This window comes from Pseudomonas sp. IT-P258 (assembly GCF_949767825.1).
In the GTDB taxonomy this organism is placed as follows: domain Bacteria; phylum Pseudomonadota; class Gammaproteobacteria; order Pseudomonadales; family Pseudomonadaceae; genus Aquipseudomonas; species Aquipseudomonas monachiensis.
The window spans coordinates 1-57671 of record NZ_CATKPU010000043.1 but is presented as its reverse complement, the minus strand read 5'-3'; the positions used below and the strand labels follow the sequence as shown (position 1 = coordinate 57671).

Below are 57671 nucleotides of genomic sequence, written 5' to 3'. Positions count from 1 at the left end.
GCCGCGCCAAATTCAACCAGCGCTTCACCCACTTCCTCCTGCTCGTCCAGCTCGCCACCGGCCTGTTTCCATTCCTGCAAACAGCGCAGCAACGCCAGATCGCCGAGACGATGCAACATGCCGGCGCAATAACAGCGCTCCTGATCCAGATCGAGCAGGCGCGCCAGGGTTCGCGCGTATTCGGCGGTGTGCAGCGATAGATCCCAGTAGCGCTCGGCATAGTCGGCCAATTGCGGATCGCTGAGCCGGGCACTGCGCTTGAGCGCCAGGCCGAGAATCAGGTTCATGCTCTGCCCGGTGCCCAGGCGATGCAGCGCCTGGGACAGGGTTTGCACACCGCTGCCGTGGTGCTGGGCCGCGCTGTTGGCAGCGGCGATCAGCACGGCCGTGACCTGCGGATCGGTGCGGATTTCGTCTTCCAGCACCGTCAGGTCGAGGCCGTTGGGATTGAGGCTGCGTTTGACCGCCACTTGCACGTCGGTCATCAGCGGCGCGCCGTCGGCCAATTCCCGGCGACGCTCCAGAAACACCGACAACGTCATGCCCGGTGCCAGCGCCGGCACTTCGCACGAGACTTCTTCGCCAGCGTTCAGCAGCAACCCCTGCAACCGTTGGGTCAGGCTTTGCATATTCAGGGGCTTGGTCAGGTACGCGGCCGGCACCAGCGGCAAGGCCTCGCGCACGCTGGCACTGTCGTTGCGACTGCTCATGAGGATGAAGGGCAGCGGCGGGTTGCGTTTGCGCTGACGGACATTGCGCAGGACATTCAGGCCATCGACGCCCGGCAACTCCCAGTCGGCGATCACCAGGTCATAGGGGTGGGCGGCCAATAGCTCCAGCGCTTGCTGGCCATCGGCGCACAGATCCAGCCGGGCATCGCAGCGTACATTCAATAACACTTCCTTGAGCAGATCCCGGGACCAGGGGTCGGCCTCGGCAATCAGGACTCTTGGAACGGCGGGTAAAATGACAGTTGTCATACAGCTCTCCCTGGCAATGCAGGAACCTTATCCAATGCTGGCCATTCGATACAGCGCTAATGCGCGGGATCTGTTTCCAGGGGCATGAAAAAACCCGCCGAAGCGGGTTTTTTGTGGATCAGGTCACACCGGGGATCAGAGCTCGGAGAAGCACTCTTCGATGATCGCCAGGCCTTTGTCCAGTTGCTCGTCCGGCGAGGTCAGCGGTACCAGGACGCGCAGAACGTTGCCGTAGGTGCCGCAAGACAGCAGGATCAGACCCTTGTCGCGAGCCTTGGCCACAACCGACGCCACGGCTGCAGCGTTCGGCTTGTGGCTGTCGCCGTTTTCGAACAGCTCGACAGCGATCATCGCGCCCAGGGCACGGACTTCACCGATCACCGGGTACTTGGCCTGGATGGCCTTCAGGCCGGTTACCAGACGCTCGCCAACAGCCTTGCAACGATCCAGCAGGTGCTCTTCTTCGAACACTTCCATCACGGCCAGGGCCGCGGCACAAGCGATCGGGCTACCGGCATAGGTGCCGCCCAGGCCGCCTGGAGCGATGGCGTCCATGTATTCGGCCTTGCCGCACACACCGGCCAGCGGGAAGCCGCCAGCGATGGATTTGGCGAAGGTGGTCAGGTCGGCAGCAACGCCCATCTGCTCCATGGCGAAGAACGTACCGGTACGGCCAGCGCCGGTCTGTACTTCGTCAGCGATCAGCAGGATGCCGTGCTGGTCGCACAGGGCACGCAGACGCTTCATGAACTCTTTAGGCGCGACGTAGAAACCGCCTTCGCCCTGAACCGGCTCGATGATGATCGCGGCGATGTCTTTCGGCTCGGCGTCGTTCTTGAAGATGCGTTCGATGGAAGCGATCGAATCGTCGATGCTCACACCGTGCAGTTCGTTCGGGTACAGCGCGCGGAAGATGCCGCCTGGCATCAGGCCCATGCCGGCCGAGTAAGGCACGACTTTACCGGTCAGGCCCAGGGTCATCATGGTGCGACCGTGGTAAGCGCCGGTGAAGGCGATCACGCCGGCACGGCCAGTGGCGGCACGGGCGATCTTGATGGAGTTTTCCACGGCTTCGGAGCCGGTGGTCACCAGCAGGGTTTTCTTGTCGAAATCACCTGGGACCTTGGCGTTGATTTTTTCGCACACTTCCACATACGGCTCGTAGGCCAGAACCTGGAAGCAGGTGTGGGTCAGCTTGTTCAGCTGCTCAGTCACGGCGGCGATGACTTTCGGGTGCACGTGGCCGGTGTTCAGCACGGCGATACCGCCGGCGAAGTCGATGAACTCACGACCTTCAACGTCGGTTACGGTCGCGTTCTTCGCGGAATCGGCGAAGATCGGGTGAATCTGGCCAACACCACGTGGAACAGCAGCGGTACGGCGGGCCATCAAAGAAGCGTTAGTCTTGCTCATACATTCCTCATTCACCGCTCATCGGGCGGCGTGGTTCAAGGATAAAGCGACGGGGAGCAACGGCGGCAGCATGCGATGATCGACTGCCACGGCGTTCCCGGTCACAGAGAAAATTCCGGTTTTACGCACGCAAAGGAACAGCGCTCTCGTGCCCTTTGCGTTTCAAGCAATACCTTCTTGGCTTATACCTTCGAGCTTAGATGCCCAGGCAGAGGTATTTGATTTCCAGGTAATCTTCGATGCCGTACTTGGAGCCTTCACGGCCCAGGCCCGAGGCCTTGATGCCGCCGAACGGCGCGACTTCGTTGGAGATCAACCCGGTGTTGACGCCAACCATGCCGTATTCCAGGGCTTCAGCCACACGGAACACACGACCCAGGTCGCGGGCATAGAAGTACGAGGCCAGACCGAACTCGGTGTCGTTGGACATCGCGATCACGTCGGCTTCGTCTTTGAAACGGAACAGTGGAGCCAATGGACCGAAGGTTTCTTCCTTGGCCACGGCAGCGTTGTTCGGCACGTTGGTCAGGATGGTCGGCTCGAAGAAGTTGCCTTCCATCGGCTTGCCGCCGGACAACACGGTGGCGCCTTTGGAAATGGCGTCAGCGATGTGCTCTTGCACCTTGGCCACGGCTTTTTCGTCGATCAGCGGGCCAGTGGTGGTGCCGTCTTCCAGACCGTTACCGATCTTGAGCTTGGCCACAGCCACTTTCAGCTTCTCGGCGAACGCGTCGTAGACCGAATCCTGAATGTACAGGCGGTTGGCGCAGACGCAGGTCTGACCGTTGTTGCGATACTTGGAAATGATCGCGCCTTCGACGGCCTTATCCAGGTCCGCGTCGTCGAACACGATGAACGGCGCGTTGCCGCCCAGCTCCAGGGACACTTTCTTGATGTCCTTGGCGCATTCCGACATCAGTTGACGACCGATTTCGGTCGAACCGGTGAAGGACAGCTTGCGCACGATCGGGTTGCTGGTCAGCTCGCTGCCGATGTCGCCGGCGCTGCCGGAAACAACGCTGAACACGCCAGCCGGGATGCCGGCACGCTGGGCCAGTTCGGCCAGGGCGAAGGCGGAAAACGGAGTTTGCGAAGCAGGCTTGAGCACCATGGTGCAACCGGCGGCCAGGGCCGGGCCGGCTTTACGGGTGATCATTGCAGCCGGGAAGTTCCACGGGGTGATTGCAGCGGTCACGCCGATTGGCTGCTTGATCACGATCAAGCGCTTGTCTGGCTGGTGGCCCGGAATCACGTCACCGTAGATGCGCTTGGCTTCTTCGGCGAACCACTCAATGAAGGAAGCGGCGTAAACGATTTCGCCCTTGGCTTCGGCCAATGGCTTGCCTTGCTCCAGAGTCATCAGGCGAGCCAGGTCGTCCTGGTTCTCGATGATCAGCTCATACCAGCGACGCAGCTTGGTCGCACGCTCTTTGGCGGTCAGTGCACGCCAGGCCGGCAGCGCTTTGTCAGCGGCTTCGATCGCACGGCGGGTTTCGGCAGCGCCCATTTTCGGCACGGTGCCCAGAATTTCGCCCGTTGCCGGGTTGTTGACCTTGATCGTCTGACCATTGTCCGCATCGACCCACGCGCCATCGATGAAGGCTTGCTGGCGGAACAACTGGGTGTCTTTAAGCTGCATGTCGGCTTTCCTTAACAGCACCGCAACGAATGCGGAGCAAATTATGATTGTAGAAAGGCGCCTCGATAGGCTGCCGTCAGGGAAATCATTCACCGGGCTGAAGCACATAAATAGCGCACTGATTCAAATCGTGCGGTTCAGCACCCAGACAAGAGCGTTTGAAATCTCAAACGAATCCTAGGATCAAAGGGGGTAAAGGACAATAGCCTGTTCGAAAAAAAGAACGAAAACGACGCTTTTGCCTATTTTTTCTGATCAACGTAGCAAACGCGCGTTACCGCTTTGAGAAAACGCAGGCGATTCAGCAGCATGGACGCCCGCAGTGCATATGCGTATCATGGCGCCCGCTGCACCAGTAGCTCAGCTGGATAGAGTACTGCCCTCCGAAGGCAGGGGTCGTGGGTTCGAATCCCGCCTGGTGCACCATACGTTGTAACGAGAAAGCCTCAGGCCTTATGGGCCTGGGGCTTTTTTGTGGGTGCTATTTCGTCCTGAATAAGGTTTACACCTTCTGGCTTCTTCGGCGAACGGCATCGGCAGCCTGCTGCGGGCGTTGAAACTGCCACCCGAAATTTGCGCATGACGACGCGCTATCCCACTGCTGCCTGAGGCCCCTGATCCACATCCTCTCCAAAGTTTCCTTGGCCTTATCTTCTTGAGTTTGATTAAAATGATGGCACATTGCCTCAAATCACAATGGATTGTCCCGCTCGGGATTTCTTACGCTCATAGAGATATTAGAAATGATGATGTTAAAACGCTGCCTGGTGCTTTCGATTGCTGCCGTTCTTGCTGGTTGCCAAACGAGCGGTGAGGAGTATCAGGCAGATGTATTCGACGCCAGTCAGGTAAACACTCAGCAGGAAGCTAAAACCGTCAAAATCCTTACGATTTCGCCGAGCAAGATTAAAGTCAGCAACGAAAAGAACAAAAAAGCAGCCATGATGGCGGGCGGGGTACTGGGTCTGATCGGTGGTGCCGCACTGGGCAACACTAAAAACACTGACACGGCCATTGTCGGCGGTGTAGCCGGTGGCGCTGCAGGCGCCATGGCGGGCTCGATGGTCAATGACACCACCCTGGTACCGGGCGTGCTGATTGGTTATTCCGAAAGCGGCAAGATCTTCACTTCTGCCCAGGTGGGTCGCCCTTGTGAGTTCAAGGTTGGCGAAATATCCCTGATGGTGATGACGATCTCCAACGAAACACGCATTCAGCCGAATGCGACCTGTCCAGAACCCAAGAAAAGCTAAGGGGGTCGGACATGAAACATATTGTTTTGGGCTCGGTCCTCGCACTGCTCGCCATGCCGACATTGGCGGGCCAATTCGACAATCTGTATCAAATCGAACAGCAAACCAAACAGGCTGAAGCGGCCGCCGAGGCCGAACGCATCCGCCAGGCGGCAGCCGAGCGGTCACGCGAGGAGGCCCGTAGCGCTGCTGATCGTCGGCAACGGGCAGTGGCACAGCAAGCTGCGCAGCAAAGGGCTCTTGAGCAGCGCAAAACACAAGAACTTGAACACAAGCGTGTGCAAACCCGTGAAGAAGGCTTCGAAGACGAGTTGCGCGCACTGGAGCTGGAAGAGCGCCGCCTGGCACTACAGGCAAAGCGCGCGCGCACCGCACGCGCCAACGACTACATCGATGCGGAGTTGCGTGACAGCGCGGCACGCACCGATGTGATCCAGTCTGAAGCCGACTCGGCACGCAATGTGACCTCCGGTGCCAAGTCTCTGCTGGAAGATACCGGCAAGGCTGACGTCAACCGCTCCGGCCGCTTGTTCGGCGAGTAATCTTCCTATCGATCGTCCCCCGGACTCTGGTCCGGGGCATCCGTTATCAGAGATGAATTCATATGCTGCGTTTATGTACGCTGATTGCCGCGGGACTACTGCTGAGCGCCTGCTCCAAAGAAGACCCCAAAGTCCAGGTTCCAGCTGTCGACCTTCACGGACGCCTGGTGGTGGACCAGGAGATGACGACCAGTCGTCAAGCCCAAGGTATCAATGGTGAATATTACAAGCGCGTCCTCACCGTTAATGGCCAAGAAATGGTTTTTGCCGACTTCATCAAGCAATTTTGCTCTGACGCCAACACCCGCGACGAAACATGCCTGAAAGCCTTTCGCATCAAGAAAATCGACGATGTCAGCGGCGCAACCAAGTTTCTCCCCAATGGGCTCTGACACTATCAAGTACGCCAGATACAGCCCCTCAGGGCTTTAGCCTGGACCCACAAAAAAACCGCCGAGGCGGTTTTTTTCATTCTGTCGTCCAGTCGAACTCGTCGTACTCATCATCGTCCTCGTCGTCCTCGAAAAGCTCCTCTTCGAGGTCGTCGTCTTCAACAACGTCTTCTTCCGGCTGGTTCAGCAGAAAATCCTTGCGACTCTCGGTAATCGCTCGCCGCAGTTCCTCGCCCTTTTGTGGGCAGCTGAGCATTTGGGCGATGCGGTCGATTTTTTTTGCCACGGCATCCTCCAACGCATCGGCTATAGCCTGATAGTGCGCGCTTTCGGGGGTGGATGCCAAATCCCCGGAATGCCGCGCACTTCAGTTGTCTGCAAATCCGCTGGGGCGATCAGCCTTCAGCGGTGATAGCGCCGCACCACGCTGCTGTTTTTCAGGACATGGCCTTGGATTTTTTCCAGCAACTGCGCACGGGTCAGGCCGGCGGGCAAGGCGTCCGGGGGCAGGTCCAGGGCGTAGATCTGGATGATGTAGTGGTGCGCACTGTCGCCAACGGGCGGGCAAGGGCCGATGTAGCCGGTGGTTGCCTTGCTGTTGGTACCGCCGACGCCCTCGAGGCCGGGTTTGCTCCCGGCGCCGGCCGGGATCTGGTGGGTGCCGGCCTTGATGCCGTAGTGCACCCAGTTATCGACGCCCTGGCCTTTCTGGCCGTCTGGGTCGTGCATGACGATGGCGTAGCTTTGGGTGGCTGCCGGGCCGGCGTTCCAGTTCAAGGCCGGAGAAATATTATGTCCGCCACAACCCGCGGAGTCGCTGGCGGCGGCCGACGTGAACAGGCGGTCATCGGAGACGCCGGGAATGTTCAGGGTGAAGCGCTCCTGGGCCTGCACCGGAAACTGCACACAAAGGGCGACTGCCAAGGCCGCGAGCCAAGGGTTCATTGAGGTCAATCGGGGCATACCGGAGCACCTTGTGCGTGTTGGGCCGTCGTCGGCGTGCAAACTATAGCCGGACCGTTCACGCCGTGGCAGGGGCAATTGGCTGAACCTCGCGATAAGTACCAGACTCATAAGTGAAACGTCTGACTGGAGAGCGATCATGACTCTGCATCGCGTTGCGCGTGTCGCCAATGTGCCCGAAGACCGGGGTCTGGAAGTGCAGGTCCTGGGCAGCAAGATCCTGCTGTTGCGGGCCGGCGAACAACTGCGCGCTTATCAGGCCGAATGCCCGCACGCCGGAGCCCCGCTGGCGGACGGCGCGATATGCCACGGACGCCTGACGTGTCCATGGCACAAGGCGCAGTTCCGGATCGAGGATGGCGGGCTGTGTGAACCGCCAGCCCTGGACAGCCTCAAGCGCTATCCCCTCGAAGTCCGTGACGGCGATATCTGGGTCGGCGACCAGCCGATGTCGGGTGGCCACGCGCCACCGGCCGACGATCCACGAACCTTCATCATTGTCGGCGCTGGCGCGGCAGGCACGGCAGCGGCAGCGTGTTTGCGCGAGAAAGGTTTCGGCGGCCGGCTGTTGTTGATCGACCGCGAAGCCGATTCCGGATACGACCGCACCGCGCTGAGCAAATACGTGATCGCCGGGGAGATGCCGCTGGACGAAGTCCCGCCGCTGCGTGACGAGGATTTTTACCGCAAGCAGCGGATCGAGCGCCTGCGAGGCGAAGTGGCAAGCCTGGATGCGCCAAACCGGACGCTGCGGCTGACTGACGGCCAATCACTGGCCTACGACGCCGCGCTACTGGCCACCGGCGGCGTACCCAATCCGCTGACGCTGCCGGGCGCCGACCTGCCGCAAGTGTTCGTCCTGCGCTCCAAAGCCCATGCGCAGCAGATTCTCGACAGCGCCAGCGCCGGCCAGCGGGTGGTGATCATCGGCGACAGTTTCATTGCCATGGAGTCCGCCTCGTCCCTGCGCCAGCTTGGCCTGAACGTGACCGTGCTGGCCCGTCACGAAGTGCCGTTTGCCAAACAGTTCGGTGACACGGTCGGCAAGGCCATTCGCGCACGACATGAAGCCCATGGCGTCGTGTTTCATACCCAGGGCAATGCGGTACAGATCGAAGGGACGGACAAGGTCGAGGCCGTGCGCCTGGATAATGGCGAACACTTGGCGGCCGATCTGGTGCTGGTCGGTATTGGCGTCACGCCAGCCACTGCGGCCTTTACCGGGTTGCCAACGGAGCAAGACCAGTCGCTGCGTGTCGACGGCGCAATGCGCGTGGCCGACGGCCTCTGGGCGGCTGGCGATATCGCCACGTTCCCGCTGAACAACCAATACCTGCGCATCGAACACTGGCGACTGGCCCAACAGCAGGCACGGATCGCCGCGGCCAATATGCTGGGCGGTGACGAGCACTACCTCGACGTGCCGTTTTTCTGGACCTGGCATTTCGGTAAAACCTACGACTACCTCGGCCACGCCCAGGCTTGGGACGAAGTCGAGTTCAAGGGCGACCCTTTCGATCCGCCATTCATAGGCCTGTTCGGAAAAAACGGCGTGGTGTCGGCAGCGGTAGCCTGCGAGATGGACCGGGCCATGGCGATGCTCGCCGAGCGGATGAAACAACCGTTGCCCTGGGAAGAGGCATGGCGCCTGATCCGTAACGTCCCCTAGGGGCCGGACAGCAAAACGCCCGGCGCCTGCGCGATGCAGAGGCCGGGCGTTGCAGGGTTAGCAGCCGTCGTTATTCGGTGGCACTGGTATCTGCGAACTTGCTCATTACAAAACTGGCGAACTCTTCAACGGTCATTTTCTGGCCGTTGAAGTCCACCTGATTGTTGGCGTAACGCAAGTTGGTGACGATGTTGTTGCCGTCCAGTTTTGCCAGTTGGCTGCCGACCGCCATGCTGCTGAACATGTCCGCGGTGGCGGTGGCCTGGTCGGCAATCAGCTTGGCGTCGGTCTGACCGTCGATTTGCGATTGCACGGTGAGCACATCGACCAGCATGGCTTTGGACACTTGCAGATTGAAGTCGAGCAGCGCAATCAGCTGTCTGACCAGTTGATCGGTCGGCAGATCAATGGTCTGTGGCTTGGTCAGGTCGAGCACCATATTGGCGCGGCTCTCACCGTTGGCGGTGTTGAACGACAGGTTTTCCAGGGCCACTTGTGGTCCGGCCGCCAGCAGTTTTTCCAGGCTGGACTTGAGCAGCGCCTCTTCGGCTTCGGTCAGTTTCAGCTCTGGCGCCGGCAGGCCGGCCGCTGTTGCTTCGGCCGCCGCCCTTTCATACGGCTGCAGCTTGCTCTGGTAAACCTGCATCAACGACAGGGTCGCCGGAATGTCGAGGTTCTTCAGGCTCATGGCCAGCGCACCGGAACCGATGGTCTTGCCGTTGAAGGACACGTCGCCGACCTTGTAGTCGGCACGTCCGGAGACGTTGCTGCCCTTTTCTTCAGTCAGGTTCTTCATTTCGAACTTCTTGAAGTCCAGCACCGACTGCTTGACGCCGAAGGTCGATTTGCCGCTGGCCAGTTCAACGACGTTCTCGCCGGTGTAGAAACCGTAGGTACTTTTTGTCAGGTTGCTGGCCAGGGTCAGGCCGTTCAACTCAACCTGCACCGGCGCCTGGTCTTCGGAAACGGTGGTCACCTTCAGGCTGTCCATGTAGCCGTTGGCCTTGACCTTCTGCGCCTTGGCGCTGGCATCGATGTCCATGCTCAAGCCAGAGAATTTCATGCTCGACTTGTCATCCAGGGCCATTTCCAGCGGCTGCAACTCGAAGGTGCCATTGGTAGCGTTGTCATAGCCGATATTGACCACGCCGCTCAGCGGGGACTTGCCCTTGGCGGCGGCAAACCACTTCTCGGTGTACGGGGTCTTTTCCAGCTCGTAGTGACTGGTCGCCAGGACCGGCAGCCACTTGAGCGACATCAGGCGCGAGAACGGCAACGGGCCGTGTTCGATGTGATCGACAAACAGCAACTCGACCGGCGCTTCGCCGAACATTTCGCCTTCGCCCTTGAGGCGATAGTGCGCGGTGCTGCTGAATACATGACGCTCCAGCGACACCAGTTCCAGGGACGCAGTGCCGTTGGAACCGACCATCGCCGCCTGCAATTCCTTGTTGGCATCGGCAATCGAGGTGTTCAGTACACCTTCGATTTTGGTGCCGGTGAACCAGGCTCCGCCTGCGCTGATGGCACCGATCGCGACAACAATTCCCAGTAGCAAGCCTGCTGATTTATTCATGTATGACCCGTTCAATGTCCGTTGTTGAAAGTGAGGTCGTCTTCCCTGAACCCATGACGGGTTGCGGCTCGACAGCGCTGAAAGTGAGTTGCAGATTAGCACCGGGTGCGACGAACGGCCCAATGTTTAAAGGTGAAAGAGTGTCTTGGGGTGGTCACACGGCTGGAGATATTCACAGTCAATGCAATCGCCTTCGCGAGCAAGCCCGCTCCCACAGGTATGGCGTAATCCCTGTGGGAGCGGGCTTGCTCGCGAAGGCGGCATAACAGCCACCACAAAATCAGGAATACTGGACCTCGATTTCATCCAGTTGATGATCAAAACTTTTGAGCCTTGCAGTCCAAGTGTACACCAGCACTTCGAAGTCGCGGTTGATCACCGCCCCGCCGGTCACTTCCGTGCGCGTGTCGCAAACATCCAGTTGATAGCGTTCACGGGCCATGGCCGTGGCGACATCCGCCAGCTCCCGGGCATTGCTGAGCCAGTGCCGACCGTCGTCAGCCACTTGTCGGTCCAGCGCCAGGCACTGTTTTTTCAGGCTTTCGAGGCTTTTTTCCAGCGGTGTGCCGGTCAATTCGCCCATGACTTCCTGAAAGGTGCGCCCCGGTTGCCAGTAACTGCCCCAGAAATAACGGTCGAACACCGTTTCGACACGACGCAGCGCCACCTTGGTGTCCCAGATCAGGACCAGGGTCTTGCCTTGTTCGAGTTGTCTTTTCTTGGTGCGTTGATTCTGGACCGAGGCCCAGGCTACCACCGCAATGGACATCACCGCGATCAGTGCGGCGGCACTGTCGAGGAACGCCAGAGCCTTGTCGATCTGGAGGGCCAGCATGATGCCGTAGAAATAGGTGGCCGACAGCAGCACCAACGCCACGATGGCGCACCAGAAGCCGAGAGCATAAGGGTTTTTCATTATTGGTTTCCCCCTGACCTGCGCGAGCCTTGTGCGAAGAAAGGGCGCTTTGTACGGGGCGCCCCTCCAACACTTCAAAGCATAGCAACGGCCTCAGGGTTTGCCGGAGTTCGACGCTTGCGTTCGTCCGCTTTCCCAGCCGCCGCCCAAGGCGAGGAACAAATCGATCTGACTGGCGGCAACCTGGGTGTTCGCGGCAGCCAGTTGCGCCGTGACATCGATGTAGGTGCGGGTGGCCTGCAGGTCGGCCAGGAACGAGGCGCGGCCGGCCTGGAAGAAGCGGTGGGTCTGGTCAGACGCCAGCTTTGCCGATTGCTCGGCATCGGCCAGTGCGTCGCGACGTTGCAGCAATGCCGTGTACTGGGCCAGGCCGGTCTGAGTCTCGCGAATGGCGTTGAGCACTACCCCATCGAAATGTGCCAGGGTCGCCTGGGTTACCGCTTCGGCTTCGCGGATGCGCGCACGGGCGCCGTTGGTCGGCACGTTCCAGGTCAGCGACGGACCGAAGCCCCAGCGGTTGGTAGACGGGTCGCCGAGATCGTCCAGGATACCGACGGTACCGATGGTCGCGCCGATGCTGATGTTCGGGTACAGCTCGCCCGTGGCGACGCCAATACCGGCCGTCGCGGCCGCCAGCCGACGCTCGGCCTGCCGTACATCGGGACGACGCTTGAGCAATGCGGCGCCATCGCCCACCGGAATCAATTGCGCGATTTTCGGCAGCTCGTCGCAGGTGGCGGTGCCGGCCGGCAGTTGGTCCACCGGTTTGGCCAGCAACATCGACAAGCGATACAGCCCGGCCTGACGTGCGGCCTCATAGCGCGGCATGTCGGCGCGCAGGGATTTGAATTGGGTCTGCGAGCGGGTGACCTGGGTTTCGTCGCCGCGCCCGGCATCGCGCAGGCGCTGGATCAGCGTGGTGCTCTGGGCTTGCAGGTCGAGGGAATGCTGGGCAATTTCCCGCTCTTCATTGGCCGCGCACACCTGGGTGTAGGCGCGAACCACGTCGGCCACCACGGTGATGCGTGCGGTATCGGCGGCGGCCTGCGTCGCATCGGCATTGGCCTTGGCCGCTTCGATGCCGCGCTGCAGGGTACCGAACAGATCGAACTGGTACGACGCGCTGATACCGATATCGCCGATGTTCGCCACCGGCACTTTTTCCGGCAGCAGGAACGCCTGGCCGGACTCCTGCAAGCGCTGGGCGCCCATCTGCACGCCGCCGCTCCAGCCGCCCGCCGCTTCGGCTTCATCAACCTGTGCGCGAGACCGCGACAGGCTGGCCGCCGCCACCCGCAAATCGGTGTTGGAAGCCATGGCCTGCTGCACCAACCGGTCGAGTCGCGGATCCTTGTACAGGCGCCACCAATCGGCCGGCACCGGCGCGGACACCACCGTTTTACCGTCGACCGCCAGATCGCCCTGCAAGTCTGGACGATGGACAGCCGCTTCTTCAGGCAAATGATAATCCGGCCCGACCATCTGACACGCCGACAGCAGCAAGCCTAATCCGGCGACCGCCAAACCCGAGGCCTTGCTCATTGCGCCGGCTCCCGTTTCTGATCGTCGATGATCGATACCGTGGCGGTGCGCCCGGCGATCATGCGGAAATCTTCTGGCACGTCATCGAAAGCGATGCGCACCGGAATCCGCTGGGCCAGCCGCACCCAGCTGAAGGCCGGGTTGACGTTGGGCAGCAGGTTGTTGCCGCTGGTGCGGTCGCGGTCTTCGATACCGGCGACGATGCTCTCCACATGCCCGCGCAGGCGCGCATTGTCGCCGATCACCCGGATGTCGACGCTTTGCCCGATATGGATGCCGTTCAGTTTGGTTTCTTCGAAATAACCATCGATATGGAACGAGTTGCTGTCGACCACCGACAACACCGGTCGCCCGGCGCTGACGAACTCTTGGGCCCGTGGCGCACGGTCGTTGACGTAGCCGTCCACCGGGCTGCGGATCACCGAGCGGTCGAGGTTGAGCTGTGCGCTGTCCACCGCCACCTGGGCTTCCATCAAGGCCACTTGGGCGCGGGCCACTTTCGACTGGCTTTCTTCCAGTTGTTCACCCGGCACCAGGTTGCCAAGCCCCTTGTTCCGCTTGGCCTCGCGCTGGGCCTGGGCCAGGGTTTCCTCGCGGTCGGCGACTGCCGCTTTCGCTTGGCGCAGGGCCAGCTTGAAGCGGTCCGGATCGATGCTGAACAGCACTTGGCCGCGCTTGACCAACTGGTTGTCGCGCACCTCCACTTGCTGGATCAGCCCGGAGACATCCGGCGCGATTTGCACGATGTCGGCACGGATGTGCCCGTCGCGGGTCCAGGGCGCGAACATGTAATACATCACCATGCGCCAGACCACGACAACGGCGAAGCTCACGATCAGCAGGGTCAACACCACGCGACCCAGGGTTAAAAACGGTTTTTTCATGTCATCAGGTATCGACTGAGTGAGTCCACCGCGCCAAGCAGCAAGGCGTAGAGGGCCACGTTGAACAATGCCCGGTGCCAGACCAGACGGTAAAAGTGCAGGCGCGCCAGCACCCCGTGCACCAACAGGTACAACACATAAGTAATGCCCATCAGCACCAGCAGCGTGGGCAGGAACACCCCGCTCAAATCCAGGTCACCGATCATAAAGGCGCTCCATCAATGCCATGGGGAAGCGGTTCTTCGGACTCGGCGGAGCCGACGAACTCGACGCCGGGCAACAGTGCCAGGCGCAGGCCGCTCAGGGCGTGCAGCAGATGCCGACGGGTCTCATCATCGCCGGCACCGCTGAGAGCGCGGCGCGTGCGGTCGAGGGTCATCAGCAACGGACTCGGTGCCTGCAAGCGCTCACCAGCCTTGAGACAGGCCTTGAAGTACTCGCCCACCTCGGCCACCACCTGGCGCAACAGCACCTGCGGCACGCCAAGGACTCGCGGCGTATAAGCGAGCAGGTCCAACAGGTTCAACGCCACCCGCACTTCCCGCAGCGCCACGCCGGAGTCCTGGCCGGTCATGGCCAGGCGCGGCAGATGCTGCATCAGCCGATCGAGCATCCGTATGCCCAGAAGCCGATGCTCGGACAAAGTGGCCGGCTCGGAGAGGCTGACGATGTCACGCCAGCTGAAACGGGTCAGGCGCTTGGCCGCCAGTTCGGCACCGAACGGCCGGGCGATCAGGGTCCAGATGAACGCGAACAGCAGCCCCATGGGGCCGGCCAGGTTGGAGTTGGCGAAACTGAGGAAGTCCGCGTCGTAAGCGCCCTGAATACTGATGAAGGACGAGGTGTTGACCAGGGTCAGCAGCATGCCCAGGTAAAACTGCGGCTTGACCGTCAGGGTGCCGACGCAAATGAACGGCACGGCAAACGCCAGCACCAGCATCGGAAAGTCATGCAGGTTGGGCAGCACCAGAAACAGATAGAGGCTGGCGAACACCACCGACATCGCCGTCCAGAAAAAGAACCGGTAAATCTGCGGCGCCGGGTCGTCCATCGAGGCAAAGAAACTGCAAGCCACCGCTGCCAGGATCACCGCGCTGCCGCCATCGGTCCAGCCGAGCAGAATCCACAATACCGAGGCGACAATGATTGCCGTAACGGTCGATGCAGCGGAATAAAACATCAGGCCGCGATCCAGGAACGGCGATAGCCGCCCCAGCCGCCAGTGCCGATACACCGCGCGCCAGCTGTCCTGGCTTTCGCACTGGATGGCGTACTGCAGACTGCGACAGTCCTGCCACAAATCGATCCACTCGCCGAGACGGTAAATGGCGTTGGAGAAAAGCAGTTGCTTGCGCTCATCCAGCGCTTCGGGAGCCGGTTGCAGGGCCTCGAGTTGAGCCTTCAGGGTTTGCCAGCGGTCGAGATCGGCATCCTTGTGTTCGAGCCATTCGGTGGTGGCGGCCAGCAAGGGTGCGAACTTGTCCACAAGCTCCGGGGTGCGCCGTTCCAGGGCGTAAAGCGCGTCGTCGAGGGCATCGATCACTGGCAGCAGGTGAATCATCCGACCGCGCAATTCCTTGGTATTGCGCACTGTCTGCGGTCGCGAGCCTTCGTGGGGCAACTGACCGATCATCAATTCCAGGGAGTTGAACGTGGCGACCATCGATGCGCGCAGCGCGCTGACTTCTTCAGGCTGCACGTTGCGGCTAAGGAAGCGCAGGCTGTAGGTCGACGCATCGGTAAACCATTTGCTCACCGAATCATTGAACACCGGCGCCAGGCGCCGGGGCCAGAACATCGCGCCGACCACCGCCGCCACGGCGATGCCGAGAAAGATTTCTTCGGTCCGTGCCTCGGCCACGTCCCATACCCCCAGCGGGTTGTTCACCACCGGCAGGGCAATCAACGGCAAGGTGTAGCCGGCGAGCATCAAGGCGTAGTTGTTGGCGGTGCGCAAATGCAGGGACAGAAACAGCAGCGTCCCGGTCCACAGCGCAATCACCACCACCAGCACGTAGGGGCTCTGCACGAACATCGGCACGAACAGAACCGCCGCCGCAGCGCCGACAAAGGTGCCAACCGCCCGGTATAGCGCCTTGGAACTGGTAGGGCCGAGAAACGGGCTGGAAACGATGTACACCGTGGCCATCGCCCAGTACGGACGCGGCATTTGCATGAGCAGGGCGATGTACAGCGCGATCATTGATGCGGCGAAGGTGCGGACTCCGTAGAACCAGTCCCGCGCCGGGGGCATGCCAGAGAAAAATCCGTTCAAGGGTTCGCCACCGATGGCGGCGTGGCCGCTTCAAATGCTCTCAGTACCCGCAGCGTAGCCTCCAGATCACTCTGGTCAATGCCTTCAAGGACTTCGTGGCGCAAGCGCACCAGCTCCACTTCGACCGCCTGCACCAGCTCCCGACCGGTTTCGGTCAGGCTCAGGCATTTGGCGCGGCGGTCCTGTGCATCTTCGGTGCGGCAGACGTAGCCGCCATGGCACAACTGATCGAGCAGGCGCACCAGCGACGGGCTCTCCATCCCTGCTGCCTGGGCCACCGTCACCTGACGCACACCCTCGCCCAGACGCCCGATCATCAACAGCGGAACGGCACAGGCTTCGGAGATTCCATAGTTGGCCAGCGTGGTCTGGCAGATTTTGCGCCAATGCCTGGCGGCCACCACCATGGCGCTGCTGATGTTCATCTGGAGAACGTCGAGGTTATTCGGCACGAGGGACAATACACACTGTTAGTTTGCTAACTATCAATATTGCATTGAGAGGGATTTTCCGTCAAGTTTTGAAACAAATACGTAACAGCGACCTGCCGAGAGCCATCAGCGTTTCCTGGCACGCTCATACACTTCACTGCGTTCGCGCTTTCCTACTGCAACGACAGAAACGACAGAAACGACGATGCGCTCATCTATCACCTCGTAGACGAGTCGATACCCCGATGACTTCAACTTGATTTTGTAGCAGTCGGGCATGCCATGGAGTGAGTCGGAAGGGATTCGAGGCATTTCGAGCCGCTCTGCCAACTTCTTTTTGAATTGCTCACGTAGCGTGTGCCCCAGCTTGTCCCATTCTTTGCGTGCAGATGGCAGAAATTCGAGCTTATAAGTCATCCAGCGTTACCGGGATCGGTGTTTCATGACGACGAGAACGCACGATTTCCGCCAATTCCAAATCATCCAGGCGCTCCATCATGGCTTCGAACACATCGGCAGGGACCATATACCCCATGACGCGATTGTGATTGAGCACTGCGACGGGCCCTCCATGGGCGCCATTCAAAACGGCAGAGGGGTTTTTCTTTAGTTCAGACACGCTGACAGCCATATCAGCCAAAACACTTTGCATAATTAAGACCTCAAATAAGGTCTTAATTCTGGTCAATTGTTTTGATCAGAGCAACCGTTGCAGATCACCGCCTATCAGTTTTTACACCCCCCGCCCCTTCCTCAACATCACATCCAGCTGATCCACGACTTCCGCCCAATCCGCGTCATCGAGTATCTCCTCACGCAGTAGTTCGGCCTGGCTCGGGCTCCAGAAAAATGCATCCGCAAGGTGCAACTCCGGTTTGAGTGGTGAATGGGTGGCGATGAATTTATCAATGCTTTCGGCGTCGTCCGGCAGGCCGAGTTGCTTGAACAGGGAGGGAAGGTTGTGGGTTGGGCTTTCCATGTCTAGCTCCTGTGAACTGATTAAGGGACCGCTGCGCGGTCATCGCGAGCAAGCTCGCTCCCACAGGTTAATCGCAGTCCCGTGGGAGCGAGCTTGCTCGCGATGACGACAGCATTGACGAAACAAAACTCAATGACTCAACTCCCGCACCTCGGCATGCGGCACCATTTTCAGAAACTCGGGCATGTCCATGCGCACCAGGTTGACGTGGTTGCCGGCCTCCAGATAGATGTCTTTCTGCCGGGTCAGCAGCGGATCGATCACCACCTCCAACCCATAGGACTCACCCAGCGCCGGTACGGCACCGCGTTCGCAGTCATCGAACAGGTGCGCCAGGTTGCTTTCGCGGGAAACCTGCCACTCGCCGCTGCTGCGGACTTTGCTCAGGTCAAGGTGACGGCTGGCGGGCAGCACGGCCATCAGGTAATGCCCATGGTGATCGTCGAGGATCACCGATTTGGCCACCCGTTCGGCGGGAATACCTGCGACTCGCGCCGTTTCAAGGCTGCTGGCCGAGTGTGGGTGGCTGACGATGTCATATTCGCATTGAGCCTTTTCCAGGCTTCGCTGCACGGTTCTTGCCATACGCATGATGCACCTCGGTGTCCGCCATGATCGCTTGCGGACGATGATTAAAGCTTGGCTTGCGTAGTAAAAGTCTAGGCCCGTCAGCGCGATCCGGCGGGAAATCTGCCCATCGGATGTCGACGGCAGTTGAGCAAAATTCATAGCGGCCAAGGCTCAACTAAACTGTATACAGAGCCACTCCACGACTCTCCCGGAGGGTCAAGTGAATACGCGTTGCTGTGCAGTTGCGTTGCTGTTGGCGTTGAGCGGATCGGCCTGCGCCGCCGACACGGTTGTGGTGCTGCTGCCCAATCCCGTCGGGATCTGGTTGATCACCTTCGGCATCGCGTTCCTGATCGCCGAGGCGGCCCTGCCCAATTACGGTGTGATCGGCCTGGGCGGCATCGTGATGTTCGTGATCGGCGCGGTGATCCTGACCAATACCGATGTGCCCGTGCCACTGATGATCGGCCTGGGACTGGTCAGTGCACTGTTGCTGGTTTACCTGGTGTTTCATGCCCTGAAGACCCGACCGCGCCACACTGTCAGCGGTGATGCCGGGCTGGTCGGCAGCGAAACGCCGGTCACTTCAGTACAGCTCGGCAACGCCTGTGGCGGCTGGGTTCATCTGCAAGGAGAACAATGGCAAGTGCTCAGCGCAACGCCGCTGCACCCCGGGCAACGGGTGCGGGTGGTGGGGCGCCAGGGCTTGCTGCTGCAAGTGGCCGCGACTGACGCGGCGCCGGGCGGAGAATAGTCATGGGTTTGCAATTGGGTCTTGTCGCGCTGCTATTGTTGATCATCGCCCTGGCGGGGTCGACGTTCCGCATCCTGCGCGAATACGAGCGCGGGGTGGTGTTCCAGCTCGGGCGCTTCTGGCAGGTCAAGGGCCCTGGCCTAATCCTGCTGATTCCGGTGGTCCAGCAAATGGTCCGGGTCGATTTGCGCACCGTGGTGCTGGACGTGCCGCCACAAGACGTGATCACCCGCGACAACGTGTCGGTCAAGGTCAACGCGGTGCTGTATTTCCGCGTACTCGATCCGCAGAAGGCAATCATCCAGGTCGAGGACTTCCTGGCTGCTACCAGCCAATTGGCGCAAACCACGCTGCGGGCAGTGCTGGGTAAACACGAACTGGACGAACTGCTGGCCGAACGCGAACGCTTGAACCTGGACATCCAGCAAGTACTCGACGCCCAGACCGACACCTGGGGCATCAAGGTCGCCAACGTCGAGATCAAGCACGTGGACCTCAACGAATCGATGATCCGCGCCATCGCCAGGCAGGCCGAGGCAGAACGGGAACGGCGAGCCAAGGTGATCCACGCCGAGGGTGAATTGCAGGCCTCGGAAAAGCTCATGCAGGCCGCCGAAATGCTCGGCCGACAACCGGGGGCCATGCAGTTGCGCTACATGCAGACCTTGAGTTCGATTGCCGGCGATAAGAGCTCGACCATTGTCTTTCCACTGCCGATCGAGCTGCTCAAGGGCATGGCGGATTTGTCGTCGAAAGCCTGAACGCCGACCGGTTCAGGACCTGGGCAACACTTCGGCTTCGCCAAGCCAGGTCAACAGTCGATCAAGGCAGGCCTCGATCGTTTGTACTCCGGTGTCGAGTACCAGCGCCGCATCAACCGGCGCCTGATACGGTGCGGACACCCCGGTAAACCCCATCAATTCGCCGCGCCTGGCGCGAGCATAGTGACCTTTTGGATCACGTTGCTCGCACACCGCCAGGGTCGCACTGCACCAGACTTCGCGATAATCGTCACCGAGCCGCCGGGCGAACACATCGCGCAGCTCCACCAGGGGCGCGATCATCGCCAGGATCACGATTTGTCCGTTCTCCACCAGCAACGCCGCCAGTTCGCTGGCGCGACGGATGTTTTCCTGACGATCGCTGTCGCTGAAGCCAAGGTCTTGGTTGAGCCCTACCCGCAACCCGTCACCATCGAGCACCACGCTCTGCAGCCCGCGTGCAAACAACTCGGCGTGCAGCGCTTGCGCGAGGGTCGATTTGCCCGCCGCCGGAAGACCGGTCAGCAGGATCGCCGCGCCGCGATGGCCGTTGCGTTGCTCGCGCCGGGCACGGCTGATGCTGGCGGTCGGGGGCTTCACATCAACGCGCTGGGGCATGGGCCACCGGAACCGTGATATCACCCGCCGCCCAAGCCGCTTCGCGGTTGGCCAGGGCCGTGGCGATGGACTGGACTTGCGTCGATTGCACCTGATCCGGCAGCGGATCGAGGCCGGCGCTGGCGAAAATTTGCCCGTAGGCGTTGCGCAGGTCGGCGTAGGACAGGTCACGACGCAGATCGGCCTGCAAGGTGTTGAGTTCGCCCTGGATCAGATCCAGCTCACCGATGCCGTCCGCCTGGTGACGATTGCGCAACTGACCGACGATTTGCCCGTCGATGTCCGACAATTGCTGATTGGTCTTGAACTGGCGCAACGCCTCGCGGTAATTGGCATTGGCCACATACAGCTGCGCCAGCACCGCAATCGACATCGCCTGACGGCGCGCGGTGGCGACTTCTTCACCAGCCTTGGCCACGTTGATCGCCGCGGGAGCCGAGATCACGTTAAACAGGTTCCAGGTGACTTTGACGCCGTAATCGGCCCAGCCTTGCTCCACCAGGAACGAGTTGCTGTCGTAATGTCCGCCGGCGGAGAACTCCAGGCCCGGCAGCAGGCGCAACATGGCTTTGCGGGTCTCGGCAGCGCTGATGCGGGCCTGATAATCCTGTTCGCGCAGTTCCGGGCGGCTGGTCAGGGCTTCCTGTTCGAGAGTGGCCAGATCGATCTTGAGCTCGGGAATCTCATAACCGTTATCGGTCGCCAGGGTCAGCTCGGTGCCCATCGGCAGGTTGATCAGGGTCGCCAGTTCGGTCTTCGCCAGAGACAAGGCACGGCGCTGCTCCTCCAGTTGGCGTGTCGCTTCGATCAGCGAACGCTGATAACCGAGGGCCTGCACCGGATCGCCAATGCGTTGCTGGCTCATGCTCTGGCTGTCGTTGCGCGCGGTTTCAACCCGCGCCATCAGGCTGTCGATCTGCGTGAGCAGGCGTTCGGCGGCCATCGCCCGCCAATACGCCGAGCGCACGTCCTGGACGATGGTGTTGATCACCTTGCGCCGACGTTCCTGAACGATCAGGCGCTGGTCGCCCTGCTGCTTGGCGCTGATGTAACTGACACCAAAATCGAGCACGTTCCAGACCATCGTCAGGTCCGCTACATCACGGTCGCGGTCCTGGGAGGTCGAAGGTTCCAGGGACTGTGTGCCGGTGCGCACACTCTGGCTGCTGGAGGCGTTGACGTTGTTGCGGCCCACGTATCCGGCGTCCAGCGCCATGCGCGGCAGCATGTCGAAACTGGCGAGGTCGAGCTGACGCTTGGCCAGGGCCTCCTCCATGATTTTCAACCGGCCTTCAAGGTTGTACTTCACCGCACGGGCCATGGCCTGGTGCAGGGTCAACGGGCCGGCAAGGGGCTCCTGCCCCTTGTACATGCTTTGCAGGTCACTTTTGGCCCGCTGCTCACTGACACTGCGTTCGATCGGCTCACTGGTGACAGCGCATCCGCTGATCGCCAGTGCCAGCAGACTGGCTCCAAACAACTTATGACTTCTATTCATCCTTGCATCGCCCCTGGGTGCCGCATCAAAAGTGAAAGTTCTCATCAGGCCTGCATTTCGCCGATGCCGGCCAGTTTCAAAGCGGCGGCCAGGTTGGCGACCTGCTGCTGCTCGTTGTCCTTGAGTTGTTGCAATTGCTGGCCCAGGGTCGGTGCGCCAAATACCCCGCGCAGCCCTTGGGAAACATCGCCGGACTTGATCGACTGACTGCCGAAGGCGTTCAACGAATCGCGCTCGCTGCTGCTGTCCTGATTGAACAGGCTCGACAGCGTGCTGGTGCTGAACACACCGCCGTCACCGCCACCGAAACCGAGGAAACCATGCCCCGAGCCATCGCCACCGCCGTCAGTGCTGCTGAAAACCTGCGCGATGAAACTCGGGGTCAATGCGCCGTGGTTCATGAAAATATCGCCCAACGGCCGGATACCGTTGCCGATCACCCGTTGTTCGAACAATGGCTGGAAGGTCAATGGTGAAGTGAGGTTGCCCGTCGGAGGCGTGAAAATGCTCGGTTGCAGCGGCACGTTGGGCACATCGGGCAGCGTCACCGGGGTGCTGCTTTGGAACTCGGGGTCTACCGTTACGACGACAACCGATGAGGTCGGCACCGTGTTGATGACAAAATTGTCGGACTGGCTCACGCCGCTGCCACTGTTGCCGGCCATGTCGCTGATACCGGCGCGGTTGATGCTGATCGCGTTGCTGGCGATATTGACGTTGGCGGTCGGTGTCAGCATTGCGGTCCAGGTCTTGCCGCCGTCGCTGCTACCCAGGTCGAACAAGGTGCCGTTGGCAATACTGATGTCGGACAAATCAAAACCGCTGACCGCTTCGCTGAAGGTGATGGTCACCTGCGAGGTCTGGCCCACGCCCAGGTTCGGATTGGCGATCACCACGGTGGCGGTTGGCAGTTCGCTGTCGAGGGTGTAATTGTTCGACACCGCCACCGTGTTGCCAGTGTTGCCCACCAGATCCGTGACGTTGCGGGTGTCCAGGGCGATGAAGTTGCTTGGGTCGGTGACATTGGCCGTCGGCGTGAACGTCGCCGTCCAGGTCTTGCCGCCATCGCTGCTGCCGAGGTTGCTCAGGTCGCCATTGGTCACGCTCAAGTCGGACAGGTCGAAGTTGCTGACGGCCTCGCTGAAGGTGAAGGTCACCGTAGTGGTCTGGCCGATACCGAGGTTCGGGTTGGCAACCACGATACTCACCGTCGGCCGGGTCGCATCGAGCGCGTAGTTGTTGGAGATGGCGATACTGGCGCCGAAGTTGCCGACATTGTCCTGCACGCGACCGGTGTCGAGCACGATCAGGTTGGTTGCGTCGCTGACATTGGCGGTCGGCGTCAGGGTCGCGGTCCAGGTCACGCCGCCATCGCTGCTGCTCAGGTTCGACAACACGCCGTTGGCAACGCTGATGTCAGATACGTCGAAACCGCTCACCGCTTCACTGAAAGTGATGGTCACGGTGGTGGTTTCACCGATGCCGAGTTGCGTGTCGGCTACCACTATGGTCGCCGTCGGCAGCACGGTATCAATGGTGAAGCTGGCCGAGTTGCTGATGCCGGTTCCGGCATTGCCCGCGAGGTCGGACACCCCGGCGTTGCTCAAGCTGATCAGGTTGGTCGTGTCCTTCACGTTGGCGGTTGGCGTGAAGGTCGCGGTCCAGGTCACACCGCCGTCGCTGCTGCTCACGGCGCTCAATGTACCGTTGGGGATGGACAGGTCCGCGTTGGTGAAGCCGCTCACTGCCTCGGAGAACGTGATGGTTACCAAGGTCGATTCACCGGCCGCCAGCGTACCGTCGGCGACCACGATGGTCGCGGTCGGGCCTTGGGTGTCAATGGTGTAGGTATTGGAGTTGACCGTACCGCTGCCGGCATTGCCGGCCACATCCTGCACACCCGCCATATTCAGCGCGATGGTGTTGCTGGTGTCAGTGATATCGGCCGTCGGGGTAAGGGTGGCGGTCCAGGTGATCCCGCCGTCGCTGGAACTGACATTGCTCAGGATGCCGTTTGCGATGGTCAAGTCACTGTTGTCGAAACTGCTCACCGCTTCGCTGAAGGTGATGGTCACCAATGAGGTTTCGCCGGTACTCAGCGCCGTGTCGGCAACCACGATGGTCGCGGTGGGCAGTGCGGTGTCGATGGCAAAACTGTTCGAGTCGGTGGTGCCCGACCCCGCGTTGCCCGAACCATTGGCCACGCCGCTATTGTCGAGCGTGATCAGGTTGCTGGCATCGGTAACGTCCGAGGTTGGCGTAAAGGTCGCCGTCCAGGTGATGCCGCCGTCGATGCTGCTGACGTTGCTCAATGTACCGTTGGCGAGGGTCAGGTCGGCGTTGCTGAAACCGTTGACGGCCTCGCTGAAGGTGATGGTCACCAGGCTCGTTTCGCCGGCCTTGAGCGCCGTATCGACGATCACGATGCTGGCGGTTGGCACGCTGGTTTGCACCAGGTAATTCGCCGAGTTGGTCACCCCGTTCCCGGCGTTGCCTGCCGCGTCGGTGACACCGGTGTTGTCCAGAGTGATGAGGTTGCTGGTATCGGTAATGCTGGCGGTCGGCGTGAACGTCGCGGTCCAGGTAACGCCACCGTCGCTGCTGCTCAACCCGCTCAGGGTGCCGTTGGCGACGCTCAGATCTGAACTGTCCAGACCACTGACTGCTTCGTTGAAGCTGATGGTCACCAGGGTCGTTTCGCCGGGACGCAGGTCGGTGTCGGCCATGACAATGGTCGCGGTCGGGCGTTGGCTGTCGATCGCGTAGTTGTTCGAGTCCGTGGTCCCGCTGCCGGCGTTGCCCGCCGCATCCTGAACACCGCTGTTATCGAGCCGAATGAGGTTGCTGGTGTCGGCGATACCCGTCAACGGTGTCAGGGTAGCCGTCCAGGTAATGCCTCCGTCGCTGCTGCTCACCGCACTCAAGGTGCCATTGTCGATGGTCAGGTCGGCATTGGTGAAACCGCTCACCGCCTCGGAGAAGGTGATGGTCACCAGCGTGGTTTCGCCGACACTCAGGGCATTGTCAGCGACCACTATGGTGGCGGTCGGGCGCTGGGTGTCGATGGCGTAGTTGTTGGAGTCGGTGGTGCCGCTGCCCGCATTGCCCGAGGCGTTCTGCACGCCGCTGTTGTCCAGGATGATCAGGTTGGTGGCGTCGGTGATGTTGGCGGTCGGCGTGAAGGTTGCCGTCCAGGTGACGCCGCCATCGCTGCTGCTCACCGCGCTCAGGGCGCCGTTGGCGATGGTCAGGTCGGCGTTGCTGAAACCGCTCACTGCTTCGCTGAAAGTGATGGTCACCAGCGAGGACTCGCCGACGTTCAGGGCATTGTCGGCAACCACGATGGTGGCGGTCGGTAACACGGTGTCGATGGTGAAGTTGGCGGAGTTGCTCGTACCGCTGCCGGCGTTGCCTGCGAGGTCCGCGACTGCGCTGTTGTCCAGGATGATCAGGTTGGTCGTGTCGTTGACCGCGACGTTCGGCGTGAACGTCGCCGTCCAGGTGATGCCGCCGTCGCTGCTGCTGACCGCACTCAACGTACCATTGGGAACACTCAGATCGGCGTTGGTGAAACCGCTCACTGCCTCACTGAAGGTGATAGTCACCTGGGTCGTTTCACCGGCAATCAGGGTTGAATCGGCCATGACAATGGTCGCGGTCGGGCGTTGGCTGTCGACCGCGTAATTGTTCGAGTCCGTGGTTCCGCTGCCGACGTTGCCCGCCCCGTCGATCACACCGCTATTGTCCAGGGTGATCAGGTTGCTGGTGTCGGTGACGCCAACCGTCGGAGTAAATGTCGCGGTATATGTGATGTTATCGCTGGTGCTGAGATTGCTCAGAGTACCGTTGCTCACCGTCAGGTCGGCCAGGGAAAAGCCGGTTACCGCCTCGGAGAAGGTGATAGTCACCACCGAGGTTTCGCCCACCGCCAGCGCCGTGTCCGCGACCACGATGGTCGCCGTCGGGCGCACGGTGTCGATGGCGTAGTTGTTGGAATCGGTGGTGCCGCTGCCCGCGTTACCCGAGATGTTCTGCACGCCGCTGTTGTCCAGGGTGATCAGGTTGTTTGCGTTGGTGATGTCGGCGGTCGGCGTGAAGGTTGCCGTCCAGGTGATGCCGCCATCACTGCTGCTCACTGCGCTCAGGGTGCCGTTGGCGATACTCAGGTCGGCGTTGCTGAAACCGCTCACGGCCTCGGAAAAGGTGATGGTCACCAGCGTGGTTTCGCCGACACTCAGGGCGTTATCGGCGACTACGATGGTGGCGGTCGGCAACACGGTGTCGATGGTGAAGTTGGCGGAATTGGTCGTACCGGTGCCGGCGTTGCCCGCCAGGTCGCTGACCCCGGCATTGTCCAGGGTGATCAGGTTGGTCGTGTCGTTGACATCGACGGTTGGCGTGAACGTCGCCGTCCAGGTGATGCCGCCGTCGCTGCTGCTCACCGCACTCAACGTGCCGTTGGGAACACTCAGATCCACGCTGCTGAAACCGCTCACCGCCTCGGAGAAGGTGATGGTCACCAGCGAGGTTTCACCCGCGCTCAGCGTCGTATCGGCCAGCACGATCGTGGCGGTCGGGCGCAGCGTGTCGATGGCATAGTTGTTGGAGTCGGTGGTGCCGCTGCCAGCGTTGCCCGCCAGATCGCTGACCCCGGTGTTGTTCAGGGTGATCAGGTTGGTGGTGTCGTTGATGCTCGAGGACGGCGTGAAGGTTGCCGTCCAGGTGATACCGCCGTCACTGCTGCTGACGTTGCTCAATGTGCCGTTGGCGACGGTCAGGTCTGCGTTGGTGAAACCGCTCACCGCTTCACTGAAGGTGATCGTCACCAGGGAGGTTTCACCGATGGCCAGCGTATCGTCGACCACGACGATGTTCGCCGTCGGGCGCACGGTGTCGATGGCGTAGTTGTTGGAATCGGTAGTGCCGCTGCCCGCGTTGCCCGAGCCGTTTTGCACACCGCTGTTATCCAGAGTGATGACGTTGCTGGTGTCGGTGATGGCATTGGTCGGGGTGAATGTCGCGGTCCAGGTGATACCGCCATCGCTGCTGCTGACGATACTCAAGGTGCCATTGGCGATGCTCAGGTCGGCATTGGAGAAACCGCTGACGGCTTCGCTGAACGTGATGGTCACCAACGACGTTTCACCGAGTAGCAGCTCGGTGTCGGCCACCGCGATGGTGGCGGTCGGCAGCACGGTATCAATCGTGTAGTTGCCGGAGTTGGTGGTGCCGCTGCCTGTATTGCCGGCCACATCGGTCACGCCGGTATTGGCCAGGGTGATGACATTGCTCGAATCATTCACGCCGACGGTTGGGGTGAAGGTCGCGGTCCAGGTGATGCCGCCATCACTGCTGCTGACCGCGCTCAAAGTGCCGTTGGCGATGATCAGGTCGGCGTTGGTAAAACCGGTCACGGCCTCGGAGAAGGTGATGGTCACCAGTGACGTTTCGCCCGCCGCCAGCGCCGTATCGGCCAGCACGATCGTGGCGGTCGGGCGAACCGTGTCGATGGCATAGTTGTTGGAATCGGTGGTGCCGCTGCCGGCGTTGCCCGCCAGGTCGCTGACCCCGGTGTTGTCCAGGGTGATCAGGTTGGTCGTGTCGCTGATGCTTGCCGAAGGCGTGAAGGTTGCGGTCCAGGTGATGCCGCCGTCGCTGCTGCTGACTGCGGTCAGCGTGCCGTTTGTGATCGTCAGGTCCGCGTTGGTGAAACCGCTGACCGCTTCACTGAAGGTGATCGTCACCAGCGAGGTTTCGCCGATTCTCAGCGCCGTGTCCGCGACCACAATGGTGGCCGTCGGGCGCACGGTATCGATGGCGTAGTTGTTGGAGTCGGTGGTACCGCTGCCCACGTTACCGCTGGCGGCAGCCTGCACACCGGTATTGTCCAATGTGATCAGGTTGGTCGTATCGGTGATGCTGGCAGTCGGAGTGAAGGTGGCGGTCCAGGTGATACCGCCGTCGCTGCTGCTCACCGAGGTCAACGTGCCGTTGGCGATGGTCAGGTCGGCGTTGGTGAAACCGCTCACGGCCTGGTTGAAGGTGATGGTCACCAGCGACGTTTCACCAATTCTCAGCGCGGTGTCGGACACCACAATCGTCGCGGTCGGCGGGGCAGTATCGATGGCGTAGTTGCCCGAGGAACTGATCCCGCTGCCGGTGTTGCCCGCCAGATCCGCCACGCCGGTGTTGGCCAGGCTGATGACGTTGGTCGCGCTGATGATACCTGCTGTCGGGGTAAACGTGGCGGTCCAGGTGATGCCGCCGTCGCTGCTGCTCACCGAGGTCAACGTGCCATTGGCGACGCTCAGGTCGGCGTTGGTGAAACCGGTCACCGCCTCGGAGAAGGTGATGGTCACCAGCGAGGTTTCGCCCGCTGTCAGTGTTGTATCGGCCAGCACAATGGTGGCGGTCGGGCGCACGGTGTCGATGGCGTAGTTGTTGGAATCGGTGGTGCCGCTGCCGGCGTTGCCCGACAGGTCGCTGACCCCGGTGTTGTCCAGGGTAATCAGGTTGGTCGTGTCGTTGATGCTCGCCGAAGGCGTGAAGGTGGCGGTCCAGGTGATGCCGCCGTTGCTGCTGCTCACCGCAGTCAACGTGCCGTTGGTGATGGTCAGATCCGCGTTGGTGAAACCGCTGACCGCTTCACTGAAGGTAATCGTCACCAGCGAGGTTTCACCGATTCTCAGCGCCGTGTCCGCGACCACAATGGTCGCCGTCGGCCGCACGGTATCGATGGCGTAGTTGTTGGAGTCGGTAGTGCCGCTGCCGGCGTTGCCCGCCAGATCAGCCACGCCGGTGTTGTCCAGGGTGATCAGGTTGGTCGTATCCGTGATGCTCGCCGACGGCGTGAAGGTCGCCGTCCAGGTGATGCCGCCGTCGCTGCTGCTCACCGAGGTCAAGGTGCCGTTGGTAATGGTCAGGTCGGCGTTGGTGAAACCGCTCACCGCCTCGGAGAAGGTGATGGTCACCAGTGAAGTTTCGCCGATTCTCAACGCAGTGTCCGCCACCACGATGGTCGCGGTTGGTCGGAGTGTATCGATGGCATAGTTGTTGGAATCGGTGGTGCCGCTGCCGGCGTTGCCCGAGAGGTCGCTGACCCCGGTGTTGTTCAGGGTGATCAGGTTGGTGGTGTCATTGATGCTCGCGTTCGGGGTGAACGTGGCGGTCCAGGTGATGCCGCCGTCGCTGCTGCTCACCGAAGTCAAGGTGCCGTTGGCAATCGTCAGGTCGGCGTTGGTGAAACCGCTGACCGCTTCGGAGAAGGTGATCGTTACCAGAGAGGTTTCGCCGATTCTCAGCGCCGTGTCCGTTACCACGATGGTGGCCGTTGGCCGCACGGTATCGATGGCGTAATTGTTCGAGTCGGTAGTGCCGCTGCCGGCGTTGCCCGACAGGTCGCTGACCCCGGTGTTGTCCAGAGTGATCACATTCGTGGTGTCAGTGATGCTGGCGGTCGGAGTGAAAGTCGCTGTCCAGGTGATGCCGCCATTGCTGCTGCTCACTGCGGTCAAGGTGCCGTTGGCAATCGTCAGGTCGGCGTTGGTGAAACCGCTGACCGCTTCGTTGAAGGTGATGGTCACCAGCGAGGTTTCGCCAACCTTGAGGGCGGTGTCGGTGAACACAATGCTGGCGGTTGGCCGCGCCGTATCGACCACGTAGTTATTGGAGTTGGTGGTACCGACGCCGGCGGTGCCCAGACCGTTGATCACCCCGGTGTTGTCCAGGGTAATGACGTTGCTCGTATCGGAAAGACTGGCGGTCGGCGTGAACGTTGCCGTCCAGGTGATGCCGCCATCGCCGCTGCTTACGGCCGTCAACGTGCCGTTGGCGATGGTCAGGTCCGCATTGGTGAAACCGGTCACAGCCTCGGAGAAGGTGATCGTCACCAAGGACGTTTCGCCGATGCTCAGTGTGGTGTCAGCGACCACAATGGTCGCGGTCGGCGGCGGCGAATACGCGGTGTCGAGTGTGCCGCCGTCGTTGTAGATAGTCGCGACAGCGGTTGGTGAGGTACCAGTTGTACCCCCGCCCAGCGCAGCGCCACCGGAACCGCTGCCCGCGGCATTACCGGCCAGGGCTGCAAAGTTGGCTGCGGTGATCAGCAGCGTCCCTTTGTTCCAGATCGCACCGACGCCCCTGCCGCCCACGCCGCCATCGGCGGGATTGGAGCTGGCTACACCACCACCGCCACCGCCACCACCGCCACCGCCGGCGCCAATGTTGTTGCTAATGGTCGACGTGCCGACGATGGTCATGGTGCCGCTGCTGGCGTTGTAGATTCCGCCTACCGCGTTGCCGCCAGTGCCACCCACCTTGTCCGTACCGGCGCCACCGCCACCGCCGCCAATGGAAATCGTGCCATTGGTGGCCGTCGCTCCGTTACCGCCGTTGCTGTAGTCGGCCACGCCAATACCACCCGCGCCGCCGGTTGAAGTACCGCCACGACCGCCCATGGTGGCATAACCACCGCCGTAACCACCGGCGCCACCGCCGCCCGCCTTGCCGTCGTAAATGCCGATGCCCAGCCCTACCGAACCGCCGCCGCCGCCGCCCTGGCCGCCCAAACCGCCGCCACCGCCACCGCCACCGCCATAATAAGAGCTCGTTACACCGCCACCACCGCCGCCACCGGAAGCGCCGTTGGAAGTCACGGTTACGTTTTTCAGGGTAAGAATACCGGCGTTGAAAATGCCACCGGCCATCGCGCCCGAGGCACCGTAGCCACCGTTGCCGCCCGTGCCCGACACCAGGCCCCTGGTGATCACCAGGCCATCGAGTGTCACGGTACTGCCAGATGCCACTTCAATCACTCGGGTCCTGTACTGACCATCGAGAATCACGTCAGCCGCGCCATCGTTGTTCAAGTCGCCATCAACGGTGATGTTCTTGTTGATCAGCAGTTCGGACGTCAGCTGCACCGTCATGCTGCTGTTAAAGGTGACTAGGTCACCGTTCTGCGCCGAGGCGATGGCGGCACGCAGCGAGCCGACGCCCGTATTGGCGTTGTTGGTGGCGGTCCAGGTGGCCAGGCCCCATTGGTAATCACTCATGGCTTGTGTCGACAGCACGTTGGCGCTTTCGATGTTGCCGGTGACGATTTCCAGATCCCAGTCGCCGCCCACACCGGTGCGGTTGCTCGAAGCCGCTACATCGCGGCCGGTCATTTGCGCCAGCGAATCGACAAAGCTCAAGCCACGCTCGCCTTCGGCGGTGTAGCAGCCGTAGATCAGGATGTCGCCGCCAGCGTTGATGTCCTTGCCGATTTGCGCCAGCACCGCGCCGCGGGCGGCGACGTTGTCGGCCGACAGATAGCTGTCGCCCAGCCACAGGTCGCCGGCGTTGCCGTGGGCGATGATCTGCACCGAGCTGACGCCCTGATGCTGATCGAGGTAGTCGGCGATCTGTTGCAGTCCATCCTTGCCCGCGTCCAGCTTCACGACCTGGGTCCCGGGGGCGACGCCCTGGAGCAGGCTGTCGGCTTCTTTCACCCGGGAGTCAACGAACACCACGCTCTGCCCCGGCACCGCAATGGGGCTGGCGGCCGGTGTGGCATCGGCCTGGCCGTGGGTGTCCTTGCTGGCCGTCGGGTGATCGGCGGTCGGTGCCTTGGCGGCATCTGCTGTGGAATGGCTATCGGCCTGGGCCGCGGTATCGGCCACCGTGGCGGCGACAGCGCCGTCGAACAGCATGCGCGGTTCAAGGGACATGATCATGGGCGCCGCTGGCGGCCGTTGGCCTTCGGTTGCCCGTGACTTTGCCTTTGCCCCGTCAAAAATGGTCCACCACATGCTGCTCACCCGAATTCGAACGAATATACGTAAGGCATCAATGAAAAACGCCGCGATCAAATGTTCGCGGCGTCGGACTTCATACGAATGACATTGGCGGCGCTGGCAGAGCCATCGAGCCAAAAGGACAAGTCTGAGTATTGCTTGAACAGATCCGGCGGCAGGATGGTGCGCCGGGCCTGGACGGCAACCTTGGGCCTGACCTTGTGCAGGCCGTTCACCCCGAGGGCTTGATCGAATTCCGGGGCGTCGTATGCCAGGTTTTCGAAGTCGTGCTCGAACCAGGGTTCGTCGACAAAGTCGTAGACCAGCCGCAGCACCCGCTCCGGAGCCTGGGTCAACAAGTCATAGTCGATGATCAGCAAGGAGTCGGCATGTTCGCCGTAATAGGCTTCCTTGAGCGCCGCCCAGGCAAATCCCACCAGCCGATTACGCTGGGCCAGGGTTTCGCAACGGCTATAGACGGTGTTGCGCTCGACGGCATCGCCGAAGAGCTTGGTGTTTTCATAGGGATTGGCGCGGTAAAGCCGCTCGATGCTGTCCATGATCCAGGCAACGTTGCGCACACAGGCAATCACCTTGGCCCTGGGAAACAGATCGTTGATGGCCGGCAGCCGGGCGCTCCAAAGACGGTTGGTGTCGAACACCACCGATTTGTCGGCCTTGTCGGCGTAGAAGGAGTCAAACAGGCCGCGCAACAGGCGGCGGCGCATGTCGGTGTCGATCACCGCGCCGAACTCGCTGCCAGCGCTGCACTGCTCCAGAACACCGGAAAACAGGGAACCCACCGGGCTGGTCATTCCGGCATGGAAACGCGGGTTCTGCAACAGGATTGCAGAAAGCAGGGTCGAGCCCGAGCGCGGCAAACCGGAAATGAAATGAAAATGGTGCAAGTCCCTTCACCGTTTTGATAGTCCTTTGTAGGACAAAGCGTAGTCGATCGATAACGCCTCGACTAGTGGTGTTTTGATATCAATTTGAAGCTAAACCGACCTGATACCGAGCTTTGCGCAACCAGTGAAGGACTTTAACGACGACAACCCTGGGGAAGCGTCCATCGGACAAAACAACCTCGCCACGACACCCACAATCTACGTCTACGCTGTGACGTGGCGTGACCGAGCCACGCAAAGAAAAGGAGTCGACACCCCCAGGTGCCTGGCAGCCGCGTGGCGCGCCAACCACCAACCTGAAGGATGAGGATTCATGGAAGTATTTATCGGCACTATCCAGCCTTTCGCCTTTGATTTCGCCCCCCAGAACTGGGCCCTTTGCAATGGCCAGACGTTGAGCATTGCGCAATGGAGTGCATTGTTCTCGCTGATTGGCGTGAACTACGGCGGCGACGGCCAGACCACCTTCATGCTACCCAACCTGCAAGGCCGCTTACCCATGGCCCAGGGCACCGGTACCAATCTCAGCCCGCGCACCATTGGCGAGATTTCCGGTACCGAAAACGTCACCGCGACCATCGGCAACATGCCCAACCACACCCACCTGTTGTCCGGACTGACCGCCACCACTACCCTGCAACTGGCCAATCCCTCGAGCAATCCCGTAAACGCGCCAACGGCAACCAACTCCTTCATCGGCGCTTCGAGCGGCGGACCGGGGACGGCGAATATCTACTCCGATCAACAAGGAGCGTCGGCGGTGGCACTCAAGGGCGTAAGCACCACCGTCACCGGAGAGATTGCCTCCACGGGCGGAGCCCAGCCCATGAGCGTGATGAACCCGTTCCTGGTCATCAACTTCAGCATCGCCCTGCAAGGGTATTTTCCATCGCGCGGCTGAAGATTCGCCGGGGGCCGCACGCGCCCCGGCACTGTTCATTTTTCGGAGCCTGATCATGTTGCAAGCGGTTCAAAGCCATCATTTCCAGGCCCTGCTGGGCCAGACCGTCGCCCTACGCCTGCCCGACGGCAGTGAATTGCCGATGCAGATCGAACACCTTGAAGACTCACCCGGCGCCCGCATGCGCAACAGTGAGCGCATGCCATTCAGTGTCGAGCTCAACAGCCTGGTCCCGACCGATTTTGTGGACGGTCTATGCATGCTGCAATTGCCGGAATTGGGCGAAGTGGAAAACATTTTCGTTTCCCGGGTGCCTTCGATGGGACGTGATCCGCAGCGAGGCTACTTCTACATCGCCTTCAACTGACCCTTTCTGGCTCGCTGTGCCTTCAGCCTTGCGGATACCACACCAGCCGTTGTGCCGCGACGTTGTATTCCTGCACTGCAAAGCCCAGCGCCAGGTAATGCGCAAGTGCATGGGGATTGCTGGCCCAGACCACCGCCGCCACCGGGCAACGAATCTGTTGGGCGGCTTTCTGCACCCCCTGCAATACCGCCCGCCCATACCCCTGCCCCCGCGCCGCCGGGATGAAGGCCAGATACAGCACGCGAATCTCGTTCGGCCCGAAATCAGTGCTCAATGCGCCGATCGCAGTACCAAGCTTCTCAACCACGTAATGCATGGCATTGGGGAAGTTTTCACCCAGTCCTTGCTCCTGCACCTGGAACTGCTGGGCCACAACCTGCTCGACCACCTCCACACTGTCGTCGATCCATTGCAGGTCCGGTCGGGCCGATTGATACAGGCGCTGCAAAAAAGGCCCATCACTGGCTAGCGAAGGCCGTACCACCAAACCTTCGGCTGCCACAGCACTGCTGTTCGCCATCGTCGCGCTCCTTAAAAACCGCTTTCCCGGACCCCCAGCGCCGCCACGCGTCGCCAGGCGCCCCCCAATAAAGACTCGCCACTGCCCTGCAACACGACCACGCCACGCAACGGCTGCACCGGCGTCGGCGCCGGTTCGAGGGTCATCAACCGCGCGCCGTATTGCGCCTGTACCGGCTCGGCCCGTTGATGCTGATCGCGACGCACGGCAATCGGTCCGTGGTGATCGGAAGTCAGTGCCTCCTGATCGACAAACGCCACCCCGTTGGTGTCGATTTCGCTCAATTGCACCGCAATCGCCGGGTGCATCGGATCATCGGCGATAAACCGTCCGGTAGCGCCCGGTGCCACGCGCCAGAGCTCTGCCTCGGCCAGATAGCCGCGCAAGCGCACGCCGTCCTCGACCACCCTGGCCAGCGGCTCCCGGGTCGACAGCCAGCGCCCCACCGTCCATTGCGACAGCAGGTCACGCACGGTGCCGGCATGGGGGGCACGCAATAGCAACCGCTCGCGCTGAGCCGCCAGCCCTCGGTATTCGGCGACCGCTTCGGCCAGGCGCTGCTCGACGATGGCGGCATCGGAAGCCGTTTCGCTGCGGCCGGCCTGTCGGCGCATTTGCAACTGCTGAATCTCGATTTCCCGGCGCGCAATAGCCTGGCGCGAATCGAGATCCGGGGACTCCAGCTCGATCAGGACTTCGCCCTGCGCCACCGACTGTCCGTCATGCACCTTCACGGCTTTGATCCGTGCCGCCACTGGCGCGTGCAAGGTGCTGACCCGGCCCGCTTCCAGCATGGCCGGCACCTCGACGGCACTGCGCCAAGGCAGGATAAGCACCGATAACAGTCCGAGCAGCACCAGGCTGCTGAGCAGCACCCGCGGTCCATGCGCCTGCTCGCGGCGGCTCCACCACTGGCGCCACTCACTCATGATGGGCACAAAGATGAACCAGACCAGCTCCACCAGCATCAGGAAAATCCCCAACACCTTGAAAAACAGGTGATAGACCGCCAGAGCGATCCCGAAAAACAATGCCGCGCGCCATAACCACGAGCCATACCCCCAGATCAGCAAACGCCGTTGCATTGTCGGCGACCAAGGCTCCGGCGCCGCTGCGCCGTAGCCGAATAAAAACTCGCGCAGACGCCACCGGCACAGGGCAAACGCCCGACCTTGCAGGTTATCGACCTGCCAGAAATCGCTGAGCAAAAAATAACCGTCAAAGCGCATGAACGGGTTGAGATTGACCACCAATGTGGTGATCCACGTGGCACTGGCGAGCATGAACGCCGCGGTGCGGGCGGGGCCGTCGGGCAGCAACGACCACGCCAGCAAGGCAATGCACGCCAACAGCAACTCCGCCAGCACGCCGCCAGCGCCAATCAGCAACCGGGCCTTGCGATCATTGACCCGCCAGGCATCGCTGACATCGGTATAGAACATCGGCAGCAGCACCATGAACGCCACGCCCATGCTCTGCACCCGACAACCGGCGCGCTTGGCCATGAACGCATGACCGAATTCGTGGCAGAGCTTGGCGAAGAACAGGGACACGCCAAAAGCCAATGCACCGCCAAGGCTGAACAAATGCGGAAACGTCGCGATAAATCGCTGCCAGTCCCGCGACACCAGAAACACCCCTAACCCCAGCACAGCGGGTAATCCATAGCGCAGCGCTTGCGGGCCAAAGCGCTCCAGCCAGGGCCAGGCGCGATTGAGAAAACGCTCGGGGCGCCACAGCGGAATACGAAAAAACAGGTACTGATGCAGCAACACTTGCCACAGGCTCCGGCGCTGGGCATCCGCTTTAACGCTGTAACTGGCACGCTGCTGGGGATCGAGGGCGGTAATCAGATCGTGACTGCGCAAAAAAACCAGCAACTGCTCCAGATCCGCAGCGTCCAGCGCCAGTCCCGGTTCGCGATTGGCCGCTTGCAGGACCTGCTCGGGCTCACCCAGCGACCAGTGGCGCAACAAGCGCATCGCCGTCGTACCGAGCTTGAAGTAACGCCCCCGCACCGGGTCGGCCAGCGTCCAGCTGGGCGCACCGTCCAGCGCCGGCGCTGCCGGGGACAATTGCAGGTCGGCACGCAGACCGGGCAGGTTCACTTACAAGCCCACGCTCTGACGTAAACCGGCCAACGGTCGACGCAGCAGGTACAACGCCAGCGGCGCCCTGTCACCGAAGATTTTTGCCGTGCCGCGCAAACCGATGCGCGGAGGCGGCGCGTCGAAATTCGCATCCAGCCGATAAGCCAATTGCCCGCCCGCCGTGGGTTGCGCTTCATAAGCCGAACGTTCGAGCCTGGCCAGATGCCGTTGCAGCGGATCACTGTCGAGGAACAGGGCGACTTCAGCGCCGGGCTCCAGGGATATCGCGTCCCCCACCGCCAGCTCGATACGCAATTGCGCCTGGGTCGGATCGGCGATTTCCATCAGTCGCTCGCCGGTCTGCACCGGCTTGCCAGTCCAGCGTTCGGCATCGGCAAACACCGCAATGCCATCGCGCTCGGCGCGCACTTCGCTGCGCTTGAGCAGTTCACGGGCGTAATCTCGCTCGGCGCGTTTCTGCTCAACCCGGGCAGCCAGCAAATCCAGTTTCGAACTGGACTCGGCATCGGCGAACGAACGCTGGGAGTTGGCCTTGAGCTCCGCCTCGGCAACCCCGAGGGCACGTTCGGCGACATCAGCCTGGGCCTTGAGCGTGGTGCTTTCGAAGCGCAGCAGCAGATCGCCGGCCTTCACCGTCTGATTGGGTTTGACCAGGAACTCGGCAATCACACCGTCCAGCGGTGCGGCCACGACCCGCCCCCCCAGCGGCACCACTTCGGCCGGTGCCAATACGGACTGGCGCACCGGGATGAACAGCCCGAGCAATAGCAACGCGACCAGCAGCGCCTGGCGTCTGCGGGTCCAGCGCAGACGCCATGGCTTGCGCGGTTGCAATGCCTGCCAGGCGTGGCTGTAGGTATCGCCCAATTGCGCCAGCAGGACTTGTTCGGCAGGGTTCCACGCAACATCCCGGGCCAGCCACAACCCGCCGAACACCTCGCCCCGGCGATCGATCAGCGGCAGCCAGAACACCTGCGCAGCCGACAGGCTTTGCCATTCATCCTGCAGCGACTCGCTGAGCACATCGGCGGCAACGACCCGCGCCTGCTGCAACTGTTCGCGCTTGAACAACTGCGCCACTGCCTGCTCGACGAACGCTACAAAGGGTGAGTTCGGCTCCACCGTACTGACACCGGTCACGGCCTGCACCTTGCCGGCGATCAACAGTGCCGCATGGCGAAAACCAAACAGTGCCTGGCCATCATTGACCAGGCTGTAGGCCAATTGGGCGGGCGTTTGGGCTGCGCGGGTCTGGCGCTCAAGATCAAGGAAACGTGCGAATACCTGTTCGGCACCGCCGCTCACCGGCGCGTTCACCTGGACTCCGCGAAATGCGCCGTGCCGCTCATGCCGGCCAGCAGCCCGCTGGCGTCGGGCACGCTGGCCACCAGCAGCAGGGTCTGGCTGCCTTCATCGATTCGTGCGCCCAGGCGCTTGACTGTCGCGTCCAATGGCTTGCCGGTTTCATCGGGGACAAAGCTGAAGGTCTGGCCGGGCTTGAGTCGGGCCATCCAGCGCGAGGGCACCAGCAGGTGGATTTCCAGGGTGCGATTGTCGACCACGTCCAGCAATGGCGCACCGGCAGGTACGCTTTCATAGCGCTGTACCTTGCGCTCGACGACCTGGCCATCGAACGGCGCCAGCACGCTGCAGCGCTTGACCTGCACTTGATACACCTGGGACTGCGCCTGGGTTTCGCTGACTTTGGCCTCGGCACGTGCCACTTCGAAACGCCCGACCGAATTCAGCGCGGCCAGTTGCCGGTTGTGCGCCAGCTCTTCACCCGCGCCACGGCTGGCCGCTTGAGCGGCATTGAGCTGCGCCTGATAGGCCGAGCAATCGAACCGCGCCAGGGTATCGCCCTTCTTGAACGATTCCCCCTCGCTGAACGGCAACTCGACAATCCGCCCAGGCACCTCACTGGCCAGTACGGCCTGATCCCGGGCCCGCAATACACCGCGAGCCTCGGTGCTGGTCGCAGCACTGGCGCCTGCATCCATTTGCGCAAGCGGATCGTCTGCCCCAGGCGTTTGCGCCTGGACAACGCTTGCGACGAAGACCAACCCCAACACACAGAAAATCCGCATGACCGTACTCCCTTTCGGATCAATCGAGTCTACGGCAGCGGTGACTAGCGTCAAGCAGATGGCCATCATTCCCTGCGTATTAACGCTGCGCGGTCTCGGTCAACGGATACACCGACTCCCACCCCCCACCCAAAGCCTTGTACAACCCGACGGCCGCCAGCGACACGCCGGTCGAACTCTCGACCCACTGCTCCTGAGTCGCCAACAACGCCCCTTGCACAGTGAGTACGGTGACGAAATCCACCACACCCTCAACGTACTGCTGTTGCGCGGTGTCCAGAGCAATGCGGTTCTGGCGCACGGCTTCGGCCAGGCTGTCGCGGCGCAACTGGCTGGCGTTGTAGGCGGTCAACTGGTCATCGATTTCATGCCAGGCGCGCAATACGGTTTGCTGATAGGCGATAGCGGCTTCCTGTTGTTGTGCTTCGCGTAACTCGAGTACGCCACGCAAGCGGCCTCCGTCGAACAACGGCAAGCTGAACTGCGGGCCGATCCCGAACGAACGCGAACCCCAGGAGCCGAAGTCGCTCAGTTGCATGGCCTGGGAACCGATGTTCCCCGACAGGGTGATTCGCGGATAGAAATCGCCCTTGGCCACGCCAATGCTGGCAGTGGCGGCATGCAGCCGCGCTTCGGCCTGGCGAATGTCCGGCCGACGAGCAGCCAGTTGCGATGGCAGGCCAATGGCGACCTGACGCGGAGTCTGTGGCACCGGTGCGTCTGTGGATAACTCCGTCGCCAATGCCTGGGGCGGTTCGCCCATCAACAGACTCAAGGCGTTGATCAGTTGCCACTGGCGCTGCTCCAGTGCGGGCAGGCGCGATTCGATGGCCGCCACCTGCGCGGCAGCTTCGGCGACATCCAGATCCGTCGCGACGCCGTCGGCCAGGCGCAACTGCGAGAGCTTGAGGCTATGGCGGGCAACGTCGAGATTCTGTTCGGTGACGAGCCGGGTGTTCTGCACACCGCGCAGTTGAATGTAGTCCTGGGCGGTTTCGGCCAGCACCGACAGCAGCACGCCGCGTCGGTCGTTCTCGGCGACTTCCAGGTTGGCGTTGGCCGCTTCCGTTTCCCGCCGCACGCGCCCCCAGAAATCCAGTTCCCAGGAGGCGGAAAAGCCGGCATCCCACAGGCTGAAGGCGGATTGGCCGTTGTGTCCTGACGGGTCGTTCAAACCTTCTCCACTGTTGCGGTTGCGTCCGTAACGACCGCTGGCCGCCGTGCTGGGATAGCGATCGGCGGTGATGACCTGACGCACTGCGCGACTTTGCTGCAAGCGGCTGCTGGCCAGCTTCAGGTCGAGGTTGTCGGTCAGGGCGCGTTGGCTCAGGGCCGAAAGTTTGGGGTCGTGGAACACCTCCCACCAGCGCTCGGTCATCGTTTCGGCGATGGCCTGGCTGGCGGCTGCCCTTGATGGTTTCGACCATTCGGCGATTGGCTGTGCCGCAGGCTTGTGGAAGTCCGGGCCGACGGTGCAGGCTGACAGGCTCAGCACAAGCAAGACAGAAAAAATCAGGCGAGACTGATGACCTCTTCGCGAGCAAGTCGCGAAGGCGTCAGCGCGATCAACGAAAATCTTCATCGCTGAACAACCTCTTTCGCCTTGGCGGTGGCCGTATCAATACTCGCCTCCACCGACATCCCCACCCGCAAGCGCTCGGCCAGCGACTGTCCCGGCTCCAGCACAATCTTCACCGGTATCCGCTGCACCACCTTGGTGAAGTTGCCGGTGGCGTTGTCCGGTTTGACCGCGGCAAACGTCACCCCGGTGGCCGGTGCAATGCTTTCGACACGACCGTTCAATGCCGCACCGCCCAGACTGTCGACGCGCACTTGCACAGCCTGCCCCGGCTGCACATCCGTCAGTTGGGTTTCCTGGAAATTGGCCATCACGTATGCCTGCGCCAGCGGCACCACCGCGAGGATTTTGCTGCCCGGCGTGACATAGGCGCCGACCCGCACCGCGCGTTCGCCGACCATGCCGTCCTGAGGCGCGACGATCCTCGTATAGGACAACTCGTAGCTGGCCATTTCCAGCTTCGCTTGCGTCCGTTTCAGCCCCCCTTCGGCCCCATCGCGCTGGGCCGTGAGGATCTCCACCTGCTTGCGTTCCGCCGCCAGTACTGCCGTAGCGTTGGCCAGCCGTGCGGAGGCCTGGTCGATGCGTGTTTTTGCCTGTTGTGCGTTTTGCACCGTGCCGGCGCCCACCCCGGCGAGGTGGTTGTAGCGGCTCAGTTCGTGCTCGGCAAAGGCCACTTCCGCCTTGGCCGAAACCACCGAGGATTGCGCCTGGGCAATCACTGACGCCTGGCGCTCGAGGGTCGCCCGGGCGTTTTGCAGTTGCGCCCTGGCCACCAGCGTTTCGGCATCGGCGGCCTCGGCGGCGGCGCGTAGATCCCGGTCGTCGATCAGTGCCAGCAACTGCCCGGCCTTGACCTGCTGGTTGTCCTCCACCAGCACTTGCTTGATAAACCCGGCAACCCGCGGCACCACCAGGGTGAAATCCGCCGAGACGTAAGCATCGTTGGTGTTCTGCCGGGTACGCTTGCCGAACAGGCCGGGCATCGCCAGGTACAGCAACACGCCGACGGCCAACGCGGCGGCCACGGCCACCGCGACTTTCTGTTTTGCTTGAGTGTTCATAAAAGCCTTCTGTATCAGTGGAGCATTCAGGTCGGTGCGCGCGGTGGAAAGATCCGCGTCGGCAGCCAGAAAATCAGCAGGATCAAGGTCACGGCGAGCCCGACCATGCACAGGTAAAGATCAGAGGAAGTGAGCACCACGGCTTGCTCATGCAGACGATGAGCGAGACTTGCGCTGTCGTGCTCGGCCAGCGGCGAATTGCCTAGGCGATCGACCAGCATGGTCGAGTGAAAATGCAGGCGAGCCGTGGTCAACGCCTCGATCACCCCGGTGGCGATGACCGCCGACAGGCCTTTGACGGTGTTGAACCAGGCCGATGCGAACGGCCCTTCCATCGGGTTGATGCTGCCGGTGGACAGTATCAGCAGCGGCAACACTGCCATGGGCTGACCGAAAATCTGCAGCCATTGCAGCACATAGAAATCGTCGCGAATCCACGCAGACGTCAGTTGCGAGCCGCCGACGCACGACAGCGCCAGCATGCTCAGGCCGATGCCCAACACCCAGCGGCAATCGACCCAGCGAAAGTTGCACAGCGCCGCCACCAACGGCAGCGCAATCAATTGCGGCAGCGCCGCCAGCAGCATGATCGGTGCGGTCTGCACCGGGCGATAACCCTGGACCTGCGCCAGGTAGCTGGACGGAATAATGATCACCGCCTGCAACACCACCAGTACGCCCGCCAGGGTCAGCAGGGCGAAAGACAGGTTACGGATACCGAGCATCTGCATCTTGAAAAACGGAATCGGCTGCGACCACTCGCCGGTTAAAAACAGCACCAGCAACAACAGCCCGCCGCCGAGCAATCCGCAGATCAGGCTGGACTCGAACCAGTCCAGGCGGTTGCCCTGCAGGATGCCGATCACCAGCATGCAGATGGCGGGAAAACCCAGCAGCACACCGCGCCAGTTGAAGGACTTGAAGCGCTCCAGGCGCAGCGGATCCCGGGGCAAGCCGTACGCCACCGCGGCCATGGCAATCAGGCACGGCGCGATTATCTGCCAGAAGGTCCATTGCCAGCCGACATATTCGGTCCACAACCCGGCCAACGGCGTGCCCAGGCCCGGGCCGAACGTCGCCGTCAGGGCATAACCGGCCAGGCCATACAACTTCACGTTGGCGGGCAGAAATCGCAGGGCCACGGTCATCAGCATGGGTGGCAATGCACCGCCCGCCAGGCCTTGCAGGGTGCGCAGCAACAACAGGCTTTCGTAATTCGGGGCGAAGGGGCACAACACACCCAGCAGGGTGAACAGGCTGATGGCCCACAGGGTGAAACGCCGCAACGAGAACGTCACCGCACACCACGGCGCGAAGGCCATGGCCGCTACGGAAGTCGCGGTGTAACAGGCCACCAGCCAGGTGCCTTCGTCGTAGCCGATGGCCAACGCACCACGGATGTCGGCCAGGGCGACTTTGGTCACCATCTCGTTCAGGCCCGACACCAGCACCGCCAGCAACACGCCCACCAGGCCGATGATGATCCGCGGGCCGAAGACGGGTGGAGCCGCTGCCATGCTGGCCGCAGCAACAGGTGCCGTGACCGTAAGGGAAGTCATGTACTGCAAGCTCCGGCGTGGAAAGACCGAAGCATTCTAGGAAGCGTAATGCCTGACGAAAATCAACTTATCGGCAGGTTATAAGTGCGCCTTACGCAACAATACAAAACCCCTTGTGGGAGCGGGCTTGCTCGCGAAGGCGTTGGGTCAGTCGGTATCAATGTTGAATGACAAATCGCATTCGCGAGCAAGCCCGCTCCCACAGGGGGAAATTACGCTCGACCTCAGTCCGGCTGCGCAGCCAGCCACGTCTCATCGCAACACGCCTTGAGCGTCTCACGCAACCAGCGATGGGCCGGATCCTTGTCGAAGCGTGGATGCCAGGCTTGGGTCAGCATCAAGGTCGGCAACGGGATCGGCAGGTCGAACGAGCGCAGCTTCAGGCCGAGCCGTCGCACACTCAGCAAGGCTTCCTTGGGCACCGGCAGAATCAGGTCGGAATCGGGCAAGGCAAACATTGCCGCATGAAAGCTCGGCGCGATCACCGCCACCCGCCGCTCCAGCCCCAGGGCATTGAGCGCGGTATCGATCGGCCCCCGGGCAATGCCGCGCCGGGACATGCTGATATGCGAGAAGCCCGCGTAACGCTCTGCCGTGATCTCATCGTCCAGCAGCGGATGATCCTCGCGCACCAGACCAACGAAGTGGGTGGAAAACAGGTTCTGAATCTTCACTTCCGGGGTCAACGGCCGGGTGTTGCTGACGCTCAGATCGATCCGCCCTTCGCGCAACGCCTCATCATCGCCATCGCCTTCCGGGACGAAACGCAGTTCGCAGTGCGGCGCCTGCCGATCAAGGGTGTCGAACAACTTGCCGCCGTAGACACCGACAAAGAAGTCGTTGGCCCGAATACTGAACCGCCGCCGCAGCGAGCTCAGCTCCACCGCATCGGCCGAACGAAACAGCAACCCGGCCTGCTCCACCACACTGCGCACCTGCTCGCGCAACTCCAGCGCCTTGGGGGTCGGCACCAGGCCACGACCGGCGCGCACCAGGATCGGATCGCCAATGGCTTCACGGATGCGCGTCAACGTCCGGCTCATGGCCGCCGGGCTCAGGCTCATCCGCCGCGCCGCGCCCACCACACTGCCCTCGTCGAGCAAGGCATCGAGGGCGACCAACAGGTTCATGTCTGGGAGTTGCATGGTGAGCACTCGTATCCGATCTTGGTTGAGTCAGATGCAATGCTAGCAAACATCCTCCAAATGATGCTTTGACTGTACCGGCCCAAAAGTACGGCTCGAACCACTATCAGTTCTGATAGTTCTCAAGCCTGACTCAAGCGAGCAATACTCAAGGCCCGCCCCCCTTCCACGAAGCTCCCGATATGAGCCAAGCCAAACCTGATGATGATTCAGGCACCCGCAGCGCCCCTCGGGTAGTGCTGCTGGCAACCGACCGCAGCCAATCCATCATTGGCGAAATCGTCGATGGCCAAACCAAAACCATCGGTTACTCCGCCTACGGCGAGCAGTCCGCGCAGCAGAAAGTCGAGACACGGCTGGGGTTCAATGGCCAGTTACGTGAGGCGGATATCGGTTGGTATTTGCTGGGTAACGGCTACCGCGCCTACAACCCGCGGTTGATGCGTTTTCATAGTCCGGACAGCTGGAGCCCGTTTCGTGGGGGTGGGTTGAATGCGTATATGTATTGCGTGGGGGATCCGGTGAATCGGGTGGATCCGACGGGGCATAGTTGGCAAACCTTGATTGCCAAGTTACGCAGTCTGGCTTCGGAATTTCATTTGCCCAATTATCGGGCTGTTCCAGTACCAAAAAATATCGTGAGCATTGCAGACGGTGCTGCCGCAGCGCGCGCTATGCATAAAGGTCAGAAATTTGCGAAAACAAGTGACATGTCCGCGCTTGCCGACGCCGCTGACTATATTGGCGGCAAGAAGCCCAAGATCAATTGGGGAAACGATGGGGGGGAGTTACACGGAACAGCAAAATGGGGAACTGACAGCTTTCCCAATCACGTGTCAATCGAACCTGCTTCATCAGGTTCGAAGCGCTCTATTCCTGTGGTGGGGAAAAGTCACGCTAAAACCTTATCGGGAAGACCGAGTAATTTTGGATCACCACCGAGTTACGAAAAGGCAACGTCCAAACTCAAGCTCTGGAACGCCAATACTTTCGCGGAATCGCAACGGGGCAGAACCTTTGTAGTGGCCAGCGGAGCTCCTCACGTCAACTATCCTGTAATAGATCTTGCTCATCCGATTCAGGCGATAAGACAACCAGCGGTCCCACCACCTCCGCCGCTAATAGTCGTTGTTCCGCCGCCAAACTAAAAGCCAGGCTATAACGCAAAGCAGTAACGAATGTATTAGGTAAGGTTGGGAGAGCTGTCTTCCGCATGCGGCTGCACGGACTGGGTAGTCCCACCAACCTTATCCTCCTCTACCGCACCATCCCCCACCGCCTAACCGTCACCCGCTCCAACGAATCAAACACCAGGTTCTCCACCAGCAACCCAATCAGAATCACCACCGCCAACCCGGCAAACACCTTGTCGGTGTACAGCTCATTGCGATTCTGAAAGATGTACCAGCCCAACCCGCCCTTGCCGCTGGTCGCACCAAACACCAGCTCGGCAGCAATCAACGTCCGCCAGGCAAACGCCCAGCCGATTTTCAGCCCGGCGAGAATTGACGGCAGTGCCGCCGGAATCAGGATGAACAGCACGAAGCGCATGCCCTTGAGGCCGTAGTTGCGCCCGGCCATGCGCAGGGTTTCCGAGACGCCGAGGAAGCCGGCGTAGGTGTTCAGCGCCAGTGCCCAGAGCACCGAATGCACCAGCACGAAAATCAGGCTGTTCTGGCCCAACCCAAACCACAACAGCGCCAGCGGCAGCAGGGCGATGGCCGGCAAGGGGTTGAACATCGAGGTCAGGGTGCTAAGCAGATCGCGACCGAATTGCGTCGACACCGCCAGTGTGGTCAGGGCAAACGCCAGGACGATGCCGATCAGGTAACCCTTGAGCAACACCACCAGGGATATCCATACCTTACCCAGCAATTCACCGCTGAGCAGGCCGTCGTACAAGGCGTGTGCGGTTTGCACAAAACCCGGCAGCAGCAGGTCGTTGTTCTGATACCGCGCAACGGCTTCCCAAAGCACGGCGAGCAAGATCAGGATCAGGGTTTTACGCAACCAACCTTGTTGCCACAGTCGTTGGCCCAGGGGTAATTCCCGCTCCAGCGGCACGCTGGTCAGCGGCTGCAAAACCGTTTCGAACTCTTCACGCGGGGATGATAAATAGCTCATCGGACCCTCCTCTCAACTGGCTCAATAAGCGATGCGGATGTCGGCGAAATCCAGTTCATGTTCGGCTTGCGGTGATTGGCCTTCGTCGAACAGCAGCCGGTGAATACGTCGCGCCGATTCCTGAAACGCCACACCGCCGAGGCTGTGCAAATCGTATTGGTGGCTGTGGACTTGCGCCCTCACCCGGCCCGGATGGGGCGACAGCAACAGAATGCGATTGCCCACCACCAGCGCCTCTTCGATAGAGTGCGTGACGAACAGCAGCGTGAAGCGCACTTCCTCCCAGAGCAGCAGCAATTCTTCCTGCATCTTGCGCCGGGTCAGGGCGTCAAGGGCGGCGAAGGGTTCGTCCATCAACAGGATTTTCGGCTGCATCGCCAGCGCACGGGCGATGGCGACCCTGGCCTTCATCCCGCCTGACAAGGTGTGCGGATAGGCATCGGCAAACGCCGCCAGGCCGACCTTTTCCAGATAGTGCAGCGCTCGCTCTTCGGCCTCCCTGCGCTTGAGGGTTTTCGAGGCCAGCAGTGGAAACATCACGTTCTGCTTCACGGTTTTCCACGGCGGCAGTTGGTCGAACTCCTGGAACACCACGATCCGGTCAGGTCCCGGCGCATCGACGCGCTGGCCTTGCAGACGGATCTCGCCTTCCACTGGCTGGATGAAGCCGGCGGCGGCCTTGAGCAACGTCGACTTGCCACAACCGGATGGCCCGAGCAGGACAAAGCGGTCCGCCGGATCGATCTCGAAACTGACTTGATGGGTCGCCCGCACTACCCGCTGCGGCGTGCGGTATTCGAGGCTGACGTTATCGACCGACAGCAGCGCCTGGGCTGCCGCGATCGGTTTGCTGACCGTGTGGCCTTGCAAAGGGGCATTCATGTCGGTCAGCTCCCTTGCAGCGGCTTGGCGTCCTGGAAGAAGTAGTCCTTCCATGAATCCGGTTTGTTTTTGATCGCGCCGACGCGGTAGAGGAACTCGGCCAACGGGTAAGTGTTCTTCGGCGTGACGCTGAATTCGAACTGCGGGTTGTCGATGATTTTCAGCAACGCGGCGCGGTCGATTTTGGCCTTGGTAACGCGGATATAGGTGTCGGCTGCCGCGCCCTTGTCGTTCTGGGCAAACGTGGCCGCTTCGGTCAGCGCATCAATGAATGCCTTGTAGGTTTTCGGATTCTCATTGCGGAATTTCTCGGTGGCGAACAGCACCGTCGGCGAGTTCGGACCGAGCAGGTCATAGGTGTTCAGCACCACGTGCACGTTGGGATTGGCCAGTTCCTGATCCTGGAACGGCGGGTTGGAAAAGTGCCCGCTCAGCTCGGTGCCGCCGGCTACCAGCGCTGCCGTGGCATCAGGATGTGGAACGGCGATGGTGTACTTGTCGAGGCGATTGAACTCCTTGTCGCCCCACTGTCTGGCCGCCGCGTATTGCAGGAAGCGCGACTGCACCGACACACCCACCGCCGGCACCGCGATACGGTCCTTCTCGGTGAAGTCGGCGATGGTTTTGACTTTCGGATTATTGCTCACCAGGTAGTACGGAAAGTTACCCAGGGAAGCCACGGCTTTTACGTTCTGCTTGCCGTGGGTGCGATCCCAGATGGTCAGCAGCGGGCCGACACCGGCGCCGGCAATGTCGATCGAGCCCGACAGCAACGCATCGTTGACCGCCGCGCCGCCGGAGAGCTGGGTCCAGTCGACCTTGATATCAATACCTTCCTGCTTGCCATACTTCTCGATCAGGTTCTGATCGCGCACCACATTGAGCAGCAAGTAAACGATGCCGAACTGTTCGGCAATGCGGATTTCACCTTCGGCGTGGGCCACGGTCGGCGCCACCAGGCTGCCGGCGACCAGGCTGAACCCCAGGCCGATGGCCGCGGCCAGCGGTGCGAATGGAAGACGTTTGGACATGATCAGATCTCCGGCAAATCAGAAAGGCGCGTCGCCCTGGATGGTGGTGCGATACAGCTTGCGGCGCAGATGGCTGGGGCATCCGGCGGCGAGGTGGATCAGCGAACGGTTGTCCCAGAACACCAGGTCATGGGGCTGCCATTGATGGCGGTAGATGTTTTGCGGCAGCACGCTGTGGGCGTAGAGCTCGGTCAGCAGTTGCTGGCTCTCGTCTTCCGGCAGGCCAACGATACGGGTGGTGAACCCTTCGCTGACGAACAACGCCTTGCGGCCGTTTTCCGGGTGGGTTCGCACCACCGGATGCACCACTTCGGCGACCTGAGCGAGTTGCTCCGGGGTCAGGGTCGGACGCCAGTTGCCTTCGAACTTGGTCTCGCTGTAACGCGCCGTGTAGGAGTGCGCCGCCGAGCGACCCTCCACGGCTTTGCGCAACGCGAGCGGCAGGCTGTCCCAGGCTTTGTGCATATCGGCGAACAATGTGTCGCCACCTTCCGACGGCAGCTCCTGGGCATGCAGCATCGAGCCCAGGCTCGGCAGCTCCTTGTAGGAGAGATCGGAATGCCAGAACTTGCCGGCGTCGCCGAGACCGATGTTCTGGCCGTTTTCGACAATGTTGGACACGATGAGGATTTCCGGATGCCTCGCCAGCAGGAACTGCTTGAGCACATGGATCTGCAACACGCCAAAACGGCGGCTGAAGTCGATCTGTTGTTCAGGGGTGATGCGCTGGTCGCGGAACACGACCACGTGATGATCCCGATGCGCGCGGTGGATGCGGGCGAAATCCTGATCATTGATCGGAAGGGACAAATCGAGACCGATGATCTCGGCGCCCACCGCTCCGCTGAACGGGCGGATCTCAAAGAATTGTGGCGCGATGCTTGGCGAAGCTGAAGCTGCAGACATAAATCACTCCCACGCACGGCACGCTCAAAGGCGCGCGCGTCGATCAGAAACTCACGGAGGTCCCGTGTTGGTTCGTGTCGTGCGGCGCGCCGATTGGTCGGCAGGTACGCAGGGGATTAACTTTATAGATATAAGAATTGAAATTTAAATACCGTTAACGAATAACTATATGGCGATTGCTAAGGGAATGGAGGAATCGCGGTGTGACGTTATTTGTCACTTTCTGACAGGGTTGTGGTGTTTGGGCGGACGCTATCGCGAGCAAGCTCGCTCCCACAGGGGTCAGTGGAAACACAAAAATTGCGTTTCAACACAGATCGACTGTGGGAGCGAGCTTGCTCCGGGCGGCGTTCCGACGATGAGGTCATTAGCCTTGATGAAGATTACCGCTCGTGCAGGGCCTCGGCCCGTGCGCGAATGATCGGCTTGAGCAGGTAGCTCAGCACGGTCTTCTTGCCGGTGATGATGTCCACGGAAGCCACCATCCCCGGAATGATCAGCAACGGCTTTTCATCGGTGCCCAAGTGGCTGCGGTCGGTGCGCAGCTTGATGATGTAGTAAGTGGTCTTCTTATCTTCATCGGTGATGGTGTCGGCGCCGATCTGCTCCAGCTTGGCCTTCAACCCACCGTAGATGGTGTAGTCATAGGCGGTGAATTTCACCGTCGCTTCCTGCCCAGGATGCAGGAACGCGATGTCCTGCGGGCGGATCTTCGCCTCGACCAGCAAGGTGTCGTCCAGTGGCACGATTTCCACCAGGTCGCTGCCCGGCTGGATAACCCCGCCGATGGTATTGACCAGCAGCTTGTTGACGATGCCCCGCACTGGCGAAGTGACCAGCGTCCGGCTGACCCGATCCTCCAGAGCCTTACCGGTGGCCTGGGCCTTGTTCAGGTCGGTGCGCGCTTCGTTGAGTTGGGTCAGGGCTTCGCTACGGAACTTGCCACGGGTTTCATCGACCTTGCGCTGCACTTCCTTGATTGCCGATTCGGCACGCGGAATGGCCAGGGTGGTGGCGTCGAGCTGACCACGGGTCTCCGCTTCGGCACGCCTGAGGCGAAGAACTTCCACCGGCGATACCGCGCCCTGGGCCACCAACGGCTCGGACATGCTGATTTCCTGACGCTGGAAGCCCAATTGCTGGCGATACTGCGCCTGCTTGGACGTGAATTCGCGCAGCTCTTGCTGGCGCTGGATCAACTGTTCCTGCAAGCCGCCAATCTCGTCGTGCAACTGTTGGCGGCGGCTTATATAGAGCGATTCTTCACTCTTGGCCTGACCCGGCACGGCCTTGAGCACATCCTCGGGGAAGTTCAGCGGGCGATCCTCGACCTCGGCGCTCAGGCGTTCTACCCGCAGCAGCATCGACAACCGATCAGCCTCGGTTTCACCGACGTTCGAAGCAAATCGCGTGTCGTCCAGGCGAATCAGCGGTGCGCCGGCTTCAACGATCTGGCCTTCCTTGACGAACAGCTCGGCAACGATACCGCCTTCAAGGTTCTGGATTTTCTGGATCTTCGACGATGGGATCGCCTTGCCGTCGCCCTTGGTCACCTCGTCGATTACCGCGAAGTTGGCCCAGAGCATCAGGAACACAAAGAACGCAATGATCGCCCAGATCGTCAGTCGCACCACCCGTGGCGCATCCTCGATCAACGCCTTGTTGACCTCAGGTAGCGGCTGGCCCTGAAGTGAAGCAGTGCCTTTGAAGTAGCGACGGATCGAATCCTTACCCGACTTAAGCAACACTGATCTGCCCCTTCTTCAATGCTTCCATCACCGCGGCTTTCGGGCCGTCAGCGAGTATCTGCCCGCGGTCGACCACGATCAGCCGATCCACCAGCGACAACAGCGACGCCCGGTGCGTCACCAGCACCATGGTCTTGTTTTCAATCACAGCCGCCAGGCGCTGTTTGAGGCGCTCTTCGCCGGTGTTGTCCATGGCGCTGGTTGGCTCGTCGAGCAGCAGGATCGGCGGGTTGAGCAACAATGCACGGGCCAGGGCGACGTTTTGTCGTTGACCACCGGACAGGTTCTGCCCGCGCTCACCGACTTGCAGCTCATAGCCCTGCGGATGCAGACGCGCATATTCGTGGACGCCGGCCAGCTCTGCGGCTTGCAGCACCAGTTCGTCCTCGACATACCGCGCGCCGGAAACCAGATTGTCGCGCAAGGTGCCGGCGAGCAATTGAATGTCCTGTGGCACGTAGCCGATGTTGTAGCGCAGCTCGCTGACGTCGATCTGGCGGATATCCACTCCATCGACCAACAGCGCGCCGTCATCTGGCTGGTACAACCCCACCAGCAATTTCGCCAACGAGCTCTTGCCCGAGCCGCTTCGGCCAATGATGCCGACCTTCTCGCCGGGACTGATCGACAGGTTGATGTTCTTCAGCGCCAGGTTCTGCTGTTGCGGGTAGGTGAAGTTGAGCTGGCGGCACTCAATGCCGCCCTGCAGCACCTTGCGGCTGAGCGGACGTTCTTCGAAATTGCGCTCCTGTGGCAGCTCCATCATCTGGTCGACCGAGGTCATGGTCACCCGCGCCTGCTGATAACGAGTCAGCAGCCCGGACAGCGACGCCAGCGGGCTGAGTGCACGGCCACTGAGCATGTAGCAGGCAATCAGGCCGCCCATGCTCAGGTGACCGTCGATGATCTGGTACACGCCGAAGACGATCATGATCACCCCGGCCAGCTGCTGGATCAGCAAGGTGATGTTCATCGCCAGGCCGGAGAGCATTTTCACCCGCAACTCAAGACGACTGAGGGTGCCGATGGTCTGTTCCCACTGATACTGGCGTTCGCTTTCGGCGTTGTTGACCTTCACCGCATCCAGGCCGGCCAGGGTTTCGATCAGGCTCGACTGACGCTCGGCCCCCAGCGCCATGGTCCGCTCCATGGTCGCCACCAGGGGTTTCTGCAAGGCATAGCCGATGGCCAGGGCGATCGGGAATGCCAACACCGGTATCCACACCAGGTGCCCGCCGAGGATCGCGATGACGATAAAGATCAGAATCGTGAACGGCAGGTCGATCAGACTGGTGAGCGTCAGCGAGGCGAGGAAATCCCGCAGGCTCTGGAACTCATGGATGTTCTGGGCAAAGCTGCCGACCCGCGCCGGCCGATATTTCATGGCCATGCCGACGATGCGCTCGAACAGCGTGGCCGAGATGATCAGGTCGGTTTTCTTGCCGGCCAGATCCAGGCACAGGCTGCGCAGGCTTTTCAGGATCAGGTCGAAGAGGTAGGCGCCCGTGATGCCGAGCGCCAGCACCCAGAGCGTCGCTTCGGCCTGGTTCGGCACGACGCGGTCGTAGACGTTCATCACGAACAACGGCGCGGCCATGGCAATGATGTTGATCAGAAAACTGGCGGCGATCGCGTCGGCGTACAACCAGCGCGAACGCTTGAGGGTATCGCGGAACCACGAGCGCGCACGCGGAATCAGCGTGCCGTGATTGACGTCGAACTTGTGCTGCGGCTGGGCGAAAAAGACCTTGCCGATATAGTCGTCGGCCAGCAGTTCACGGCTGACCAGAGACTCACCGCCATCGCTTTCGCTGAGCAGCACCCGCACCTGATCTTCGCCTTGCCAGCCGAGCAGGACGGCACTGCGACTGTCCTTGAGCAGCAACAATGCCGGCATGGCAATCGCCGGAATATCCTCCAGCTTGCGTTGCAGCACCCGGCCTTGCAGCCCCGCGCGAGCGGCCGCACGAGGCAGCAACTCAACAGTCAAGCGCTGCTCGAACAACGGCAGGCCGGTGGTCAGCATTGCCGCGCTGGCAGGTTTCTGATGCAGCATGCAAAGAGCGAGCAGACCATCCAGTAACGGATCGTCATGCAACGCGCGCGGATCATGAATGAGTTGAACCCGACTGACTTCTGATTCCACGCTCGGCACTCTTGGCTAACAATTGAACAACGAAGGTCCTGCTCAATTCATACCGGGCAATTGGACCTTGGGCTTCACGTCGTTCTGCACAACGGATGCCAATGGTGCGACCACTCCCTGGCTCTTGAGCAACTCGCCCATGGTCGCCTTGATTCGGTACTGAGTAAATAACTGAATGTTCTTGATCTCCGCCAGACGGCGAGAGGAGGAAAACAGTTCGTTCTCACTGTCGAGCAAATCGAGCAGGGTACGCTCGCCGAGGCTGAACTGACGCTGGTAAGCGATACGCACGGCAGTGCTGTGATCGACGTATTGCTGGGCGATCGGCACCTGCGCGTTGGCATTGTTCAGGGCGTTCCAGGCCAGGCCCAGCTCTTCGTTCAATTGGCGCAGGGCGTTGTTGCGGATGTCCAGCGCCTGGTTGGACAGGTAGGACTTGGATTCCAGATCGGCCTTGTTGCTGCCGCCGGCATACAGGTTGAAGCGCATGCGCAGCATGGCTTGCCATTCGTTGTTGTGGCCGTTCTGACCATCAATGTCGTTGTCCGCGGAGCGACCCAACTCAGCATCGAAGCGCGGGTAGAAAGTCGACTTGGCCGTGTCGTATTGCTTCTCGGCAGCGGCGATATCGGATTCGGCCGAGCGCAGGATCGGGCTGTTTTCCAGCATCTGTGCACGGGCTTCATTCAGGTTTGCCGGCATCAGCGCCATGAAACTCGCCGGGCGCTCCAGTTGATCCGGCATCTGGCCGACAGCGGAGAGGTAGTTGGTTTCGGCGTCAGCCAGGTTGGTCTGCTCGGTGATCAGGTTGTTGCGCGCCTGGGCCATCCGCGCCTCGGCCTGATCGAGGTCGGCGCCGCTGCCGACGCCACGCTGGGTGCGCAACTGGATCTGGTCGTAAATGCGTTGGTGACTCTTGAGGTTTTCCTCGGCCAGGCGCACGAATTCGCGGCGAGTCAGTACGTCGAGATAGACCTGGGCCACGGTCAGCCCGGTACGCTCGGAGGTACTCAGCAGCGAGTAGGCGCGGGAGTTGACGGTGGCTTGTTGACGCCCGACTTCGCTGGACGTCGCAAAACCGTCAAAGACCATTTGGGTCAGTCGCAAACTTGACTCACTGCGATTCAGGGTTTCGAAGTGATTGTTGCCGCCGTCTCGCGTCGTCACGCTATCGGTGCCTTCACGACCATAACCGCCCAGCAGGTCGACCCGTGGCAAGTACCCCCCCTTCGCAGCTTTCAACTGATAGTCCGCTGCCAATCGGCTGTTGACGCCCGCCTGGACCTCCGGATGGACATCCAGCGCTTGTTGCATGGCTTCTGGTAAGGATTGCGCCTGGATGAATGACGCGGAAAGGACGAAAGGTAGAGCCATGAACAAAGGCGAACGCATTGTAGGAATTTCCCAGGACTTCTTGTCTTGAATCACAGCAAAAGAACGAGCTGTGTCGGAAGATGGCAAGCGTAATGACCGTATGTCGGAAAGTTCAAAAGCGGAACTGGATCACATACCGAGGACAGGTCACAGCTTAAATATCAATGTGACATTACTGGGACGATTGTTTAGGATGGGATCCAGAAGGTCAATAGTTTGGCATAAAGTTAATAGCGAAAAAATATAGCCAAATTATTGACGAATTAATGCGTCAAACTTGTGCATCTATTTTGCAATGTACGTCCAGTCTGGTCGGCGCAGATGCCATCAGGTCTATGGAAGTCAACTGAACGTGACACCCCGGAGAGTCTTCAATGAGCAGTGTTGTTGCCATCGTCAAAAGCATTGTTGGTCAGGTTTTCGTGGTGTCCCCCGAGGGCATCCGCCGCGTTCTCGTTGAAGGCGACAAGCTGTTTGCCGGCGATCAGATCGACACTGGCCTTTCCGGTGCAGTGTCCCTGGAACTGGCCGATGGCCGCACCCTGGATCTGGGCCGTGACACCCAGTGGAGCGCTGACGCCCCGGACTCAGGCACTGATCTGGCAGCCGCCACCGCGCAGGCGGCGCCGTCCGTTGATGAGCTGCAACAAGCCATTATCGCCGGTGCCGACCCGACCAAAGACCTTGAAGCCACCGCTGCGGGTCCGACGGCGTCGGGTTCTGGTGGTGCCGCCGGTGGCGGTCACAGCTTCGTGATGCTCGATGCTACGGCTGGCCGCGTCGACCCGACCATTGGCTTCCCGACCGCGGGTATCAACTCTGCCGGGCAAACGACCCTGGAAATCCCGGGTGGCCAGACCACCAATGCCAACGTCAACGCCAATTTCAATACCAACACCGATACCCCGAGTGAATCAGTCCTCAGCCTCAGTGCCACGCCGACCATCACCGAGGCCGGTGGCGTGCTGGTGTACACCGCGACCCTGACCCAGGCACCGCTGAGCGACCTGACCGTTACTTTGTCCAACGGCGCCGTGATCGTGATTCCCGCAGGCTCGACCACCGGCACCGTCAACGTTCCATTGGCTGCGAACGACACTGTCTATAATGACGCGACCCAGATCGAAGTAACTGTCACCGGCACCAGCGGCGGCAACGGCATCACAGTGACGCCGCCGACTACCCCGGCCGTGACCCAGGTCACCGATACCGTCGACGCCACCACAGTCACCCTGACGGCCGGCAATACCGTCACCGAAGGCGGTCAGATTACCTACACCGCGACACTGACCAACCCGGCGCAGACGCCAGTAACCGTCACTCTGTCCAACGGTTCGAGCATTACCATTGCCGCCGGCCAGACCAGCGGCAGCGTGAACGTACCGACGGCGGCCAATGACGTTTATGTGAATGGCAGCACCGTCAGCACCACCATCACCGGCACCACCGGCGGCAACTTCGAAAATCTGGTGCCGAATACCGCTCCGGCCGTGACTACCATCACCGATTCCGTGGACAACACCGGGCTGACCCTCACCGCCACCGGCAACATCACCGAAGGCGGCCAGATCACCTATACCGCCACCCTGAGCAATCCGGCCGGCACACCGATGAGCGTGACCTTGAACAACGGCTCGGTCATCACCATCGAAGCAGGCCAGACCAGCGGTAGCGTGAACGTACCGACGGCGGCCAACGACGTTTATGTCAACGGCAGCACCGTCAGCACCACCATCACCGGCACCACCGGCGGCAACTTCGAAAACCTGGTGCCCAACACCACCCCGGCCGTGACCACCATCACCGACTCCGTGGACACCACCGGGCTGACCCTCACGGCTACCGGCAACATCACCGAAGGTGGCCAGATCACCTACACCGCCACCCTGAGCAATCCGGCCGGCACGCCGATGAGCGTAACCTTGAGCAACGGCTCGGTCATCACCATCGAAGCGGGCCAGACTAGCGGCAGCGTCAACGTACCGACTGCGGCGAATGACGTTTATGTCAACGGCAGCACCGTCAGCACCACCATCACCGGCACCACCGGCGGCAACTTCGAAAACCTGGTGCCCAACACCACCCCGGCCGTGACCACCATCACCGATTCCGTGGACACCACCGGGCTGACCCTCACGGCTACCGGCAACATCACCGAAGGTGGCCAGATCACCTATACCGCCACCCTGAGCAATCCGGCCGGCACACCGATGAGCGTGACCTTGAGCAACGGCTCGGTCATCACCATCGAAGCGGGCCAGACCAGCGGCAGCGTCAACGTACCGACGGCGGCCAATGACGTTTACAACAATGGCAGCACCGTCAGCACCACCATCACTGGTACCACCGGCGGCAACTTCGAAAACCTGGTGCCCAACACCACCCCGGCCGTGACCACCATCACCGATTCCGTGGACAACACCGGGCTGACCCTCACCGCCACCGGCAACATCACCGAAGGCGGCCAGATCACCTACACCGCCACCCTGAGCAATCCGGCCGGCACGCCGATGAGCGTGACCTTGAGCAACGGCTCGGTCATCACCATCGAAGCGGGCCAGACCAGCGGCAGCGTCAACGTGCCGACGGCGGCCAATGACGTTTACAACAATGGCAGCACCGTCAGCACCACCATCACCGGCACCACCGGCGGCAACTTCGAAAACCTGGTGCCCAACACCACCCCGGCCGTGACCACCATCACCGACTCCGTGGACAACACCGGGCTGACCCTCACGGCTACCGGCAACATCACCGAAGGTGGCCAGATCACCTACACCGCCACCCTGAGCAATCCGGCCGGCACGCCGATGACCGTAACCTTGAGCAACGGCTCGGTCATCACCATCGAAGCGGGCCAGACTAGCGGCAGCGTCAACGTACCGACTGCGGCGAATGACGTTTATGTGAATGGCAGCACCGTCAGCACCACCATCACCAGTACCACCGGCGGCAACTTCGAAAACCTGGTGCTCAACAACACTCCAGCAGTCACCACGATTTCCGATGTGAATGACACGGTCACCGTTACCATCGAAAGCGCTGGTCCGGTGCTGGAGAACCAGGCACCGACTTTCACCATCAAACTCGACCAGAAGCTGGATCACGACCTGACGGTGACACTCAGCAACGGCCAGACGGTGGTCATCGCCGCAGGCGCAACTCAAGTTGGCTATGCATTGCCGGCGCAAGGTGATGACGTCTACAAGGATGGCGGCAGCGCCTCGCTGGGTATCGCTGATGCTAGCGTTGCCGGTAAGACTTTTGAGAATCTGGTCATTAGTGGTCCAGCATCGGTTGCTATCAACGACACCGTCAGCGAAGTCATCGCCACTTTGACCGCGGACAAGTCCACCGTGGCTGAAGGCGGCCAAGTCACCTACACCGTGACCCTGACCAACGCAGCCGGTCTGCCGCTGAACAATCACGGTGAACTCACTTTCACCCTCTCCGACGGTACGAAGGTAACTGTTCCAGCGAACGGGACCTCCGGCTCTGCAACCATCACTGCTGCCGACGACGTCTTCACCGGCGGCCAGGCGCCGATCGTCAACAAGCTCGAGAGCGTTACTGGCGCGGACAACTTCGAAAAACTGACCCTGAGTCAGACCGAGGTCGCAACCACGGTCACCGATGAGCCATCAGGCCAAGGCGACAAGGTCACCGTCAGCATCGAAGGCAATGGCGGCGTACAGGAAAACCTCGCCCCGACCTTCACCGTCAAGGTCGACCAGAAACTCGATCACGACCTCAAGGTCACCCTGAGCAATGGCGACACAGTCACCATT

General features: G+C 61.1%; 45 protein-coding genes and 1 tRNA gene (1 of these 46 running past the window's edge). 11 read left to right on the top strand and 35 right to left on the bottom strand.

Translation table 11 applies throughout. From position 1 onward, the window contains the following. From ACM6G4_RS16160 to gabD, 3 genes are all read right to left on the bottom strand, one after another. On the bottom strand, nt 1–980 hold the 5' portion of the coding sequence (locus ACM6G4_RS16160; protein ID WP_056726971.1) for a response regulator. 235 nt of this gene lie to the left of the window's left edge; the window shows 980 of its 1215 coding nt (coding positions 1–980); its start codon is at nt 978–980; its stop codon lies beyond the left edge, outside the window. 135 nt (nt 981–1115) lie between these two features. Continuing rightward, nucleotides 1116–2393, bottom strand: a complete 1278-nt coding sequence (gabT, locus tag ACM6G4_RS16155) for a 4-aminobutyrate--2-oxoglutarate transaminase (RefSeq protein WP_007994487.1) — start codon at nt 2391–2393, stop codon at nt 1116–1118. Nucleotides 2394–2589: 196 nt separating this feature from the next. After that, nucleotides 2590–4032, bottom strand: a complete 1443-nt coding sequence (gene gabD, locus ACM6G4_RS16150) for an NADP-dependent succinate-semialdehyde dehydrogenase (RefSeq protein ID WP_056726972.1) — start codon at nt 4030–4032, stop codon at nt 2590–2592. A 349-nt stretch (nt 4033–4381) separates the two neighbouring features. On the opposite strand from gabD, the gene ACM6G4_RS16145 reads away from it, so the two are divergent. From ACM6G4_RS16145 to ACM6G4_RS16130, 4 genes are all read left to right on the top strand, one after another. Then, nucleotides 4382–4458, top strand: a tRNA-Arg gene (locus ACM6G4_RS16145). A 317-nt stretch (nt 4459–4775) separates the two neighbouring features. Next, nucleotides 4776–5285, top strand: coding sequence for a hypothetical protein (locus tag ACM6G4_RS16140; RefSeq protein ID WP_056726973.1), 510 nt, complete (start codon nt 4776–4778; stop codon nt 5283–5285). A gap of 11 nt (nt 5286–5296) precedes the next feature. Next, nucleotides 5297–5827 carry a DUF5384 family protein gene (locus ACM6G4_RS16135; protein ID WP_414914091.1) on the top strand — a complete coding sequence of 177 codons (531 nt, stop codon included), beginning with the start codon at nt 5297–5299 and terminating at the stop codon, nt 5825–5827. A 62-nt stretch (nt 5828–5889) separates the two neighbouring features. Continuing rightward, nucleotides 5890–6219 (top strand): hypothetical protein, encoded by a 330-nt coding sequence (locus ACM6G4_RS16130; RefSeq protein WP_056726975.1) that lies wholly within the window; start codon nt 5890–5892, stop codon nt 6217–6219. 76 nt (nt 6220–6295) lie between these two features. On the opposite strand, the gene ACM6G4_RS16125 is transcribed toward ACM6G4_RS16130, so the two are convergent. Next, nucleotides 6296–6565: a hypothetical protein gene (locus ACM6G4_RS16125; RefSeq protein ID WP_414914090.1), complete on the bottom strand. Its 270-nt coding sequence runs from the start codon at nt 6563–6565 to the stop codon at nt 6296–6298. A gap of 56 nt (nt 6566–6621) precedes the next feature. Further along, nucleotides 6622–7182, bottom strand: coding sequence for a YbhB/YbcL family Raf kinase inhibitor-like protein (locus ACM6G4_RS16120; RefSeq protein ID WP_414914089.1), 561 nt, complete (start codon nt 7180–7182; stop codon nt 6622–6624). Nucleotides 7183–7321: 139 nt separating this feature from the next. Between ACM6G4_RS16120 and ACM6G4_RS16115 the strand changes: the two genes are divergently transcribed. Next, the gene (locus ACM6G4_RS16115; RefSeq protein ID WP_414914088.1) at nt 7322–8851 is read left to right on the top strand and encodes an FAD-dependent oxidoreductase; all 1530 of its coding nucleotides are present in this window, start codon (nt 7322–7324) and stop codon (nt 8849–8851) included. 70 nt (nt 8852–8921) lie between these two features. Here the strand turns inward: ACM6G4_RS16115 and ACM6G4_RS16110 are convergent, their stop codons facing one another. The 11 genes from ACM6G4_RS16110 to ACM6G4_RS16060 form a co-directional block, all read right to left on the bottom strand. Continuing rightward, a complete protein-coding gene (locus ACM6G4_RS16110) occupies nt 8922–10427 on the bottom strand; it encodes a YdgA family protein (RefSeq protein ID WP_223541564.1) in 1506 nt (501 codons plus the stop codon). Nucleotides 10428–10707: 280 nt separating this feature from the next. Then, entirely contained in the window at nt 10708–11343 is a 636-nt protein-coding gene (locus tag ACM6G4_RS16105) for a hypothetical protein (protein WP_056726980.1), read from the bottom strand. A 93-nt stretch (nt 11344–11436) separates the two neighbouring features. Then, nucleotides 11437–12885 (bottom strand): efflux transporter outer membrane subunit, encoded by a 1449-nt coding sequence (locus ACM6G4_RS16100; RefSeq protein ID WP_414914087.1) that lies wholly within the window; start codon nt 12883–12885, stop codon nt 11437–11439. Next, a complete protein-coding gene (locus ACM6G4_RS16095) occupies nt 12882–13769 on the bottom strand; it encodes an HlyD family secretion protein (RefSeq protein WP_223541566.1) in 888 nt (295 codons plus the stop codon). Before ACM6G4_RS16095 ends, ACM6G4_RS16100 begins: the two co-directional genes overlap by 4 nt. Next, nucleotides 13766–13975 (bottom strand): DUF1656 domain-containing protein, encoded by a 210-nt coding sequence (locus ACM6G4_RS16090; RefSeq protein WP_056726983.1) that lies wholly within the window; start codon nt 13973–13975, stop codon nt 13766–13768. Before ACM6G4_RS16090 ends, ACM6G4_RS16095 begins: the two co-directional genes overlap by 4 nt. Beyond that, on the bottom strand, nt 13972–16044 hold the full coding sequence (locus ACM6G4_RS16085) for an FUSC family protein (protein ID WP_409079070.1): 2073 nt from the start codon (nt 16042–16044) through the stop codon (nt 13972–13974). The genes ACM6G4_RS16090 and ACM6G4_RS16085 overlap by 4 nt, the downstream gene beginning before the upstream one ends. After that, nucleotides 16041–16469: a MarR family winged helix-turn-helix transcriptional regulator gene (locus ACM6G4_RS16080; RefSeq protein ID WP_056726985.1), complete on the bottom strand. Its 429-nt coding sequence runs from the start codon at nt 16467–16469 to the stop codon at nt 16041–16043. Before ACM6G4_RS16080 ends, ACM6G4_RS16085 begins: the two co-directional genes overlap by 4 nt. 132 nt (nt 16470–16601) lie before the next feature. Beyond that, nucleotides 16602–16892, bottom strand: coding sequence for a type II toxin-antitoxin system RelE family toxin (locus ACM6G4_RS16075; RefSeq protein WP_056726986.1), 291 nt, complete (start codon nt 16890–16892; stop codon nt 16602–16604). Then, complete coding sequence (locus tag ACM6G4_RS16070; protein WP_046040690.1) at nt 16882–17127, bottom strand: type II toxin-antitoxin system prevent-host-death family antitoxin; 246 nt, start codon at nt 17125–17127, stop codon at nt 16882–16884. Before ACM6G4_RS16070 ends, ACM6G4_RS16075 begins: the two co-directional genes overlap by 11 nt. Nucleotides 17128–17208: 81 nt before the next feature. Beyond that, nucleotides 17209–17454 carry a DUF2789 domain-containing protein gene (locus ACM6G4_RS16065; protein WP_015092958.1) on the bottom strand — a complete coding sequence of 82 codons (246 nt, stop codon included), beginning with the start codon at nt 17452–17454 and terminating at the stop codon, nt 17209–17211. 129 nt (nt 17455–17583) lie between these two features. Next, nucleotides 17584–18045, bottom strand: coding sequence for an aminoacyl-tRNA deacylase (locus ACM6G4_RS16060; protein WP_007975646.1), 462 nt, complete (start codon nt 18043–18045; stop codon nt 17584–17586). A 199-nt stretch (nt 18046–18244) separates the two neighbouring features. On the opposite strand from ACM6G4_RS16060, the gene ACM6G4_RS16055 reads away from it, so the two are divergent. After that, entirely contained in the window at nt 18245–18778 is a 534-nt protein-coding gene (locus tag ACM6G4_RS16055) for an NfeD family protein (RefSeq protein WP_056726989.1), read from the top strand. Nucleotides 18779–18780: 2 nt separating this feature from the next. Then, nucleotides 18781–19539 (top strand): slipin family protein, encoded by a 759-nt coding sequence (locus ACM6G4_RS16050; protein ID WP_056726990.1) that lies wholly within the window; start codon nt 18781–18783, stop codon nt 19537–19539. Nucleotides 19540–19551: 12 nt separating this feature from the next. On the opposite strand, the gene cysC is transcribed toward ACM6G4_RS16050, so the two are convergent. From cysC to ACM6G4_RS16030, 4 genes are all read right to left on the bottom strand, one after another. Next, nucleotides 19552–20157 (bottom strand): adenylyl-sulfate kinase, encoded by a 606-nt coding sequence (cysC, locus tag ACM6G4_RS16045; protein ID WP_056726991.1) that lies wholly within the window; start codon nt 20155–20157, stop codon nt 19552–19554. Further along, nucleotides 20141–21655 carry a TolC family protein gene (locus ACM6G4_RS16040; protein ID WP_409079069.1) on the bottom strand — a complete coding sequence of 505 codons (1515 nt, stop codon included), beginning with the start codon at nt 21653–21655 and terminating at the stop codon, nt 20141–20143. The genes cysC and ACM6G4_RS16040 overlap by 17 nt, the downstream gene beginning before the upstream one ends. Before the next feature lie 44 nt (nt 21656–21699). Beyond that, nucleotides 21700–31371: an Ig-like domain-containing protein gene (locus tag ACM6G4_RS16035; RefSeq protein WP_414914086.1), complete on the bottom strand. Its 9672-nt coding sequence runs from the start codon at nt 31369–31371 to the stop codon at nt 21700–21702. A gap of 131 nt (nt 31372–31502) precedes the next feature. Next, complete coding sequence (locus tag ACM6G4_RS16030) at nt 31503–32339, bottom strand: sulfotransferase family protein (RefSeq protein WP_056726993.1); 837 nt, start codon at nt 32337–32339, stop codon at nt 31503–31505. A gap of 313 nt (nt 32340–32652) precedes the next feature. Here ACM6G4_RS16030 and ACM6G4_RS16025 point away from each other — a divergent pair, with 313 nt between their 5' ends. Both ACM6G4_RS16025 and ACM6G4_RS16020 read left to right on the top strand, forming a co-directional pair. Further along, the gene (locus ACM6G4_RS16025; RefSeq protein WP_056726994.1) at nt 32653–33240 is read left to right on the top strand and encodes a phage tail protein; all 588 of its coding nucleotides are present in this window, start codon (nt 32653–32655) and stop codon (nt 33238–33240) included. 55 nt (nt 33241–33295) lie between these two features. Continuing rightward, nucleotides 33296–33607, top strand: coding sequence for a DUF6916 family protein (locus ACM6G4_RS16020; protein WP_056726995.1), 312 nt, complete (start codon nt 33296–33298; stop codon nt 33605–33607). Between the two features lie 22 nt (nt 33608–33629). Here the strand turns inward: ACM6G4_RS16020 and ACM6G4_RS16015 are convergent, their stop codons facing one another. The 8 genes from ACM6G4_RS16015 to ACM6G4_RS15980 form a co-directional block, all read right to left on the bottom strand. Continuing rightward, entirely contained in the window at nt 33630–34127 is a 498-nt protein-coding gene (locus ACM6G4_RS16015; RefSeq protein WP_414914085.1) for a GNAT family N-acetyltransferase, read from the bottom strand. 11 nt (nt 34128–34138) lie between these two features. Then, complete coding sequence (locus tag ACM6G4_RS16010) at nt 34139–36235, bottom strand: biotin/lipoyl-binding protein (RefSeq protein ID WP_414914084.1); 2097 nt, start codon at nt 36233–36235, stop codon at nt 34139–34141. Next, entirely contained in the window at nt 36236–37555 is a 1320-nt protein-coding gene (locus ACM6G4_RS16005; RefSeq protein WP_414914083.1) for an efflux RND transporter periplasmic adaptor subunit, read from the bottom strand. Further along, on the bottom strand, nt 37552–38325 hold the full coding sequence (locus ACM6G4_RS16000) for an efflux RND transporter periplasmic adaptor subunit (RefSeq protein ID WP_056726999.1): 774 nt from the start codon (nt 38323–38325) through the stop codon (nt 37552–37554). The genes ACM6G4_RS16005 and ACM6G4_RS16000 overlap by 4 nt, the downstream gene beginning before the upstream one ends. A gap of 79 nt (nt 38326–38404) precedes the next feature. After that, on the bottom strand, nt 38405–39907 hold the full coding sequence (locus ACM6G4_RS15995; protein WP_414914082.1) for an efflux transporter outer membrane subunit: 1503 nt from the start codon (nt 39905–39907) through the stop codon (nt 38405–38407). Then, nucleotides 39904–40968: an HlyD family secretion protein gene (locus tag ACM6G4_RS15990; RefSeq protein ID WP_414914081.1), complete on the bottom strand. Its 1065-nt coding sequence runs from the start codon at nt 40966–40968 to the stop codon at nt 39904–39906. Before ACM6G4_RS15990 ends, ACM6G4_RS15995 begins: the two co-directional genes overlap by 4 nt. A gap of 26 nt (nt 40969–40994) precedes the next feature. Beyond that, nucleotides 40995–42527, bottom strand: coding sequence for an MFS transporter (locus ACM6G4_RS15985; protein WP_414914080.1), 1533 nt, complete (start codon nt 42525–42527; stop codon nt 40995–40997). Between the two features lie 224 nt (nt 42528–42751). After that, nucleotides 42752–43672 (bottom strand): LysR family transcriptional regulator, encoded by a 921-nt coding sequence (locus ACM6G4_RS15980; RefSeq protein WP_414914079.1) that lies wholly within the window; start codon nt 43670–43672, stop codon nt 42752–42754. 182 nt (nt 43673–43854) lie between these two features. Between ACM6G4_RS15980 and ACM6G4_RS15975 the strand changes: the two genes are divergently transcribed. Continuing rightward, nucleotides 43855–44820, top strand: coding sequence for an RHS repeat-associated core domain-containing protein (locus ACM6G4_RS15975; RefSeq protein WP_414914078.1), 966 nt, complete (start codon nt 43855–43857; stop codon nt 44818–44820). 109 nt (nt 44821–44929) lie between these two features. Here ACM6G4_RS15975 and ACM6G4_RS15970 read toward each other — a convergent pair whose 3' ends face one another. The 7 genes from ACM6G4_RS15970 to ACM6G4_RS15940 form a co-directional block, all read right to left on the bottom strand. After that, nucleotides 44930–45796, bottom strand: a complete 867-nt coding sequence (locus tag ACM6G4_RS15970; protein ID WP_414914077.1) for an ABC transporter permease — start codon at nt 45794–45796, stop codon at nt 44930–44932. A gap of 21 nt (nt 45797–45817) precedes the next feature. Further along, complete coding sequence (locus ACM6G4_RS15965) at nt 45818–46678, bottom strand: ABC transporter ATP-binding protein (RefSeq protein ID WP_056727006.1); 861 nt, start codon at nt 46676–46678, stop codon at nt 45818–45820. 5 nt (nt 46679–46683) lie between these two features. Beyond that, nucleotides 46684–47709, bottom strand: a complete 1026-nt coding sequence (locus ACM6G4_RS15960) for an ABC transporter substrate-binding protein (RefSeq protein ID WP_056727007.1) — start codon at nt 47707–47709, stop codon at nt 46684–46686. 18 nt (nt 47710–47727) lie between these two features. Next, nucleotides 47728–48615, bottom strand: coding sequence for a TauD/TfdA dioxygenase family protein (locus tag ACM6G4_RS15955; protein ID WP_414914076.1), 888 nt, complete (start codon nt 48613–48615; stop codon nt 47728–47730). 383 nt (nt 48616–48998) lie between these two features. Beyond that, a complete protein-coding gene (locus ACM6G4_RS15950; RefSeq protein WP_056727009.1) occupies nt 48999–50363 on the bottom strand; it encodes an HlyD family type I secretion periplasmic adaptor subunit in 1365 nt (454 codons plus the stop codon). Then, nucleotides 50353–52509 (bottom strand): type I secretion system permease/ATPase, encoded by a 2157-nt coding sequence (locus ACM6G4_RS15945; protein ID WP_414914075.1) that lies wholly within the window; start codon nt 52507–52509, stop codon nt 50353–50355. Before ACM6G4_RS15945 ends, ACM6G4_RS15950 begins: the two co-directional genes overlap by 11 nt. 42 nt (nt 52510–52551) lie before the next feature. After that, nucleotides 52552–53901, bottom strand: a complete 1350-nt coding sequence (locus ACM6G4_RS15940) for a TolC family outer membrane protein (RefSeq protein WP_414914074.1) — start codon at nt 53899–53901, stop codon at nt 52552–52554. Between the two features lie 356 nt (nt 53902–54257). Here ACM6G4_RS15940 and ACM6G4_RS15935 point away from each other — a divergent pair. Further along, the coding region (locus ACM6G4_RS15935) for a retention module-containing protein (RefSeq protein WP_414914073.1) at nt 54258–57671 on the top strand (3414 nt) is incomplete at its 3' end.

Bases quoted from the DNA above. Each gene is read 5' to 3' on its own strand.
- gabT (WP_007994487.1), bottom strand. From the start codon at position 2,393: ATGAGCAAGACTAACGCTTCTTTGATGGCCCGCCGTACCGCTGCTGTT.
- gabD (WP_056726972.1), bottom strand. From the start codon at position 4,032: ATGCAGCTTAAAGACACCCAGTTGTTCCGCCAGCAAGCCTTCATCGAT.
- ACM6G4_RS16140 (WP_056726973.1), top strand. From the start codon at position 4,776: ATGATGATGTTAAAACGCTGCCTGGTGCTTTCGATTGCTGCCGTTCTT.
- ACM6G4_RS16135 (WP_414914091.1), top strand. From the start codon at position 5,297: ATGAAACATATTGTTTTGGGCTCGGTCCTCGCACTGCTCGCCATGCCG.
- ACM6G4_RS16130 (WP_056726975.1), top strand. From the start codon at position 5,890: ATGCTGCGTTTATGTACGCTGATTGCCGCGGGACTACTGCTGAGCGCC.
- ACM6G4_RS16120 (WP_414914089.1), bottom strand. From the start codon at position 7,182: ATGCCCCGATTGACCTCAATGAACCCTTGGCTCGCGGCCTTGGCAGTC.
- ACM6G4_RS16115 (WP_414914088.1), top strand. From the start codon at position 7,322: ATGACTCTGCATCGCGTTGCGCGTGTCGCCAATGTGCCCGAAGACCGG.
- ACM6G4_RS16110 (WP_223541564.1), bottom strand. From the start codon at position 10,427: ATGAATAAATCAGCAGGCTTGCTACTGGGAATTGTTGTCGCGATCGGT.
- ACM6G4_RS16105 (WP_056726980.1), bottom strand. From the start codon at position 11,343: ATGAAAAACCCTTATGCTCTCGGCTTCTGGTGCGCCATCGTGGCGTTG.
- ACM6G4_RS16100 (WP_414914087.1), bottom strand. From the start codon at position 12,885: ATGAGCAAGGCCTCGGGTTTGGCGGTCGCCGGATTAGGCTTGCTGCTG.
- ACM6G4_RS16095 (WP_223541566.1), bottom strand. From the start codon at position 13,769: ATGAAAAAACCGTTTTTAACCCTGGGTCGCGTGGTGTTGACCCTGCTG.
- ACM6G4_RS16090 (WP_056726983.1), bottom strand. From the start codon at position 13,975: ATGATCGGTGACCTGGATTTGAGCGGGGTGTTCCTGCCCACGCTGCTG.
- ACM6G4_RS16080 (WP_056726985.1), bottom strand. From the start codon at position 16,469: ATGAACATCAGCAGCGCCATGGTGGTGGCCGCCAGGCATTGGCGCAAA.
- ACM6G4_RS16075 (WP_056726986.1), bottom strand. From the start codon at position 16,892: ATGACTTATAAGCTCGAATTTCTGCCATCTGCACGCAAAGAATGGGAC.
- ACM6G4_RS16070 (WP_046040690.1), bottom strand. From the start codon at position 17,127: ATGCAAAGTGTTTTGGCTGATATGGCTGTCAGCGTGTCTGAACTAAAG.
- ACM6G4_RS16065 (WP_015092958.1), bottom strand. From the start codon at position 17,454: ATGGAAAGCCCAACCCACAACCTTCCCTCCCTGTTCAAGCAACTCGGC.
- ACM6G4_RS16060 (WP_007975646.1), bottom strand. From the start codon at position 18,045: ATGCGTATGGCAAGAACCGTGCAGCGAAGCCTGGAAAAGGCTCAATGC.
- ACM6G4_RS16050 (WP_056726990.1), top strand. From the start codon at position 18,781: ATGGGTTTGCAATTGGGTCTTGTCGCGCTGCTATTGTTGATCATCGCC.
- cysC (WP_056726991.1), bottom strand. From the start codon at position 20,157: ATGCCCCAGCGCGTTGATGTGAAGCCCCCGACCGCCAGCATCAGCCGT.
- ACM6G4_RS16040 (WP_409079069.1), bottom strand. From the start codon at position 21,655: ATGAATAGAAGTCATAAGTTGTTTGGAGCCAGTCTGCTGGCACTGGCG.
- ACM6G4_RS16035 (WP_414914086.1), bottom strand. From the start codon at position 31,371: ATGATCATGTCCCTTGAACCGCGCATGCTGTTCGACGGCGCTGTCGCC.
- ACM6G4_RS16025 (WP_056726994.1), top strand. From the start codon at position 32,653: ATGGAAGTATTTATCGGCACTATCCAGCCTTTCGCCTTTGATTTCGCC.
- ACM6G4_RS16020 (WP_056726995.1), top strand. From the start codon at position 33,296: ATGTTGCAAGCGGTTCAAAGCCATCATTTCCAGGCCCTGCTGGGCCAG.
- ACM6G4_RS16015 (WP_414914085.1), bottom strand. From the start codon at position 34,127: ATGGCGAACAGCAGTGCTGTGGCAGCCGAAGGTTTGGTGGTACGGCCT.
- ACM6G4_RS16000 (WP_056726999.1), bottom strand. From the start codon at position 38,325: ATGCGGATTTTCTGTGTGTTGGGGTTGGTCTTCGTCGCAAGCGTTGTC.
- ACM6G4_RS15995 (WP_414914082.1), bottom strand. From the start codon at position 39,907: ATGAAGATTTTCGTTGATCGCGCTGACGCCTTCGCGACTTGCTCGCGA.
- ACM6G4_RS15990 (WP_414914081.1), bottom strand. From the start codon at position 40,968: ATGAACACTCAAGCAAAACAGAAAGTCGCGGTGGCCGTGGCCGCCGCG.
- ACM6G4_RS15985 (WP_414914080.1), bottom strand. From the start codon at position 42,527: ATGACTTCCCTTACGGTCACGGCACCTGTTGCTGCGGCCAGCATGGCA.
- ACM6G4_RS15980 (WP_414914079.1), bottom strand. From the start codon at position 43,672: ATGCAACTCCCAGACATGAACCTGTTGGTCGCCCTCGATGCCTTGCTC.
- ACM6G4_RS15975 (WP_414914078.1), top strand. From the start codon at position 43,855: ATGAGCCAAGCCAAACCTGATGATGATTCAGGCACCCGCAGCGCCCCT.
- ACM6G4_RS15970 (WP_414914077.1), bottom strand. From the start codon at position 45,796: ATGAGCTATTTATCATCCCCGCGTGAAGAGTTCGAAACGGTTTTGCAG.
- ACM6G4_RS15965 (WP_056727006.1), bottom strand. From the start codon at position 46,678: ATGAATGCCCCTTTGCAAGGCCACACGGTCAGCAAACCGATCGCGGCA.
- ACM6G4_RS15960 (WP_056727007.1), bottom strand. From the start codon at position 47,709: ATGTCCAAACGTCTTCCATTCGCACCGCTGGCCGCGGCCATCGGCCTG.
- ACM6G4_RS15955 (WP_414914076.1), bottom strand. From the start codon at position 48,615: ATGTCTGCAGCTTCAGCTTCGCCAAGCATCGCGCCACAATTCTTTGAG.
- ACM6G4_RS15940 (WP_414914074.1), bottom strand. From the start codon at position 53,901: ATGCGTTCGCCTTTGTTCATGGCTCTACCTTTCGTCCTTTCCGCGTCA.